This is a genomic window from Bacillus sp. HNG (assembly GCF_003400205.1).
Classification (GTDB): Bacteria; Bacillota; Bacilli; order Bacillales; family Bacillaceae_L; genus Ferdinandcohnia.
Map to the genome: position 1 here is coordinate 1 of NZ_QUQV01000019.1, position 56,584 is coordinate 56,584.

Consider the following 56,584-nt stretch of genomic DNA (forward strand, 5'->3'; position numbering starts at 1 on the left):
CACGCCGCCAGCGTTCATCCTGAGCCAGGATCAAACTCTCCAATAAGAGTATTGATTGCTCAATAAGTTTGTTACTTAGAATTAACGTTGACGCTTGTATTGTGTTCAGTTTTCAAAGAACTTTTTTCAACCCGCTGTTCATCAGCGACTTTTATAATATAACATCTTTAAAAGTCTATGTCAACACCTTTAAAATGGTGAATCATTTTTCAAGGCGCTGTAGCAGCGACTTAATTAATATACCAAGTTTATAATTCACCGTCAACCTAAATTATTCTGGGATTTTCGACCAATTCCTCCCTACTATCCCACAACCCGACGAATATCGTTAGACATTCCATACAAAGTTCGATCAAAATAAAAAAAGACACCAGATTTTTAATCTAGTGTCTACGTTTTTTAGACTAAGAAAATGAAATACAAAATAAAGATGAAGAATAAAGCGTACATGATTGGGTGAATTTCTCTTGCTTTTCCTTTTACCATCATTGTAATTGGATAAAAGATAAAGCCAATTGCAATACCCGTTGCAATACTAGATGTTAATGGCATTGTCACGATTGTTAAGAACGCCGGAACCGCAATCTCGAATTTCTTCCATTCAATATCACCTAAGCTTGCAACCATTAGAACACCAACGATGATTAATGCTGGTGAAGTAACGGCTGGTGTTACAACTCCTAAAAGTGGAGAAAAGAATAAAGCTAATAAGAATAATACTGCTGTTACAACTGAAGCAAATCCTGATCTCGCACCTGCAGCAACACCCGCTGTTGATTCAACGTAAGATGTAGTTGAAGATGTTCCTAAGATAGCTCCGATTACTGTACCAGTTGAATCTGAAACTAATGCTCTTCCCGCACGTGGAAGTTTATTGTCTTTCATAATTCCCGCTTGGTTTGCTACCCCAACTAACGTTCCTGCTGTATCAAAGAAGTCTACAAACATAAATGTAAGGATAACAACCAACATATCCATATTGAAGATTTCACCGAAGTGTGTAAATGCTGCTCCGAATGTTGGTGCTAAACTTGGAACTGAGCTTACAACCTTGTCTGGGGCATCAATTAAATTGAAAAGCATCCCAACGATTGCGGTAATAACCATACCGATAAATACTGCACCATTAATTTTTCGAACCATTAAAATGACTGTAATTACAACACCAAAAACAGCTAATAATGTGTCTCCTTTTGATAAATCACCTAATGCTACTAAAGTAGCCGGATCAGCAATTACAATGTTTGCATTTTTAAGACCAATAAATGTAATAAACAATCCAATCCCTGCGCCAACTGCTAACTTTAAGTTTTGTGGGATGGCATCGATAATTTTTTCACGAATACGAGTTAATGTTAGAAGAACTAATACGATACCTGACACTAAAACGCCTGATAACGCGGTTTGCCACGCAATACCCATTCCTAGCACAACTGAATAAGCGAAGAATGCATTAAGTCCCATTCCTGGAGCTAAGGCTACAGGGTATTTCGCAACGACACCCATGATTAATGTACCAAGAGCTGCCGCAAGAGCTGTAGCAACGAACACTGCATTTGCATCCATTCTTAATGCTTCAGGAAAATCCGCAACATCGCTTAATGATAAAATTGATGGGTTAACAAATAAAATATAAGCCATCGATAAGAATGTTGTGATTCCACCAATAATTTCTCGTCTATAAGTAGTTCCAAGCTCATCGAATTGAAAATACTTTTTCATATGATTCCCTCTCCCTTTGATCCGTATCGTCGTAAAAGAACTAAGTAATTTATAGAATAAGTGCACAAAAGCGCTCCAGAGAATGCTCTGAAGCGCTTGACGTTAAGGATAACGATAGAAAAGAAGAATCATAGTTAATAGACTCTCTTCATTATCTGTTATACCTCGTAGTCAAGCTAATTTACGGTAGCCTGGTAGAAACTTTTGGGCCATATCCCCAAGATTATACGACGTATTTCAACAAAATCTTTATTTCGATTTTATTATATGACAATGTACCTAGAGAGTCAACAGAATAAACGAACATTATTTCATTTTTGTTTTTTATCGTTCGTAAATTATTCCCACTCAATTGTTGCTGGCGGTTTACTTGTAATATCATACACAACTCTATTTACGTGACTAACTTCATTCACTATTCTTGTTGAAATGACTTCTAGAACGTCCCAAGGGATGCGAGCCCAGTCTGATGTCATTCCATCAATTGAGGTAACAGCACGGATACCAATTGTGTAATCATATGTTCTTGCATCTCCCATTACTCCGACACTACGGATATCTGGAAGGACGGTAAAGTATTGCCAAATTTCGCGTTCAAGACCGGCTTTTCTAATTTCTTCTCGTAGGATGTAATCTGATTCACGAACAATCTCAAGTTTATCCTCTGTTATTTCACCTAACACGCGAATTCCTAGCCCAGGTCCTGGGAATGGTTGACGCCATACGATTTCATCAGGAATGCCTAACTCCGTGCCTAATGCGCGAACCTCGTCCTTAAATAAAGCATTAAGTGGTTCGATTAATTGAAACTGCATATCTTCTGGCAGTCCACCAACATTGTGATGTGATTTGATGGTCTGGGCAGTTGCTGTTCCACTTTCAATAATATCTGTATAAAGAGTTCCTTGTGCAAGATAATCGATTCCCTCTAGCTTAGCAGCTTCATCATCAAACACATAGATAAACTCATTACCAATGATTTTACGTTTTTGCTCTGGATCACTTACTCCCTTTAGCTTAGATAAGAAGCGGTCCTTCGCATCGATTTTAATGACATTCATATGGAAACCTTCACTAAAGGTCTTCATCACACTTTCAGCTTCTCCCTTACGAAGAAGACCGTGGTCAACGAACATACATGTTAATTGATCGCCGATTGCTTTATGAATCAATACAGCAACAACAGAAGAATCTACGCCCCCACTAAGTGCGCAAAGAACTTTTTTATCACCAACGGTTTGACGGATTTTTTCCATTTCGATTTCTATGAAGTTTTCCATCGACCAGCTCTCTGTACAACCACAAACTCCGAATACAAAGTTTTTCAGAAGATCATTTCCATAGACAGAATGACGTACCTCTGGATGGAACTGAACCCCGTATAAATTACGCTCTGCATCACTCATAGCTGAAATTGGACAAGATGGGCTGACTGCATCGATAGTAAAACCTTCTGGTGTTTCGACAACTAAATCACCATGACTCATCCATACCACTTGTTCACTAGGGATATTGGAAAAAAGAGCAGATTCGTTTTGAACATTAATGGTTGCTTTTCCGTATTCACGATTATGAGCTTTTTCTACTCTGCCACCAAAGTGTTGTGTCATCAGTTGCATTCCGTAGCAAATACCTAATACAGGCACACCTAAATCGAAAATTTTCTCATCACATCTAAATGAGTTTTCATCATAGACACTATTCGGACCACCAGATAAAATGATTCCTTTAGGCTGCATTGCCTTAATTTCTTCTACTGTTAAAGTATGTGGGTGAAGCTCACTATAGACACCAAACTCACGGATTCTTCTTGTTATTAATTGATTGTATTGGCTTCCGAAATCTAAAACAACGACCATTTCTTGAACGTTATTCACAAAATCACCTCGTTATATTTTGTAATATACCCATCTGATATTATGCAAATCAAATTCGCCTTGACGAATTTGCGCCCAGATTTTTTAGGCCCACACGAGGTGGGTCACAAAGACGTTGCCACAGGACGTGGCGCCCTTAGTCTTTGATCCTAAGCTCTAAAACTTACCTTTGAAAATCTGTGGCATCCGCCGGAGGCTTTTTTTTACCTTTATTTAGTATGGTAATAAATAAAGGTAAAAAAATAGAATCCTACCTTAATAAAAGGCAGAATTCTAGTTCACGTACACAAATAGAATAGCTGCCTTCATAGTCAAACCATTTACGGTGGTCTGGTAGAAACTTTCGAACCATATTATCGAGGATATACGAAGGTACTTCTATTGAATTTGTGATAATTTTATCAACCAGGTATCTATTGGTCAAGATGATATCTTTTTAATTAAATTTTCCCATAATTCGACGGACATTGACCATTCCTTATAGGCATTGTCTTTACGATATAAAGCTCGTTCGTAACTTCGTGTTAATTGTTCCATTTCATGCCCTTTGTAAAAACGATCGACTTGGATCGAATATTCCCTCAAAGTTTGCCCGTCTTTTCTCGGGAAGCCGACACGCTCTAATTGCTTTAGCAATGCATGATAGGCTTTAAAATACACCTCTTCATCTTTAGCGTTTTTGTACATCCAAATATATAGGTAAGGCATCCACTTTTTTCGTGTTTTAAATAAGACATATATGATCAAGAAAAGGCTCAATAAGAAAATCAGCACATATTTCCACGAGAAGGCATCACTGAGTTTTTCAAAGATGCTGTTGTCCGTGTCTTCAGAAACAGGTTTTGCCACCGTTTCTTCCGCCTCTTTTTCCTTAGGGAATTCCACTGGTGTTGTTTGTGGTGTCTGACTATTCTCATTTCCAGTAGCCGTTAAATCATAGGAAAATAGATTAGCGTTACTAAATCCATTTGTTGGTTCAAATGGCACCCAACCGAACTCCGGAAAATAAACTTCAACCCAAGAGTGCGCGTTATTGTTGGTAATTTCATATGTGTTTACTTCGACACGCTCACCCTCTGTATAGCCTTTTACCCACCGGGCAGGAATATCAACCGCTCGCAATAAAACGACCATTGAAGTTGAAAAATTATCACAATATCCCATTTTTGTATCAAACAAGAATTGGTCGACATAATCTTCTTCAGGGCCCGGGACCGCGACGTCTTGAGTATCATATGCAAATCCATTTAATTGAAAGTAATTTTCGACCGCCTTTACTTTATCATACCGGTTTGTATGTGAACTTGTGATTTCTACTGCCAGTTCTTTCACACGTTCCGGGAGGTTATCAGGTAATTGCATGTACCTTTCTCTAAAAAGGTCAATCTGTTCAATTCTACCTGGTTCCGTAACCTCTTTTAGGTGGTTAATATAGTATTTCGGATACTCATAACGAAGCGAATAGCGATCCAATTTAACTACATCATTGCCCCTGTAAGTCGAGATTTTTTCAGATAATGTGTTGGCACTAAAATGGATGTCAGGATCAGCCTCTACTGATATCACTCCTAATGGATATACAATATGCGAATATTTTAGATCCATTTGAATTTCAGTTTCGAATTCCTCTACTTCTGTTTTTGCCTCATACCATTTTAATGCTGTATTCTCATCATAGAAAATGTCTTTTTCCGGTTGCCCTGATAATTTCCAGCCCTTTCCGGTGTAGGTATCCTTGGTTTCAACTCGCCAATAATGTCGCTTTTCGGCTTTTGCTGTAAAAACAACCGTATCATCGGCGATAAAGGGTCCACCTAGATTTTGGTCATTCGTACCATAGCCTATTTTCTTTACCCCGTTAATCGAACCATTCGCATTCTCCTGCCCATACCCTTTTAAAAATGGAACCGGGTCTGGCCATTGAGGTGATGCCTTTGGTGAGACATAGCCAATAAATGTAGAAAACAGAATAAAAACAGCTAAAGGAACTGCCCATTTTTTACCGATGCTTACATGCTTCGAAAGCTCCTTATCCTTTAAACGCTCAAATTGCAAGATCCCGAGCATGAAGAATCCGATTAACACGGTCCGAACGATTGCCATTTGGGCATTATATGGGCTGAAAGTATCGATCACCGTGATATAAATGATGGTCAACACGAAAAACAAAAGGATTCTTTTTTGATGAGTAAACCAATAATGAAGTAAATAACTCATTAACCAAAGCAAAATACTAAAGAGAAGCGTCCGAAAAATCGGCGTCATGCCCCACCAATTCGCTTGGAACATGAGCCCAATATTTTTTATAAGATCGGCAACAAGTTCACCTACCCATTCAATATCTAAAAAGTCCTGCTTAAAATAGAGCGAATGAATCATATACACGATTAGAAAAACCTTAATTAGGGCACCAAGTAAAAACGGCACTCTTAAAAATAACAGTAGAAAGCACGCCCCGATAAAAATGACAAACCCTGATGTCTCCTGTGTATCTGTCACGGTTTTAAGTGGTCGCAGCCATTCCCACAATAAAAGAAAGCCAAATACATTTAATAATAGGTTACGAATATCACGTTGTGCTGGAATTTTAGGCTTCATGATTTTCTCACCTCATGGAAAGTATCTGCAAAATGCCCTTCATATACGACTTTCGCAAATATATTATGTTTTCGAATGGCTCCAAGGACGCGAACTTCATCGTGTGTTAGTTGTGTTCCTTTTTCTCTTATTACGAAGATTTGCAGATCTGCATTTCGCATCGAAAATCTGCCAACTAAATGAATCGTATCCTCGCTTAGTTCACTTGTGACAAGCATGAAGGTTACAGGCTGATAGATTTTTTTTATCTCCGACTCCACAATTTGCGAGAAAGGAATAGGACTATCGTCTTTTACCTTTGCTAAGTGGTAATAGATCACTTGTTGCTGGGATTCGCCATCTTTTAAAGGAAAAACTGCTTGGTCCTCCCCAATCGAGATAAATGAAACTTGGGCACCTTTTCTCAAAATGGCCTTTGTAAGGGAGGCTGTAAAGGTCACAATCTGTTCAAAATGATTGGAATTTGTTCGATCCATGAATAAAACAACGTCATGACTTTGCTGCTGCTCGAATTCCTTCGTCATAATATTATTTCGTCTTGCGGATGCCTTCCAATCAATCCATGAAAACCGGTCCCCCGGAGCATACTCTCTTACGCCAACCGCAATTGCTGTATCCCGCTGTAATCTTACATGCGAAGAGGTCATCCCTTGTTCAAACCGGCTCTCAAGCTGTCGGTATACCAAATCTACATACTGTGGATATACTAGAAACTGGTCACGAACCGGTGCAATGGTTTCTTTTTCTATCAGTCCAAACAAATCTCCCGTCTTAATACGGATTCCCTCTAGTACATGTTCTCCCCTTAGGATTGAATCGAATTCGTATTTAAAGGTCAATTCCCTCTTAAACCAAGGAAAAAGAATAACCTTTGACTGTTTGGATTGCTCAAACTTTTTTAATTGTGGCGGCAGAAGCTCCTCAATAATAAGGTACATTAATGGAAAAGGGATCTTTCGATTAATCACAATGGTTGCTTCAAATTTTTCCCCCGCTACATATTCTGTTTGGTTGATTTGACGAACCAGTTTAAAATCCTTAAGAGAATAGATTGATAGAGCAAAAGAATATAACCCGAACGGGATGAAGCTATAAAATAGAAACCAGCTGACAAACCCACCTTGAAACATCGCATATACAAAAGTTGTTACAATGAGAAGGAAGATATTAACAAGCTTACCCGTTTCTTTTAGCTTTCGGAATAGTTTCCTCATCAACGATTCAACGACCTTTGTACAGGAATCGGTGTTCTTTCAATTATCTTCGTTACTACCTTCTCGGTTGTCATTCCTTCAAATCTTGCTTCTGATTTTAAAATGAGTCGATGTGGTAGAACATATGGTGCAAGATATTGAATATCGTCTGGGATCACAAAATCCCTGCCGTGAATCAAGGCATACGCCTGTGCTGCCTTCATTAATGCGATCGAGCCACGTGGACTAGCCCCTAGATAAATCGAACTATGCTCTCTCGTTCGGCTTACTAAATCTACGATATATTCTTTAATGGTTTGGTCAACATAGACCGCTCTTACTTCCTTTTGTAGGTCTATTAACTCTTCAAGCGTAACTACCGCTTCAAGCTGCTCAATGGGCTTAGACTTTTCCGCTCTATTTAAAACCTCGATTTCTTCTTTAACGGACGGATATCCCATTTTCATTTTTAAAAGAAAACGATCAAGCTGCGCTTCTGGAAGTGGATAAGTTCCTTCATATTCAATCGGGTTTTGTGTGGCCATAACAAAGAATGGCTTTGGTAAAGGTCTTGTAACTCCATCAACCGTGATGCTACTTTCTTCCATACCTTCTAGTAAAGCTGATTGCGTCTTCGGAGATGTTCGGTTGATTTCGTCTGCTAATACAATATGACCTATAATTGGTCCAGGTCTGAATTCAAACTGGAGTTCTTTTGGATTATAAATAGACGTTCCAGTTACATCCGATGGTAATAGGTCGGGCGTAAACTGAATTCGTTTAAATTCCGCACTCACGGATTTCGCAAGGGAACGCACCATCATCGTCTTCCCTACACCTGGCACGTCTTCTAGCAAAACATGTCCTTCCGCTAATAATGCAACCAAGCTTAGCGTGGCCACATCTCTTTTTCCGATCATAACTTTTTCGATATTTTCGATAACTCTTCCTAAAACTGAATGTAACGTGTCAAGCTGCGCCATTTTCCGTCCCCCTAAAAACTCGTATCTCTTACAATATATGTAACTATTATACTATTCACACACTAATTATAAAAGTGAATATAGACGATTCCTAAATTCAATAAGCATCGTTCGATAAGTTCTGATTACTGCTTCGGCTAATCAGAAAAAGGCCCAGATTATCAAAATAATCTGAGCCAGAGTTTGCTATTCTATTAAACAAGACTTGAAAGTACATGGACCCGGAGGATGATTCCTACTAGGCGTTGGTCTTCATCGACAACAGCTAACGGAAACTTTGTTTCCAACGCCTTTGGAATTATGTCTTGGATATATTCATCCTTCGAAACTGTGAAAATATCATCTCGAATCACATCGGGCAGTGTCTTCTTTTCCTTGATCCCATCAATGCAATCGTCAATGGTCACAATTCCCTCTAAGCGTCTATGCTTGTTCACGACGAATACACTTGAGATTCCGTTCTTCTGCATTTCTTTTACCGCTACTTGTAAACTGTCCTTTAGCGAAACCAACGCATTCGATTGAATCATAACATGCTCTGCCTGCAAAACCTTAGAGCGGTCGATATCTTTTATAAACTCGGATATATAATCATTCGCAGGAGTCTCGATAATTTCCTCCGGTGTACCGATTTGCTCGACTACCCCGTCCTTCATCACCGCAACACGGTCTCCTAGTTTAAAAGCTTCGTTAATATCGTGTGTAATAAAAATAATCGTTTTTTGAAGTTTGTCCTGCAGTTCTAACAACTCAAGCTGCATTTCTCGACGAATGAGTGGGTCTAGTGCACTAAAAGGTTCATCCATTAGGAGGATATCAGGGTCATTTGCAAGCGCTCGTGCAAGTCCTACGCGCTGCTGCATCCCACCTGATAGCTCTCCTGGATATTTATCCTCGTATCCTTTTAGCCCGACACTTTCTATATTTTTTAACGCTATTTCTCTGCGTTCTTCCTTTGAAACATTTTTGATCTCTAAGCCATATTCCACATTCGCCAAAACCGTTCGGTGACTGAATAACCCGAAGTGCTGAAACACCATGGCAATTTTATCCTGTCTGAACTTCTTCAGCTGGGAAGAGTTATAACGAACAACATCCTCCCCATCTACATAGATAGACCCGAACGTTGGTTTATTTAAAAGGTTAAAACAGCGAATCAATGTCGACTTACCACTTCCGGATAGTCCCATGATGACAAAGATTTCACCTTTCTTGATTTCCATTGATGCATTGTACACACCAACGGTATGATTGGTTTTTTCTAAGATTTCTTTTTTACTCATTCCTTTTTCAACCATTGGAATGACTGACTTTGGTTTTGGACCAAATATTTTGGATACTTTCTCTATTTTAATTTTCGTTTCCATTACTCCGACCCCCTGTGTTTCTGGAATGAACTTGCTACTCCTGATGTCACACGGTCAATAATGATTGCTAGAAACACGATACTGATACCCGCTTCAAATCCAAGTGCCATATCAATACGGTTAATTGCGATCAGAACCTGTTCACCAAGTCCCTTCGCACCAACCATTGATGCAATAACGACCATCGCAAGTGCCATCATGGTTGTTTGGTTGACCCCCGCCATAATCGTTGGAAGTGCTTGTGGCAATTGAACCTTCGTGAGCATCTGCCATCTTGATGAACCGAATGATTGGGCAGATTCAATCACATCTTTATCCACATTGCGAAGTGCTAACTCCGTCAATCGGATAACAGGTGGCAACGCATAAATTAATGTTGCAAATACTGCTGAAACATTTCCTAGACTGAAGAAGAAAATCGCAGGAATTAAATAAACGAAACTTGGCATGGTCTGCATCGCATCCAAAATCGGTCTCATGACAATGGAAAATCCTTTACTAAATGCCATCCACACACCCAGTGGAATCCCGATAATGAGGGATATGAGAACCGATGTTAAGACAATCGCAATCGTGATCATCAATACATCCCATAATCCAAATGTTCCAATTAAAAATATAAAAAAGGCATATAACACGCCAGAAAGAACAGATTTAAAACGCCATCCTAAAAGGAAAATAATAATTAAGAAGAGCCACCATGGAATGAAATTAAGAAATCCACTTATTCCATTGATAGTTTGAGAGGAAATTAGATGTATGAAATCAAAAAACCCTTCGAACGTTGTATCAATCCATTTAATAAATTTTTCTACATACTCACCAATAAATTCCCAACGTATTTCCGGAAAACTACCCATAAGCAGGTTACATAATGTAACCATTCACCTCACTTTTTTTACAAAATCTCTTTTATTAATAAATTTGTAGTAGCTGGCGAACACCAACTACTACAACAACGAGATTACTCTAATGATTTTTTTACTTTTTCAGCGACATCTTCTGAAACCCAAGAAGTCCAAACATCTTCATGCTGCTTCATCCACCACAGAGCAGCCTCTTCGGCAGATGCATCATTTTCATTCATGTATTTAAGAGCTTCTTCGGTTAAGTCGTTGCTCGTTTTATAATTTTTTAGAAACTCTACAACCTCTGGTGCTTGTTCAGGCATGTCCTTGTGAACAGCTACAACAACATCATTTGGCGGGAATTCAGTTCCGTAGTCTTTGTTCCATTGTTCTTCGTTATATTCTGGTTCTTCTAAAAGAGTAAGGTCATATTTTGCCGTTACCCATGTTGGTGACCAGTAATACCCAACCCAGCCTTTTCCCTTTTCATATGCATCAACTAAAGTTGCAACTGCACTTGAATCTGAACCAGGACTAATATAGTTAAACGTATCTCCTAAGCCATATGTGTCAACCTTAACTGACATTGTTTCCCCAACAGCCCATCCAGTTGGAGCTCCTACGATAAGACCTTTACTTGAATCCTCTGGGTCAGGGAATACTTCAGGGTATTTCTTCAAGTCCTCCACTGTTTTTAAATCTGGTGCTAACGGCTCGATTCCTCTTTCTTTGTCCCCTTCAATCACATAAGTTGGAACATATAACCCCTGGCTATTATCATCAAAGTTTGTAGATACTGTTTCAATATCCCCAGCATCTGTCATTTCTTGATAAAGCTCTTTGACATTGTCCGTCCAAACTTCCATATACACATTGATGTCACCTTGACGTAAACCTTCAAGTGTTGCAGCAGTCGAACCCGCTGTTACTTCTGTTTTATAGCCATATCCATCCTCTAGGATTCTTTGTGCAATACTGTTATGGAAGCGAATACTATCCCAACCCGCATCAGCAAGCACAATTTTATCTAATTTTTCTGGTTCTCCATCTCCTGAAGACCCCTCACTACTACATCCAACTAACGCTAGTAGCAAAACGGCTAATAGTATTAATAATTTTCGTTTCATTCATCATTTCTCCCCTTTTTAGTTTAATTTACCAGTAAACAGATATATTTACTGAGTTCAATAGATAAATCAACCTACTAAAAATGAATATTCATTCATTTTTTGATACTACGAATTTCTCCAAACTTTAACAACGATTGCATGATTTGATTAGATTAATAGAAAGGTGACAATTAATTAATCAGTCAGATGAAAAATGCAGGAGACATTTTCAAGGCTACATTTTTCGCAAACTTTGAGGATACTTCTTTTGAACTATTGATCTTGGAGGGAATAAACATTTGTTGGTTTCACAGTGGTGAACCTAAGGGTTATAGTAAAAGTATAGAGGAATAATATAATGAGGACAAACCTGATAATATAGCATATCTCGTGATAAACTAGCATATTTCATGATTTCAAAACCTCAGGTTGCCGAAATTATTTATCCTTCAAAGATCCTCCCATATCCTCTCATATCCTCCAAATATGGTGAAATTTTCAGTTTTTTTATTAAAATATGCGATATGTAGTATTTCGGTAGTACCTTAGTCCCTTATTTAGTTTAAGTATGACTAGACAGATGCCAGTATATATGGAATTCCCCTCAAAAAATAGCAAAAAACCAGATTTGATCATCTGGTTTCCATTTTCCTCTATTTAAAAATTACCTTTTTTTCTTCTGTAAGTATTTTTCGTTGATCACAAGCACTTTTCCATCCTCAGCCGGTCTGTATTTACGAAATTTAAATTTATTTTTTTCAAACAGGATATTTCCAATGATATATATGGGTAGGATGATAACCAAGTTAATTAACATTTGAAGCAATAGGTTTAAATCCCTCTCAAATATATAAATCGTAAATACTGCGTAAAACGCATATGACACCATTAATACAATAAGTACATTACATATATGAAAAGCAATCACACTCGTTTTTTCACGAAACATTCGCTCTAGTTCAAGCTTAAAAAAAAGTGTAATAAACACTGAAATCCCTATTGCAATAAGAGTAACAAAATATGTAAATATAGTTTGCATGTTTGCTAATCCCTCGCCCTCATATCCTTATCATTTTTAAGCCCAAGAGAGATTCGATTACCTACCCTCATTGTAACACATCAACTAATAAAGAGGTTTTAACAACGGAAAAACCTCCGCTTTCTTCATCGAAGAAGGTAGCGGAGGCTTGTTTAAGATGAGAGGGTGTAATCTTTTAGTGTTATGTACCGGCTGTAAGTTGATAGCTGGACTTAATCTATAAAGTCCTATCTGCTATACTTTGCGGCTTAGGCTCGATCGTTGACTGTTTCTAGGGTCCCGTCTTCCATCCTTTTTTCAAAAAAATCCAACACATCTTCAAGCTTCATCCCCATGTTTTTAGCTTTGATGATTAATTCTACCCATTCCTCGTCAAGTTCCACTAGATCGCCCTTATTTGCCGTTTTAATCTTACTCATCCCCTAATACATTTAGTTAGTTTCGTGATTTTGTAATCCATACAGATAGATATCCACTATTTCATTTGCAAGTTGTTGTGGATTTTTTACATCTGTGAATAATTTCGTGATCGTAAGTCTTTCAATAGTCCCCATTAAGCACTCTGCAACGGTTTGCATATCTAAATCTTGGCGAAAGTAGTTATCCTGTTGTTCTGCTAGAAGATTCTCAGTAATATGATTTACAATTACTCGCTTAATTTCCTCCGATTCGCTTGCGATAAAAAATCCTATTTTTGTCAAATTTCGATGGCCGTCAAAGAATTCAAAGATTCCATTTAGACCTCTAGCTATTTTGGAAGAAAGGATGTTTTTATCCAAATTAGATTCAAGTCTGCTACTCTGGGTTAACATAATTAATTTGTTGCGAAATGTATGGACGAGCTCTTGAAAGATAGCTTCTTTACTTGAGAAATATAGATAAAAACTGGGCTGTGTGAGTCCAGCCTTTTTGACAATCGTACTGATCTTCGTTTCATGAAATCCGTGTTCTGCGAATTCTTCTGCTGCAACCATAAGGATTGCCTCTTTGCTTTTGATCCCAACTGACCCCTTCTGTCTCCCACGTTGTCCCATTATAATGCCGCCTTTTGTCTTAATTAAAATTATATTACTCATGAGTATTATCTCTTACAAAATATCACCCGGTCAAGTAGTCTATTACCATTTTTAACCTACAAAAACTGACAAATTACACAAAAAAACTGCCTCCTTGTATTTAGGAAGCAGCCCTTTATGATTGACTTCTTTATCCGCTTTGGTAGATATCCATACTGCGCTATCTAATTTTGCTGTAAAACACTTCACAAAAAAGTCTATAGAAGAAAAGGAAAGGCTTCTCCTATAGACTCATTAAAAAAGTAAATTTTTTTCTACAAAAGTATTGATATCATTATTAGCTTTGTTTACACTTATAAACGGCAAAACACTTGGTCCAACAAGCGTTTTGAGTTGTAGTTTTGGGTCTGTCTTATCGTCCTATTTTCAACTTACCAGGTTAGATTGCTAGGATTAGACACCCGAAGCTTCAACTTCATCCATTTCATCCTCTTCATTTGTTTGTGCTTTTATATAATCAATTGTTACGATCGATTCATCATCTTCATGTTTGATGGTGCAGTTACTATATTCCTTTTTAATATCTGCTACTCGAACGGAATGGCCAATTTCAAATTCAGTGATGTCAATTTCAATATAATCAGGGAGATCATTCGCTTTTGCTGTGATATCCAATTCGTAAAGAAATTGTTTCGCAACTCCTCCAGATTTCTCTCCATTTGAAGTTCCTTTTAAAATGACATTCACTTTTGTATCGATTTCAGTATCCTTATCAACATGAAGAAAATCAACATGAAGAACGTCCTTCGTTACAGGGTTATGTTGGTAATCTCTTAAAATAACATTCTTCGATTTTCCATCAACATTTAGTGAGAAAATGCCATTTCTTCCTGCACCCTTTATTACCCTTCTTAAATCCACGTTGTTAACCGCAATGGATTCCGTTTGAATATCACTTCCATAAACAACAGCAGGGATTTTCCCATCACTTCTCAATTTTTTCAAAGTAGACTTTTTAGTACTATTTCTTTTTTCTGCAACTAGCGTATTCATTTTATTTCCACCTTTCTGATTTTTTCTAAGACATTAGTTTTTATAGAAACTATATTCTAAAAAACATTAGAATTAGTTATATCTCTAGTATATCGAATCTATCATTTTATTTCACATAATTGGCTTACTAAGTAAAGAAATGAGTTCATTGACAATTTATCTATACATTTTCATTCAACTAAAAAAAGGCCTCTCACAAGTTGACTAACTTATGAGAAGCCAATATGACTTTATAAAATTGTCTACCTTTTTCCTTTGTCATAAATTTCACCTAATGCTCTTGGAGCACGATTTGATTTAGAGAAAAAGATTAGCAACAATAACGTTAATACATACGGTAAAATCATGAATAAATCCGTGAAACTACTTGGTAAGGCCATTGACTGCGCAATAAACGATCCCCCAGATTTTGCAAAACCAAATAAAAGACAAGCAGCTAAAGTAGGCAGAATCCGCCAGTTCCCAAAAATTAATGCAGCAATGGCTAAGAATCCATATCCCATATAAATATTTGAGGAAAAATTAGCTGAAATGGAATAGGCAAAACACATGCCGCCTAGGCCAGACAATAGCCCAGATATGAGAACCGCAGAAAACCGAACTTTCGCTACATCTACACCTGCTGCATCGACCGAATGAGGATTTTCTCCGCTCGCTCTTAGACGCATACCAAATTTTGTTTTATATAAAAGATACCAAGCAAAAATGGCAATCACGATGATAATCACTTCGAACGGATACACATTCGTAAAGACCGCACCAAGCACTGGTATATTAGCCAATCCTTCGATCGTAAAGCGTTCTGATACACCTAATCGAAACTTGTCCGAAGCAGATCCAAATACGAGTGCATTTATTTGGGTTGTTAAGAAAGTCGTTAAAGCTAACGCTAGAATATTAATCACAACACCACTAATGACTTGATCAGCCTTAAACTTAATACTTAGGACAGCGTGAATAATAGAAAAAGCCATTCCGCCAATCATTGAAAATAATAACGCCACGTAAAAAAGATTTTGAATATCTGTACCAGAAGCATTTGCGATTAAAACAGCTGATAACGCCCCGATGAATGCCCCGAACCCTTGAAAACCTTCAAGTGCTAGATTAGTAATACCACTCTTTTCACTATATATACCGCCTATTGCAATGATAAAAAGAGGCAGAGCAAAGGATAATCCATCAATAATTATTGTATCCATTATGATTCAATCTCCTTTCGTTCCACTTCTTTTTCCTTCAAACGGCTGACTTTATATTTCATGTATGCACCACATGCACTAAACAATAGGATTAGCCCGATGATAACAGAAGAAATTTCTTGTCTGATACCCGCCTGTGAGCTCATATACGTGCTTCCCTGATCAATGATAGATACTAAAAATGAAGAAAAGATAATACCAATTGGATGAGAGTTTCCTAATAGTGATACAGCAATGGAATCAAAACCGATACTTGATAATACTTTTGGCTGGATGGATGCAAAATAACCTAAATAATAAGTGACACCTGCTAGACCAGCCAAACCTCCCGAAATCATCATAGCTAAGACTGTATTTTTTCCAACATTAATGCCTGCATATTTTGCTGCATTTCGGTTAGACCCTACTGCTTTAATTTCAAAACCGACCACTGTCTTATCTAAGAAAAACTTTATTAAAATAGCGATAATAATGGCTAACAGAAAGCCTAATGGAATATCCATTTTCAAGTTAGCTATATCAACATTAACTAATGTCAGTCTTGCTTCATCTGAAATATATTTGGATTGTCTTGAAATAGGATCGACATAATACATTTGAATAAAAAAGCTTATGACGTACTGAGCAATATAATTTAACATAATCGTAGTTACAACTTCATTTATATTAAACCTATATTTTAGCCACCCTACTAATCCTCCCATTAATCCTCCAGCAACAATTCCGATTACTAACACAAGCGGCTTTGCAATGATCGCATCTAAACCGCTGTAACCAACGATAATTGTCGCTAGAAAACCAGAGACAAGCATTTGACCGGAAACCCCAATATTAAATAGCCCCGCTCTAAAAGCAACTGCAACCGCTAAGCTGGCAAACACAAGTGGCGTCATCGCGTTTAGCAAACTTAAAAAGTCAGTTAACATGCTCTTATAGCCTGCATAGGAAGGCTTTGGCATGATCCCTGCCCCTTGAAGTAAGTTGTAAAATGCTTGTAATGGATTTTTGCCAATTAAAAGGATAACAATCGCCGCAGCAATAAAGCTTATTAGTATGGAGACTAACGGAATTGAGATAGGTTGCCATTTCTCATTACTTATAGGTCGTAAAAGACGATAACTTATGTTGTTTTTCTTTTTATCTTTACTCATGCTTTGCCCCCATCATATATTCGCCGACTTCATTCGTCGTTAATGATTCACTACTAGCAATCTTTTGAAGTTGGCCATTATATATAACTCCTATGGTATCCGCTACATTCATAATTTCATCTAATTCTAATGAAACAAGTAAGATCGCTTTTCCTTGATCGCGTTGTTGAATGATCATTTTATGGATGTTCTCAATCGCTCCAATATCTACTCCTCGTGTTGGCTGAACGAAAATCATGAGTGGCGATTGTAATTCGATTTCGCGAGCAATAATTGCTTTTTGCTGATTACCGCCACTCATCGAACGAACTTGGGTCTTATTGCCTTGGCCACTCCGAATATCAAATTTATCAATCAACTGACTACCAAATTGCTCAAATTCCTCCGTTTTCAAGATTCCTTTACTAGCAAATGGCTCCCTATAGTACTGCTTTAATGCTAGATTGGTTGATAATTCAAAATCCAACACCAGTCCAAAGCTTTGTCTATCTTCAGGTATATAGGAGATTCCAGCTTCTGTCCTATTTCTTATCGTTTCGTTTGTAATGTCCTTACCTTCAAGGAATATTTTCCCGCTGCTAACCTTTGTTAATCCAGCAATGGCGTCCGCGATTTCAACCTGTCCATTATCTGCGACTCCCGCAATAGCAAAGATTTCGCCACCGTGTATGGTAAAGGAAACATCTTTCACGACTTCAAATCCATCTTCATTTTTAATGGTTAGATGTTCGACCTTTAATACTTCTTCTCTAAACTGAGCAGGTGCTTTTTCAGATTCAAAGCTTACCTCTCTACCGACCATTAATTGAGCCATAAGATTAACCGATGTTGTCTTTACATCCAACACATCAATTAATTTACCTTTGTTCAATACCGCACATCGATCGGCCACTTTTTTAATTTCATCTAATTTATGAGTGATTAAGATAATCGTTTTTCCAGCATTTCGAAGACCTTCGATAATACCGAGTAGGAATTCAATTTCTTGTGGCGTTAGGACTGCAGTTGGTTCATCAAAAATAAGGATTTCCGCTTCACGATAAAGCACCTTTAGAATTTCCACCCGTTGCTGCATGGAGACAGTAAGATCGGCAATCTTTTTCGTAGGATCCACTTCTAAGCCAAAGTTTTTAGACAGTTCTTCAATTTTACGATTGGCATTTCGAATATCTACGTATGGAAAGAGCCCTGCAAATTTTTTAATTGGCTCAACCCCAAGGATAATATTTTCGGTAATCGTATAATCAGAGACCAACTTAAAATGCTGATGCACCATACCGATGTTAAGCTTTGCCGCATGGTTAGGTGAGCTAATTTGCACTTTTTCTCCACGAATAAAGATTTCTCCTTCATCAGGCTCGTACATACCACCTAAAATACTCATCAATGTTGATTTACCTGCACCATTTTCTCCAAGTAAAGCAAAAATTTCTCCTTTTTTAATACCAATGGATACATCATCATTCGCCACTATTCCAGGAAATCGTTTGGTTATATGTTTCATTTCTACAATATAATCAGACATCGTTCTTCTCCTTTATCACAATAATAGGAAATAAAAGAAGTTCATCATTGCCTATGATGAGGAAATGATAAACTTCTCATGATTCACTTCGTTATTGTGCTCTTTTTAATCTTATAGCCCTGGAAACTCTTCTGGAGTATGATCATTGAAATTAGATGCCGGTACGATTGTACCTTCTTTTACTAATTCGTAAGCTTCATTCATTTTGCTTAGTGTATCCTCTGATAATTGGTGACGGCCTTCTTCTTTAATAAAACCAGTTGATTCTGTATCTGCATAAAGAACGACATTTCCACCTTTAAAAGTTCCATCTTCAACAGTATTTAATGTCTTTTCAATATTCATAGCCATGAATTTTACAGCAGATGTTAATACGATGTTTTCAGAACCATTTACACCATCATCAAATTGGTCAACGTCCACACCAATTACTTTTACATCGCCTTCAGCTTCCTTAACTGCTGTGAATACACCATTACCTGTACCACCTGCAGCAACAAAGATGATATCTACACCTTGTTTAATTAACGCATTTCCAATCACTTTACCAGTTGCTTCATCTGCAAAAGATCCTGCGTAGTTACCACCAACATCAGCACCTGTTACATCTGTTCCTGCATAACCTGATAATTCAACCATTTCAACACTTTTTCCATAAACCTTATTTACATAATTTACACCTGATTCAAAGCCAAATTGATAATTTACATTTGACGGATAAGCAATACCATTTACTACCGCAATTTTATTTGTTTTTGTTTCAAGTGCTGCAGCCATTCCTGCAAAAAATCCACTTTCTTGTTCAGCGAAATTCATCGCATAGATATTATCGAAATCTGTTTGGTCACCTACAGGTGCAGGCTCAGAGTCATTTAAAATAAAAATTTTATCAGGGTTTTCTACAGCAATACTTGAAACACCAGCAAATTGAAACCCAGGTGTTACAATCACATCATAATCTGCCACAATATCAGCAACAGCTTGTACAGCTGCAGCAGGGTCACCTGTTTCTTCCTTAACAGCTTTTACCGTTGCTGTTGGATGTTTATCAATAAAACTTAAAATTCCATTATAGTTATCTTCATTAAAACTACCATCATCCACGCCTGAAGGGCTTGTTACAATCGCAATTTTTAATCCTTCTTCACCGTTTTCCGACTTAGCTCCATTTTCATTAGCTGAGTCACTTCCGCATGCTGCCATAACCGCAGTCATTAAAGCAATAAATAATATCATTACGATTTTCTTTGTATTTTTCATCGAATTGATCCTCCTGTAAGTCATGTTGTATTACTTCTGTAAAAATTAAAAAGCACCGAGTTATACCGGTGCTTGACTTGTAGGAAGGTAAATAACAGAAATAAAGCAATCGCTTATTTCCATTAATATATACGCAACCTCGTAGTCAAGCTATTTATGGTAGCTTGGTAGAAACTTTCGGGCCATATCCCCAATATTATACGAGAATAATATTTAATTTTTACTCACTCATAGTAACATCGATAATTATACCTGTCAACAAAAAGCGGATATTTTTCCTCAATTAATAATTAACGTTCGGAATTGGGAGGGTTTTCACAGAATAACAACGATAATAACTTGGAAAATAAAGGCGAAATTCCTGTGTAACACTAGTGTTCGTCAAATGCGCGAATGCCGTGTTCCTATCAGAATGAAATGTTTCAATCCTGTAATAAATATTAAAAAAGACCGCGTACTGTTTATTTTTCATGAGATTAACTTTATAATGCACACTAGGTAATTTTTTTGGAAAAAATTATACTTCTAGCTTAAGGAAGGAGATCGATTATGAAAAAAATGATGTTTACATTAGTAACCGGTCTAATGGCCGTTGTTTTAGCAGCGTGCGGAGGAAATGATGAAAGTAAAGAAACAAATGCAAAAACAGCGGAAACCGTTCAGCAGGAGGAACAACAAAAGCAAATAGAAGAAGTGCAAAAGAAATTAGAAGCACAGCAAATAGATGAAAAGAAAACTGTTGCCATCGTGAATGATCAAAAGATCTTAGGAAGTGACTATAATAGCGCATTAGCATCTGTTCAAGGATTCATGCAGCAAATGGGACAAGATCCAACTTCTAAAGAAGCTGCAGAACAAGCTAAAAACCAAACAATTGACAGCTTAATCGGACAAACTCTTCTTCTTCAAGAAGCTGATAAAAAAAACTATAAAGCTACAGAGGAAGAAATTACTAAGCAGCTAGACGAAATAAAAAAACAGTTTAAAACAGAAGAAGAATTCGAAGCCGCTCTTAAAAAGTCCGGCATGGATATGAAAACATTTGAAACTCAAATAGCTGACGATATTAAACTTAAACAGTACGTGGAAAAAGAAGTGCCAGCTGGTGAAATAACCGATGAAGAAATTCAAAAAATGTATGATCAATTTGCAGAACAAGGAAAGAGTACAGGACAAGAAGTTCCAAAACTCGAAGACGTAAAACCACAAATCGAACAATCTCTTCACCAACAAAAACAGCAAGAAAAACTCGCTCAACAGGTTGAAGAGTTAAAGAAAAACGCAAAGATTGATATTAAAATTTAAGATAGTACACACAAAAACAAACAGCTCAAGGGGCTACTGACATATGCCCCTTCAAACAAAAAAGAAGATGACTCTCTACAAAATGTAGGATTCATCTTCTTTTTTGTTGCATTAAAAACGCATTCTGAATATTTTATTGGTAAGTGGATATAGAAATTTAACTCCTTTTTTTGTTAGCATATCTCCTACAATATGCGAAAAATAAGCTATTGTGGAAATAAGAGCCAAACTTTCCACCCCAGTGCTAACTTGTAACAGATAGGACATATACCACCAATAGGCCAGTGCCCAAATCGTATGCGTTAGTCCTCGGTGTGGAAACCAACCTGCGCCCCCTAAGTATAAGGCAAACATAACCAACCACCACAACTCACTTGTAAATGCATAGTATAGAAGGAATAAACTTAAGAGGCTCATTAGAATGTTTTTTAATGTTTCCTGACTCTTCAGCGAAAGACCTATAATGACTGCTCCCCAACCAAAAAGTAGAAGTTTATTTTGCTCTGTAAACCATTTTTCGTCTAGAAAAGACAAGTCCTTTACTTCTAAAAAGTATGTAACCAAAGCCAGGACCATTAATGCCACTCCGACAAATGCCCCTACTTTTTTAATTAGTTTAGCCGTCTTCGTTACACGTTTGTTCAATAGATTATTTCCGTCTAAATCAGGAGCAAGCGAAGCTAATCCTGATGCAACTATAAGGACAGGCATCGCTTCAAGTGATTGGCTAACAGACGCAACCGCTCCTATACCTAACCCTATTGTTAAATGAGTACGACCTTTCATGCTGCCACCTCTTTGTTGTTTTGTCTATTTTTCTATCAGAAGTTATCCAAAAATCAAATTATAGCACAAAAAAACATGCCCTACTTTTGAGATTTGATTGTTGTTAAGTTTGTTGGCATCTCATTCGGAGTTAAATCCGGATTTGCCAATTGATGTCAATTACTCCAGAGCTTTACCTGACATGGATTCTTAATACGAAATCTCTGATACTAGGGCCGTCACAAAGTATTTATCCTTACATAAGATGGCTTATAAGTAGAACAGAATGGGAGGAAAAAAATGTGCCTTCAGTCATCAATTTAGGAATATTCAATGTCAATTCTCCCCAGCCAAGCTCAGTCGTGCAAGTTGGTGAATTAGTTGTTAATGGTATGGATGCCAACAGAAAACAAAATCTAAACCTTGCTGGTATGTATGGTATCGGCAATGCCAACATTGGAAATCTTAATACTATTACAGATAGCTTTGAAGGAATGGACGGAGTAATCTTTGATCAGGATATTAAACCTAATTTTGGAGGAAATGTCTAAGCTGTTTAACATATAGATTTATTCATCGAATCTAAAAAACAACAAACCCTTTTATTAACCAAGGGTTTGTTGTTTTTTTGTATGGTTCTGAGGGGTTTGGTTTCCCTCTTGTGCTTGTTGTTTTTTTGATGTCGGACTTTGCTCGTATTTTGATAGCGATGCTTTCATATGAGCCAGGTTATTTTTATCACCATGAATATTTCCAAGTCCCTGGTTATGCTGTTTACTATTTTGAAAGTCTTCAATAAAATTGTTACCAATGCTAAAGCACGAAGCACTTTCAATTACGCCAATTTTAATCGTTCCAATCTTGAAGGTTGGAGATAAAATAGCTGATTCCATTACTTTATTCCTCCTCCCATTCTAGATTATCCTTAACCCATTCATTGTTTATCACTGTATTTTCCTTTCCGGATAAGTCTCCAACGATTTCAGTAATCACTTTATTTGAACGAAATTTTTTATGTGTATTCTCTTCACCTATAAAAAAACCTGAAGAATCACCGAGACTCGTTATTGTAATGTCCCCCAACTTTAAATTGAGCATTTTATCCGTTTCTCCTTTAATTTAATTGTTATTTGGCATTTATTGCACGACAGCCATTTGATTCGTATAGCGGCTATTGCCCACTTTTCTTATGTAAGATATTCATATTTCTAATGGAATGTCACTCTCTTTTTTTCGGATCATATCAACAATCTAATTCCTTAAACATACAGTACAATAAACGAATTAGAAAATTGTTCAAACGTGGTGAACCTTAGATGATAAACTCCAAACATATTAACTTTACTGGAGATATACATGTACAAACGATGCAAAGGCAGTCAGGTATATTTATTGGAGAGCGGAACTCAGCGATCGGCTGGAGTGCCCATGGAAAAGAGAATCGAGTGATTGGAAGTATTAGTGGTCAGTCTAATCTGCTCCTTCACAATACGTTGATTTTAAATGATCCTGATATTGTGGATACCCCCATTGATGACCGTGACATCAATTTGCACGTTGAACAGCCAAATGACAATCATACAACAAATCTTACCCTTGAAAGTGTAAACGTTAATGCAATGACGAATAATAACTCCTTAAGTATTGGGAAGGGATATGTAAATGGAATAGATGCTAATAACAAATTTAATTATTCGATAGGTAATCTATATGGGCATGAAAATCAGATTAGACATAATGTAAATTACGTAGATGACCAAGATGTAGTGGATGGAGTTATTGATGACCGAGACATTAAAATTACAAATATTGAAAATGATGAATCTATGTGCTGATCATTGAAGGTTGCAAATCATTCATCTAAGGATGGTTTCGGAAGCGATAACCCTTAGAGGTTTTCACCATCTCTTCCTTGGGGGCGGATGTTTCTGATAAAGATTCTTTTTTCAACAAATTACTATTCACTTTTAGATCAAGTGATTCAGACAAATCACCCTTACTCATAATGTTGTTTCCTATCATCAACTTTCCGCTTAACTCGTCAATATCAAGATTATCTAACTGAAAGGTAAGGTTTTCCAAATGATCAATTTGAACATGATCAATCTGTATTGTTTTTGCTTCACTCGCCTTGTCTTTCTGTTCTAATAACTCAATAATTCGATCTAATTTTGTTAATAACAGAGGGTTTATTTGTTTTTCTTTTTGTTTTTTTATAAAAGAAAAGTATTTAAACATAATTTCCCCCCTATATGTAAATGGATTTGACGATAATGACATCTATACTTGCCTTTAGCAATGTTATTATATTTATACAAACTTTATGCGTAGACATTTGCAGTTAGTATATAAATCCAAGGAGATTCGTAAAGTTCTAATTATCATTCAGAATTGGAAAAAGGCCTCTCTCCAATTCAGTGAATTGATGAAAGGCCTTCTTAATTAATAGTGATTTTACTGAAGCCTTATGACCAATTAAATAACTACGGTTTGATGAAAGTCGCTCTAACTCTTGATACTTCAGGAGTTTAGAGTTTCTATTACATCATACTGCCTGTAAGGTGAGAGTGTGTAATATCTTTAACGATGTGTGTTAAAAGTTCAAATATCTAGATTTCCATAAATTATGGTGTAACATCATTAACGGGAATTTACCGTTTTTCATTTGATTACGTTAGCAAAATGTTAGCATTGTATCGATGACTATTTCCTTAACATTAATAAACTGTATTACCTCCCATACAAGATTTTGAAGCAACAGCATAAATGCAATTTCCAATTTGTATAGAAAGAAGCTTTATTTGTAGTTTAGATTTCTCTTTAAATTACCTTTTACAAATCAGGCTCATCATCAACTGTTTCAGATTATGAGTTTCCGAATCAACCAATTACAAAAGACCGGCTGAAAAATGAATTAAAATTGGTAAGTAAAATGGGTTAACAATTTTAAAGCACGAATAAATTCTATTTAAAAAAGGGTCAACCATTAGGTTAAACTTTTAATACGAACGCACCCGTTTGTTTAACAATATTTCACAAACTTATTTCAAACCTGTTATCCTAATTACAAGGACAAACCAGAGTGGCAACAATATCTATAATAGATATTAGGTGAATTTTTTATGGCAATTTATACATTAATCATTCCACATTACACTACCATCATTTGAATAGTGTCAGAATCACCGCTCAATAATAATTATTCTTCTTCTCGTAACAGAAGGGCTTCCTTCGCCATAACCGCTAGTTCAATTGTTTCAAGGGTTTTGCAATAATTATTTAAAATCTCTCCATTCAAACTGACTTCTTTATGAATATAATCCAGAACATGCCAATCCTCAAACCAATCTCCGCTCTTCTCATCTTCATGAGGGGTATTTGGCCAGGCGTATTTTAATTGCGGGCTGTACAGCCGCTCGGCACCCTTTCTCAATACGCAATTCTTGACCCGCGGCTTATAAAGGGATCGAGGAAAAGATTCATTTACATCATTAAACAAATTAGGCCAATAATCTTTCCGTGAGCCCGTGTGAGGGTGTTCATGCGCCCATTTCAAGACCCCCGCCAGAATCTTTTCACGCTGAAAAAGAAGGGAATACAATTTTTTTCCGAATAAAATTCTTTCGTGGAGCGAAGTGAAATACCGTGAGGTGGAGCCGACAAGTGACGTTTTCTCCCTTTTTTCCCCTGGACTGTATGGAAAAAGAATATTATTGAGTCGCAAAAAATCATACATTTTAAAGCTGACCGTACCTGTTACGGTTTTTTTGAAATGATTATTTTGAATCAATCTTTTTTCCAAATAGCTTTGTTCATTTATCACCATCGCAATCGCCAATGTATAGCTATCTCCACTTTGCCAAAAATATCGCCACATCGTTTCCATGAAGGTGGAAATGTGAAAAAAAGGTAAAAGATGGAACATTTCTTTGTTACCCTTCACACTAAGGTCATAAACTAAAAATTGAGGAAACGCATCTTGAAAAATCAACCAACTGCCGCGTTCCAAAAAGGAAAAAAAAGCTTTCTGATCTCTTTCAGGTAAAAGTTTTGTCAGCAATTGCCCTTTTAAATCAGTCATGTTCCATCCGACGTTTCGCGATACCATATGTCCAAGAAGGGCCCAATGTATTTCAGGGTGCTGCAGGTAAAACTGAAAATAAGCTTGCGTCCGTGTTACATTATTTTGGTTAAATTGTCTCGTTTGTTCTCTTATAAGGTGAATATATTGTTTATCATTTTCTGATAAACAGGGCAGTAGGCCAAAAGATTTCTTTTTCGTCTTTTTTTTTAATTCTTTTTTTACATCTGAGAAAGAGTTCAGCAACAACGGCATCATCCTTTTTGAGTGTATCAGTCATCCCGTCAAAGGAATGCATATTCATTTTGTTCACGGAATATGAATACAAAAATGAATATTTGGGAGAGGATGGGTAATATGAGGCATCGGGTATATAAGGAAATTAACAGAATCGCTAATCAGGTGGTCCAGGATCAATCAGAGGACGGAGCCTGGCGTTATCCTTTCGAGATCGGGATTGCAACAGACTGCAGTATGATTATCTTATTACGGACATTGGAGATAAATGATGAGGAGTTCATAAAAGAATTGGTGAAACGTATCGCCGGAAAACAGCAGAAAGATGGATCTTGGAAGCTATTTCATGATGAAGAAAAAGGGAATCTGACATCCACCGTGGAAGCTTATTATGCTCTTCTTTATTCTGGTTACCGGGATCAAAAAGACCAGGAAATCCAGGCAGCAAGAAGGTTTATAGAGGCCAACGGAGGGGCCACGGAAGTCCATATGTTTTTGAAAATCATCTTGGCCATAACAGGACAATGTGCGTGGCCGCACTTCCCCATTAATATCGAAGTGATGCTTTTACCAGACTCCTTTCCCATCAATCTTTTTGACCTCTCCGTGTACGGAAGAGCGAACATTATCCCTTTTTTAATTCTCGCCAATACGAATTTTCGTAAGAGAACGCCTCGATCGCCCAATCTCTCCGATTTGTTTCAAAAAAAAGATGTTCGTTTTTTTACAGAGGATCAAGCTGATGAGGCCCGCTCGGTTATTAAGTTGATTAAACACGGTATTAAAGGTCTGAAATCCCATGTAAATCTTCGCGAATTGGCGTTATATCGTGCTGAAAAATATATGCTGGACCGAATCGAACCGGACGGCACCTATTTAAATTATTTCAGCACGACATCTCTCATGATTTATGCCTTACTTGCGAGGGTGTATCCAACTACACATCCGGTGATTACTCGTGCCGTGAAAGGTTTAAAAGCGATGACCTGCCGGATTGACGAAGATCTTCACTGCCAGTACACGACGGCTTCGGTATGGAATACGGCTTTAATCAATTATGCTCTGCAAGAATCCGGAGTTCCCTATTCGTCCACCTCGATTCAAATGGCAAATCATTACATTCTCTCTCGTCAGCATCTCAAATACGGGGATTGGGTCATTCATGAACCAAACCTGTTACCAGGAGGTTGGGGGTTTGCGGACATGAACACGATCCACCCAGATATTGACGATACAACAGCAGCACTGAGGGCGATACGTACTTTGGCCAAAGAGCAAGTAGATTGCCGGCAGGCATGGGATCGTGGAGTAAACTGGCTCATTTCCATGCAAAACAAGGACGGAGGTTGGGCGGCATTCGAAAAGAATGTGGACAAGAAAGTGCTGAATTTGTTACCGATAGAGGGTGGAAAAGATTTGTTGATTGATCCGTCGACGGTTGATTTAACGGGAAGGACTTTAGAGTTCTTCGGAAACTATACCCATTTGGACCTTCACCATCCCATGGTGAAACGTGGGATTCGTTGGCTGTTGCGGCATCAAAATTCCGATGGTTCCTGGGTGGGACGTTGGGGCGTGTATATTTATGGCACATGGGCGGCCGTAACGGGAATGGTTGCAGTTGGGGTTTCCCCGAATCATCCAGCTATTCAAAAGGCTCTAAATTGGTTGCGGAAAATTCAGAATCCCGACGGTGGTTGGGGAGAATCCTGTAAAAGTGATATTAAAAATTGTTATGTGCCGTTGGGCGAAAGTACCCGCACTCATACTGCTTGGGCCCTTGACACACTCATCTCGGCCGCAACTGGAGTTACGCCTGATATTGAAAATGGTGTAGCATTTCTAGTGGATAAGAAAGAAAAAGATTGGACGGCGACCTACCCAAAAGGAAGAGGAATGGCAGGGTCCTTTTATCTCAATTATCATTGTTATGAATATGTTTTTCCTTTGATCTCCCTAGCCCATTATCAAAAATTAGTTGGTGGGCAACTCCTAACGGGGTTGTCACACGAAAACTTCATTTAAGGATTTGTCTATTCATAAAATCAATTGAGTGACCTTTGGCATACTTTTATAACCTATCCCATAAAATGAACAAACCACAACAGACGGTAGTCTTTGAGAAATACAAAATCTTACCAATTAAAAGGAGGCAGACAAAAGATGCTAGGGGCTCTTCATCAATTTTTGGATCTTAAAACATTAATTTGGTTGTTTCCCATCATTTTTATTTTCCATGACTTAGAAGAGATCATAACCATTGAATCTTCTATGGCTTCAAACAAAGACAACTATCCGAAAACTAACTTCGTCGAACTAACATTCAAAATGAGGAAGAAACTGGGTTCGACCGCTGCCCAGCTTGCTGTTTCGGCTACATGGATTTTACTGATTATCTCATTCACTGCAGTCATGACCGCTCATTTTTCGTCTACCAGAGGGGATTTTCTTTTATTTACAGCCATTCTTAATTTATTTGTTTTGCAGGCCTTCATGCATATTGTTCAAACCATCATTTTCAGGGCCTACACGCCTGGCATCATAACTTCACTGTTCCTCCTTACACCTTACTGCTTCGTTACATATTATTTTTTAGTCGAATATGGACTGATGGACTGGCATTTGTTATTCACAAGTCTCCCGGTTAGTCTGATCTTGATCCTGGTTTTTCTAGTTGGCAATCTTTTAGGCCGTTATTTTATTCGATAACTAGCCCCAGACTCTTTTATAAAGTCTCTTGACCTTTTCATACTGCTTGTGGAAGGATGATTTTTCGAAAAGTATTGACTCAAGGACTGATGGGTGAACTGCCCCTTGTCAAGTAGACATTGGAAATAACAAAAAGGTACTTAAAAGGCTTTAGCTCTATATTCCGTAGGGCTAAGGCCGTTTAGTCGTTTTTGATATCTTTCATGATTCTCTAGAAATGTATATACTCATTTATAGCTATAGACAATTCTTCAAATGTCTTATATTTACATAAATAGTCATTCTCGCATTTGAGTGTTCCCCAAAAGGAGTCATTGGTCCATTATCTATACATCTTCAGTCGTATTTTTAAACCGTCTGTCATCCAAAAAATCTTGAAAAGCAAATTTTAACAACACAAAAAACCACTCCCTTATTTTTTATAGGAAGTGGTTTTGCTATTGAAAATAATTATTTACATGACTGCTTCACAAAACGGCCGAAAATAGCTTTTTCTATTTCTCAGATGTTTGGGCTTAAAAGCCTTACATCATGCCGCCCCTAAGGTGAGAGTGTGTAATATCTTTAACGATTAGTGAAGAAAGTGCGGTATATTAAGGTTTTTGACAAACCCCACTGTAACATCTTTAACGAGAATTTACCGTTTTTTATGAGATTGCGTTAGCAAAATGTTAGCATTTTTAGACAGATTGTCTGTATCAGTAATGTTTCTAAGGAAGCCCCAGGTATCAATAATTGCAATTGCTAACACCTAAATAATTCCCTTTACCCTATAAAAAATAGTTAAAGTTCCTACCACTTTATTTTAAATCAGTAGAGAGTATCCACTCCTGACGCTCTAGACCAGGAATCACATCATTAAGTATTAAAACTCCTTCTTCTGAAATTTCGAGAGCTTTGCCGTTATGAACAGTAGTGATTGTCACAGTTCCATTATTATTTTTGGTAATAACCCAGCGCTGATTATTATAGCCTAGATAGTTGTACAGTTGTATTTTGTTTTGCCCTGTATCCAAATCAAGCGCTTTGCTACCTTCTGTACGAATTGAATAAGAACCATGCTCATCACCAGTTGGAACCAATGTCCAATTTGTAGCATTAACTGAATCTGTAATAGTTACTGGCTCACCGTTCTGAGACTTAGCTGTATAAATTGCTTGACCTGTTGCTTTATTCGTAAAGCTTGTAGTGGTTAAGTTTGCTTCTAACACATTGCTAACATTCACATTCTGATAAGAAGCTTTACCTCCAAAAACATTTACGCCGAAATGACCTTCCGCAAAGGAGCCATCCTGTACATCCACGATTTTTTGGCCATCCACATAAATCTGGATGCGAGGTCCTTTTGCTTCAATTTTCACCTTGTAAGTCTTTCCAGGTTGAATAAATGCAGGAACCTTTGCAATGACCATACGCTCCTCAAAGGAACCGTCAATCTTGTAAAACAGACGAAAAGCTTTCATATTCGGATCAAGATTAAAGTAATAGCCACTTCTTCCATCTTCGCTAGCTCGGAATAAAATAGATCCTGCTCCTCCAGATTCACCAAGCATCATCTCTGCTTCATACGTAAAATCTCCGCCAGTTTCCTGTGCCATATAATTTGCATCACTTGTATGACTACCACTGATTCCATTCTCGGTAATTGTCCAATTGACAGAAGTAAGATCTGATTTCCAACCAGTCAGATTAGTATAGAATTTACCTGCATGCACTCTTACAATTACACTTTCTGAAGACTTTTCATTTGGTGTAGAGGCAGAAATAATCGCCTCTCCTTTACCTAGTGCTTCCAGTAATACTTTCGAATTATCTGAGGACACAACCTTCACTACATTTGAATTATTTGACTTCCATATAATGGGCTGAGTTCCCTTTCCGTTTCCATTTTTCACGGAAGCAAATAATGTTAACGTATCACCAATATTCAACTCTCTTTGATTTGTATCCATTACAATTCGAGTTTCCTTTTCACCGTTTTGGTTCCAAGTGTTTACAAGAGAGTGTACTTTTAATGAAACAACCTTCACTTCCCCACCTTTTGTGTAGAAGTTCATACTACGACTTGAAGGATCCGGGAAGATCACATCAGAAAAGACAACCTTTCCATCATTTGCAAAGACTTCAATAGACGAATCATCTACAAAGATATTTAATTTGATTCGCTTATTTTCTGGTATTAAAGGAGCTTCATGTAAAGTGGAAAATAGCCTTGAAAAATCAGTTTCTCCTGACTCAGCACGATCTACAAATATTTGATGTTCTTCAGTCCTATATCCAACCACCGTTTTTTGGTTAGAACCTTCACGAACTTTAAAACCAAATTCGGTTATGGTACTTGTAGGGGGAATTTCAACTTCTGCTTCTATTTCATACGCACCTTCAGAGATTCCCTTCAACAAGTTTGCAGAATTATTCGGGTTTATTACCTTGTTCTGTGTCTGGAAAATGGTACTTCTGATTGATTGTAATTCCTTAATAGGAGCTTGTGCCAGTCTTATCCCATCATCTGTCTTTACCAATCTTACTTCTCTAGGAATCGTCAGCTCACCCTTCCAGCCCGTAGTTGGAAAAGCGAAAGGATAATCCCAGTTGGTCATCCATGCCAGCATAACACGGCGGTTATCAGGCATATTTGAGAAGGACATTGATGCATAAAACTCCTTACCATAATCTGTTTTTAATACTTTACCTACTGGATTTTCATTTACAAATTTACCATCGGCAGTTAAATGCCCTACAAAATACTCCGCATCAGAACCTTGTGTCTTCGGATTCGCGCCTGTACTAATCATCAAAACCCATTTTTTCTCTTCTGTACCTTCTACCTGGAGTTCAAAAAGGTCAGGGACTTCCCATACACCGCCACGAACATAATCACCATATCCAAAATTATCTGTATGCTTCCAATCAATTAGATTAGATGAAGTATAAAAGCGAATATGGTCTCCACCAGAAACAACCATGACCCATCGGTTGTTTTCCTCATCTCGAACTACCTTAGGATCGCGGAAATCCCATCCACCCGGATCTTCTCCATTCTTACCCGGATTCTCTATCACAATTGGATGTTCGGTTGAATATTTCCAAGTACGCCCATGATCAGTACTGAAGGCAAGGCCTATACGCTGGTTACCATTATGTCTATCTGGATTAAAGGAAGTATAGTAGGCAATAAGCCCTTTACCTCCTGAATTGGTAAACAATCCTGAATCATTATTAAGATCTGCTACAGCAGAACCAGACCAAACATGCCCGTGCTCATTCCACGGTAAAGCAATAGGGAGGCGTTTCCAATTTACTAAGTCTTTACTTACAGCATGAGCCCAAGTTCCCCCATCTTGATGGAACAAATGATACTCACCTTCGTAATAGACTAGACCATTTGGATCACTTACAGAGCCACGAGCTGGAGTATAATGATAGTCAGGTCTATACTTTTCATTGTAATAGTTGGATAGAGGTACAAGATAAACGTCTTTGAAACTAGCAGATCCTGATGTTACAGTGAATCCTACAAAGCCAGACTTGTAATCATCATCTGTCATTTTAATAGCTGCATCAGAAAAGCCATCAACATATAGTTCTATTTGTTCCCCATTTGCTATAATTTCAAGATGGTGTTTTGTACCTGCTTGGGTTTTATAGGTTCGTTCAGATGTTTTGAGCACTGTACCGTCAACCTTTTTCAATTGGGCTCTAACTTTATTACCTTCTTTAATGAGTGTAGCCAAATAACCAGTTGTTCCTTGTTCATTTGTACGAAATGCTAGACTTGCTTCCGATTGATTTTGATCAAAAGATATATTCCCTTCCAGAACAAAATCACTTGCGCCTTTACTGAAAATTTGCTTAGCTTTTATTTCATTATCGGCAATTCCCCTTAGGCCACTGATAGATGGCTCCCAATTTCCTTCTTTATATTGAGATGTTCCAAGATTTGTTGCAAGTTCGCTAACTTTTATATTTTGGAACAAGGCCGATCCGTCCCATACGTTAAGACCAAGAAACCCCTTCCCATACAAATCAATATCTACATCAATAACAGGAGTGTATCTATTCTCCCAATAAACCTTGATATTATCATCTACCACCTTAATCTTCAGATGATAGATTTCACCTTCGCGTAGTGTTACTTGGTATTCCTCTTTTAATCTATAATCGTCACTGGCATCACGAAGACGAATGATACCTGCATTTGGAACAATTTGCAGCATATAAGAATCCCAGCCATCTTCGCTTGAACGGAACACTAAAGTAGCGTCCGCATTCTTATCTATTACTTTGATATCTGATTCATAAATAAAATCCTCTGACGTAACATTCGATATAGCCATTACATTCTCTCTAGGCTCTGAAGTAAGCAAAAGTCCCTGTTCTGTATCTTCAAATATACCTTTTCCTTTTACCTGCCATTCTTTAATATTTGTAGAGGCTTTAGTTACACTATTAATAATCCGACCCTCCCTTGATTCATTTAATTCAGTTGCCGATCCTGACATTGGATAGATAAACATGGATGACAAAGATGTAATAATGAGTAAAGTTGACAAAATTACACTAATAAATCTTACTAAATTAGGCTTCATATCCTACCCTCTCTTCAATAGTTTTTCAATATCTTATTTTTCTAGTACTCTTACTCTTATTTCCTTTGTTATCCCACTTACTAGGCCTTTTACCTCTATTTTACTAACGCCTGGTTTAATTGCTTCTACAATGATACTAGAGTCATTAATCTGGGTAATTTTGAGACTTTCTTGATCTTTAGACTCCCAGATAAATTTAGCATCGTTCTTTATCCAATCAGGTTTTAATTGCGCTTTAATCGTTTTGTTTTCTCCTACTTTTAATGTTACATACTCCTCACTCAACACAATGCGCTCAACCTCATTTTCTTTAGGACGTTCTCGCCATGTTGAATACAAATGATAGAAATCTAGTGAGACAACATTTATTTTTCCGCCTTTAGAATATATTTCAATATCATTGCTTGTAGGCTTAGAATAAATCAGATTTGTGAAAGTATATTCTCCATCATTTACAAACACTTCGATGGATGATTCATCAACAAAACCTCTTATTTTTAATTGCTTACTTTCAGAAGAATAATCTGTTTTATAACTTGTGCCAAATTGGAAAGACCCACCATTGCGGTCAAGTAGTGTTTCTAATCCTGCCTGTGACCTATCTAGAAAAAGTTGTCCTTCTAGAGTATTATAGCCGAATACAGTCTCTTCCTCTTCGGATTGACGAAGACGAATTCCAAATTCCTCTACATCCTCCCATTCAATTGTTGCTTCGAATTCATAGGACGTACCGGAAAATTCATTCATTAGATGCTTTCCCTCAACTACAATTGATTCCACAGTGGTGTGATCAACTCTTAAACTTTCAATTTCATTAATTGGTTCTTGGATGAGTTTGATACTGCCATCTTCAACAGTCTTTAGGGATAGTTGACGCGGAATAGACATAGAGCCCATCCAAGGATCTGTAGGTGACTGGTATGGATACCTCCAGTTTGCCATCCATCCTAGCCATATTCTACGGTCATCTTTTTTTGGAACATCGGAAAATGATTGCGCCGCATAAAAGTCTTGGCCAAAATCTGTTGTTAAAACTTTTTCAGGAGGATTATCATTTATAAATTGGGTCCCATCAAATTCCCCAGTAAAATATTGAGCTGTAGAACCGTTTGTTTCATCATTATCACCAATACTTACATGAAGCACCCATTTCTTATTGTTTTTATCACCATCAACTGGTAATTGGAATAAATCAGGACATTCCCAAACCGCTACGTGTGATCCTTCATTATCACCAAATTGACTTTGGAATTTCCAATCAATAAGATTATCAGAATTAAAGAATGATACACTTTGATTTGTAGATACTACCATTACCCATTTTTTTGTTTCCTCATGCCAAAGCACTTTTGGATCCCGAAAATCCTTTATGCCGGGATTTGATATGACCGGATTCCCTTCATATCGTTCCCACGTTCTTCCGTTATCCTTACTATAAGCAATACTTTGGGCTTCTCCACCCTCTGTATTTGTATAAATAGCTACTAAACCCGCTTTACCATCAAAGAAACCAGTTGAGTCATTCCAATCAACAACAGCACTTCCGGATAATGCTTGCCCTAATGTATCATGCTCTAATGCGACAGGTAAGTGTTCCCAATGAAGCAAATCCTTACTTACCGCATGTGCCCAGTTACCATTCTTTTGATGGAATAAATGGTACTCCCCTTCAAAATAGATTAATCCATTAGGATCGGCTAAATTCCCGGTAGGAGTTGAAAAGTGGTACTGTGGACGATATAGTTCAGTATAATAATCAGAAGTAGCGGCTTGCATATTATCGGGCCGTAATGCATCCAAATTTTTTCCAACCTCTCGATTTTGATATATTAAATAAAATACTATTAATAACATAATAGTTCCAAAAACTGCGAGTAGTTTTTTCATTGTTGCTTGTTACTACCTTCCTTCTGAAGTTTGAAAAATCTGTTCATATTCCCATAATTAAAATTGGAAAAATATTAAAATCAATTAGATTTTGCTAGCTATAAATTCCGCTATTTCATCCCTTGTTGGCATGGACGGAATAGCCCCTTTTCTTTGTGCAACATAGGCCCCCATTGCATTTCCAAATCGTAAAATTTGCTCCATCTTCTCTGGATTTACCTCATCTTGTAATAAATCATTACTCAATAGTTGAAATAAAACTCCCGCAAAAAATGCGTCACCACATCCAGTTGTATCAACTGCCTTTACAGAAAAACCTGGAACAAACACTAACCCATTTTGATTATATGCATAACTTCCTCGGTCCCCCAATGTAACAAAAAGAAGAGAAAGGTGATACTGTTCATAAATTTGTTTTGCTCCAATGGCAATGTCTTTTTCACCTGTTAGAAATTCTAATTCTTCTTCTGAAACCTTTGCTATATCTGCATAATTCATAATTATTTCTATTTCCTGTTTGGCTAACTCTAGATTATCCCATAAGGGAGGTCGTAAATTAACATCAAAAGTAATGGTCACATTATGTTGTTTTGCATAATTTAATGCTGTTAATGTAGCCTCCCTTGATGGGTCATTCGTCATAGATATTGAGCCCACATGAAAAATACGAGATTCAGAAATAAGACTGAGATCTATTTCCTCCTTTGCGAGCATCATGTCTGCTCCTGGTCGTCTATAAAAGGAAAAGGATCGATCACCCCTCTCATCAATATGGACAAATGCTAGTGTTGTATTGATATTTGAGAAAACAATTCCATTTGTATGTACAGCCTTTGATTGTAAGGTATCAACTAAAAAGTGGCCGAAACTGTCATCGCCAACGCTCCCAATAAATTCTGTTTCCATTCCTAAACAAGCTAATGAAACCAGAACATTCCCCGGAGCACCGCCCGGATTAGCAACAAATACTGGATTACCCTGTTCGTTTAAACCATTTGGAGTAAAATCAATTAGTATTTCTCCTAGTGCTGTTACATCTTTCATCTCTATACCCCTCTTACTTTTAATAAGCCATTTTTAAGTTTTTTCTATTTTTTTATAAAAAAGTAGCCAGAGGGGTAGCTTACTTACTTCCTCTGGCTGTATAGATATACCACTAATTTATTGAAGGAATTGTGATTTTTCCTTTAATTACATTTGCTTTACCACCCATTGTAAAAACAGATACTCTTTCACATGCTTTATCTGGGTAGACTAGACTTGTTAATGCTTGTTCTCCTTCATTAATAAATAATTCTATTGAAGAAGAATCAACAACAATCCTAAGCTGGGCTCCATCTGTTCTTTTTAGTCCAAGCATTTGAGGCTTAGAAAAGTTTTCGGAGAAATCAACTTCCCCCGAATGCTCACGGTCTAATAGTAATACATTATCTTTTGTATCAATTGAAACCGTTGTATATTGTGTTCTAGTATGATGTATTGTCAATCCAAGCTTATCAGCATCAATGTTTTCAAATGTTAGATTAATGTCCACGTAGTCCGCATCAACCTCAAAACTCTTTGTGCTTTCCGCATCCAAAGTAACGTTGTTTATTTCTTCTTTTTTGGTTAAGTACTTATCTAATTCCCTTACCACTTTTTGAACTACTTCAAATTTCCCATTTGTTTCTAATAGCGTTAGTTCTCTTGGCAGTGTCATTTGACTTCTCCATCCATCGGTCGGAACTTGATTTGCATACCGCCAGTTACTCATCCACCCAAGATAAATTCTTCTCCCATCTTCTTTAGGAACATCGGAAAAACTAACACCTGCATAGTTGTCTTTTCCAAAGTCTAGCCATTTTAAATCATCATGTTCTGCTACGAATTGATTCCCATCAAAAGAGCCCACAAAGTATTGAGTACGTGAACCGGAATCAAACCTTGGATTATCTCCAATGCTAACGATGAGTATCCACTTCTTAAGATTTGAATTTTCTACGGTTAATTCAAATAGGTCTGGGCATTCCCATACCCCATCGTGAGAACCGATACCTTCACCAAATTCACTTTCAAACTGCCAATCTATAAGATTAGGAGATGAATATATTGATATCGTTTGTTCCGTTGCTAGCACCATGATCCATTTACTACTTTCCTCATGCCAAAATACTTTTGGATCTCTGAAATCCACTTTCGTTGGGTGAGTTAGTACAGGATTCCCATCATACTTGATCCAAGTTCTCCCTTTGTCGTAGCTGTATGCTAAACTTTGCGACTGTTTGGGCGGATGATCTGTCTCCTCTAAATGGTGAGTAAAAATAGCTACCAACCCTGGTTCGTTTGGGAAGAAACCAGAAGTATTGTTCCAATCAACGATAGCACTTCCGGAAAAAATAGTTCCATGCTCGTCTGGATATAGGGCTATCTCTAGTTCCTCCCATTTAATTAAATCTTTACTAACTGCATGGCCCCAGTGCATGGGGCCCCATATGCTATCATTTGGATTATGTTGAAAAAATAAATGGTATTCACCTTTGAAAAATACTAAACCATTCGGGTCATTCATCCAATTTCTCTTAGGAGAAAAGTGCAATGCTGGTCTATATTTTTCGAGTTTAGTAGTCTTCAATTTCTAACCTCCTATTGATTAACAGTCCTGTCATATCCATCCTGTTTGATTTGCAACCATGTACTTAAACCTAGCCTTTCAAGTTCCGCTAAATATTCTTCCCACTCCGCATCGATGTTTCCATTTGTCATCCATTCAGCACGTTTTCTGTTTACATAAGCAAATAAATCTGTCTCAATTTTTGATTTTTCGTCTGCTTCTTCCAATGAGAAGAATACAGGCGGATAGAAGTTCTCCGCTTTTATATGTGGAACTATTACGTCCTTCAATATATCTAGTCTCCAGGCAGCATCATCTGGTTTTGTTGTATATTTACCGTAATATTCATCAAGAATAGCTAGTGGACCAGCTACATTAGTTTTTTCTCTTATTTCAACTGGCGCAGCTCCATCTAATGCAAGGTGTTTCAGCATACCTGCTGCTTCATCGAATTCAAAAATATTTTGTTGTTCTGTATCACCGTAAGTACCCCAGTTATTTTGAACAGATTGAAGAGGTTCATATAACTGGTCAATCCATTTAGCTGTTAACTCTAAGTTTTTATTCGCACTCGTAATAACCATTCTTCCACGATCAAGTCCAAAACCATTTGTCTGTGCTACGTTAACTTCTCCAGAAGGGCCAGCTAACGGAGGCATTACATCATATGAATCATTCATCCCCGTAATATTTCCTTTATCCCAAGTGAAATAAAGTCCATATTTGTGATCCTTTCCCTTCGCAACATATTTGTTCCAATCGTGTTCAAATGCTTCAACATCAATCAATCCTAATTCGTGTAATTCATTAAAGAATTTCATACCCTCTTTGTATCCTTCTTGTGCTGCAGTGAACACAACTTCTCCTTCATCTGTTACAACTGTATGATCCCAGTTATCACCTAAACCAAATGAGGCAAAAAGGAATGCTGGGTCCTCTCCACCATGATTGATGATAAAGGAGAGTGGAATTTCATCTGCTTCACCATTACCGTTTGGATCCTGTGTCTTAAAAGCAAGTAAAACTTCTTTCAATTCTTCAGTCGTTGTAGGCATTTCTAGCCCTAAATTATTTAACCACTCTACGTTAATCCAAGGAAGATCATCTACAACTTGGATACGCTCTTTACCGCTACCTAATTCCTCGATCCACGGAAAACTATAAATATGACCATCTGGAGCTGTGATCATTGCTTTATATTCTGGTGCTTGTTCAAGAACCTTTTGTAAGTTAGGCATATATTGTTCAATTAGATCCTCAACTGGTACAATTGTTCCATCTTTTGCATATTTTAATAGATCGTAATCACTAAATGCTGCATCTAAAATTGCATCTGGTAGTTCACCACTTGCCAGTGCTAAGTTTCTCTTTTCAATAAATTGATCTTTTGTATAGTTTTTCCAATCAATATGAACTCCAGTTTCTTCTTCCAATCTTTGATAGATTAACTTCTCATTTGGATCAGTAGGTGCCAAAGCTGAACTTTGGGTCATAAAGTGAAGTGTAGCTTTTTCCTCGAGTGGGAATTTAATGTCTTTTAATCCCAAATCTTCAGATGAAGAACTTTTACTACTTTTCCCACCGACACAACCTGAAAGTACTACACTAAAAGCCAGGAAAACAACCAATAGCTTGTAAAACTTTTTCATAAATAACCCCTCCAATTTTTCTTATTTATTTTAATGAACCTACCATTACACCTTTTTCAAAATACTTCTGGAAGAATGGGTACATTATTAACAACGGTAAGCTTGAAACGACGATTGATGCATATTTAATCTTTTCTGCAAGTTTACTTAATTCGGCCATTGCAAGTTGGTCGCTTATCATCCCTGGTTGAACTTGATTTTGAATAAGGATCGAGCGTAATACTAGTTGTAATGGATGTAGTTCTTGGTCCTCTAAATAGATCATTGCATCAAAATAGGAATTCCACTGCCCAACAAAGGCATATAAAGCTAAGACAAATATGATAGGTTTGGACAATGGTAACACTATTTTTAAAAAGATTTTCAATTCTGAAGCACCATCAATTTTAGCTGCTTCAAAAAGCTCTTTGGGTAAGCTCTTAAAAAATGTTCTAGCCAAAATAATATTCCAAACACTAATGGCACCTGGTAGGATAATGGCCCATATTGTATTTAACATCCCTAAATCCTTCACTACTAAATAGGTTGGTATTAACCCACCGCTAAAGAACATTGTGATTAGGAAAAATACCATGATTACATTTTTTCCTCTAAAACCATCAAGCGATAGCGGGTATGCTGCAAATATCGTAACTAGAATTGTTACAAGCGTAAATCCTACTGAATAAATGATAGAATTAATAAATCCTTTTATCATTAAGTCATCTTGAAAAATTCTTTTATACCCTTCCATACTCCAATGATTTGGATTTAATGAGAATCCCCTACTAAGTAATACATTTGGATCCAGGAAAGAGGCTAATAGTATATAAAGTAATGGCAACAACACCACTAAAACTAGTAATATTAATACCATTTTGTTACTTAAAAGAAGGAATCGATCGCCTTTTGAATGATTTTTCATCCGCTGTTCACCCCCTGTTAATATAAACCTTCACCTTCATTTAATTTTTTCACTACAAAATTCACAAAAACTAGTAAAATTACATTAATTACAGAGTTGAACAATCCTACCGCTGTTGAATAGGCATAATCACCTGCTTGCAATCCAACTTTATAGACATAGGTTGGCAAAATCTCTGAAGTTGGTATATTCATAGCTGTTTGCATGAGGTAAGCCTTTTCAAATCCAATCGCCATTATTCCACCTGCTCCCAGAATAAATAGGACAGCCATTAGAGGTTTTAATGTCGGAAGATCAATATGTCTTATTCTTTGCATAAGTGATGCCCCATCAATAGTTGCAGCATCATGCAACTGGGGATCAACATTGGCAAGAGCCGCCACGTATATAATTGATGACCATCCAGCTGCTTGCCATATTCCCGATAAAATGTATACAGATCTGAAATATTCTGGATCAGTCATAAAAGAAACTGGTTTATCTAACAATGTCGATAATAATGAATTAATTGGTCCTGTAGGTGAAAGAAAAATAAACAACATTCCCGTAATAACTACGACTGATATGAAATTTGGAGCATACAATATTAATTGAATATTTTTCTTTATTGCAGCTCTTCTCACCTGATTAAGACTTAGAGCTAAAATTATGGGAACTGGAAAACCCAAAATTAATCCATAAACGCTTAACTTAAGCGTATTCATAAAAATTTCCGCAAAATTTGGGGATGTCAAAAAATCCTTAAAATGTTCTAATCCTACCCAATCACTACCCAGAATTCCCTTCATTGGACTAAAATCTTTAAATGCAATAATAGCTCCATACATTGGTACATATTTAAAAACAATAGTTAGTAAAATGGCAGGAACTAAAAACAAATAAAGGGTGTAGTTACGTTTGAAATAATGTAAAAAACTCTCCTTTTTTTTATTCTGCACTTTTACTAACGTTAGAGAATCCGAGACTTTCTCCCGATTATTCTCTTTCTCTTTTGTAATTGGCAATGCCATAAACGAATATCCCCCCTAAATTGAATACTTAAGGTGCACTATTGTGTTAACCGCTTTCACATATTTCCAACCCGTTTTATATATTTGTGTCAACCGGTTGATATATTTATTTTAATTTGTTTTATTTTATATGTCAACCGCTTGACCTATATTTTTGAAAAAAAATCTACTCTAATAAAATTGAGTAGATTTATGCCGTAACATTATTAAGTAATTGAACTGGTAAAACAATCTCCATACCATCTTCCATAGGGACCTCATTAATCTGATCAATTAAATTTAATACAGCCGTCTTAGCAATATCTTTAATTGGCTGTCTGATTGTTGTCAGCTGTGGTAACAAACTCATAACGGTTTGAGACCCATCGTACCCAACAACTTTTAATTGATCTGGTACACTAATATTCAACTCATTTGCTACTTTTAAACAAGTCGCAGCCATTAAATCATCACTTGCAAAAACACCATCAGTATCTGGGTGCTCTTTAAAAATCCTTCTAATTGTTACTGCAGTAGCTTCTTCATTAAATAAATCTGTAATTTCATAAGTTATTGAATTTTTAACCAAGTCTTCATAAGCTTTTCTTCTTTGCTGGGCCGGGGTTTCTAATTCAGCTGGTCCGTTAATATGTATAATTGATTTACAGCCTTGATTAATTAAATGTTGTACTGCCAACTTTCCTCCTTCATAGTTATCGGATCCAACTACTGGGATTCCTGAAGATAAATAGTGATCTATGGCAACGATAGGTAATTTAGGATTTTTATACGCCTCAATCCCCCTATTATAGGAACAAACTATCATTCCATCAACTTGATGCCTAATTAACATCGATGCATAAGATTTTTCCTTTTCCAATTGCCCAAGACTATTACATAGAATAATTTTAAATCCATGCTCTGCACTTACATTCTCAATATATAAAGCTAATTCACTGAAAAATGGGTTATTGATTGTTGGTAATATTAATCCAATAAAATTAGTTCTTTTTTTAAACAGAGAACGTGCAATATCATTTGGATAATAATTTAATTCATTAATTGCACTCTCGACTTTTTGTCTGGTTTTTTCACTTATGTATCCTCTATTATTAAGAACCCGTGAAACAGTTGTTGGTGAAACTCCCGCTAGTTTTGCTACATCTTCTAATTTTGCTTTCATTTTAATCACCATTATATTATTTTATTATTTGATTCTTTATAGCAAACCTTTATGTCAACCGCTTTCATATATCCTAACATAATCATTCATTTTTTGCATCAATAAACTATTTAAGTTCATCTCTTAATTACAAAGTTACTTCTTAATATGATGGTAGCCAAGTGATTATTTCATTCAACGTTTCTAGCTCTAATAGTTGAGTTTTTAAGTCAGACATGTATTTTTATCGGTATACGATTGCTTACATTTTCATCTACTTCTATAATTAGAACATTCTCTTTTAAACCTCCAAAGGGCTTTGCACAACAATAGCTAAAAATATATAGTGAAATCCGTTGAGGCTAAAACGAGGTTAGGGATAAATTTCTTAACAAGACTTACTTGCAGAAGATAAGTTGTTAGAAGATATTATGGAAGGGAGCGGGCACTTTGATGATAAAAGAACTAGAAAAGTCTACGTTACGTAACCCAAAGAACGAAAAAAGAAGCTCCCCACAAGTTCAACGAACTAATGAGAAGCCTCGATTAAAACCTCAATGTTAGCAAAATGTTAGCATTCCACTCTCATCTTACTTAAAAACCCTTATATATCAAGGGCTGGAGGCCATGATTACATCATGCCGCCCATTCCACCCATGCCGCCCATATCAGGCATTGCAGGAGCATCTTTTTCTGGTAGGTCAGCAATTACTGCTTCAGTTGTTAAGAACATTGCTGAAACAGATGCTGCGTTTTGAAGTGCAGAACGAGTTACCTTAGTTGGGTCAACGATACCAGCGTCGATCATGTTTACCCACTCGCCAGTTGCAGCGTTGAAACCAATTCCGATTTCTTCGTTTTTCAAGCGTTCAACAACTACAGATCCTTCAAGACCAGCGTTGTGAGCGATTTGACGTACTGGCTCTTCTAATGCACGAAGAACGATGTTCACACCAGTTGCTTCGTCTCCAGCTAATTCGATAGCAGCTACTTTGTTATATACGTTCACAAGTGCTGTACCACCACCTGAAACGATACCTTCTTCAACTGCTGCACGAGTTGCGTTAAGAGCATCTTCAATACGAAGCTTGCGTTCTTTTAGCTCAGTTTCAGTAGCAGCACCTACTTTGATTACTGCAACACCACCAGCTAATTTAGCTAAGCGCTCTTGTAATTTTTCTTTGTCAAATTCAGAAGTAGTTTCTTCCATTTGAACACGGATATTGTTTACGCGAGATGCAATCTTATCAGACTCACCAGCACCTTCAACGATTGTTGTATTTTCTTTTGTTACAACAATCTTAGAAGCGCGACCTAATTGAGTGATGTCAGCAGATTTAAGGTCTAAGCCTAAATCTTCAGTGATAACTTGACCACCAGTTAGGATTGCAATATCTTCTAGCATTGCTTTACGACGGTCACCAAATCCAGGAGCTTTTACAGCAACTGCATTGAAAGTACCACGAAGTTTGTTCACAACTAGAGTTGCAAGAGCTTCACCTTCAACATCTTCAGCGATTAGTAATAATGGCTTTCCTTGTTGAACAACTTGCTCTAATACTGGTAGGATTTCTTGAATGCTAGAAATCTTTTTATCAGTAATTAACACATATGGATTTTCAAGAACTGCTTCCATTTTGTCAGAATCAGTTACCATGTATGGAGAAGCATATCCACGGTCAAATTGCATACCTTCTACTACTTCTAGTTCAGTAGAGAAACCTTTAGATTCTTCAATTGTAATAACACCGTCATTACCAACGCGCTCCATAGCTTCAGCGATCAATTGGCCAACTTCTTTGTCATCAGAAGAAATAGCCGCAACTTGTGCAATAGACTCTTTACCTTCAATTGGTTTAGAGATAGCTTTTAATTCTTCAACAGCTGTAGTTACAGCTTTTTCAATACCTCTACGAACTACCATTGGGTTCGCACCAGCTGTAACGTTCTTTAAGCCTTCGCGAATCATTGCTTGAGCTAGAACAGTTGCAGTAGTCGTACCGTCACCAGCAACATCATTTGTTTTGCTAGCAACTTCAGCTACAAGCTTAGCACCCATGTTTTCGAATGCATCTTCTAGTTCGATTTCTTTTGCAATTGTTACACCATCATTTGTGATAAGTGGTGAACCAAATTTTTTCTCAAGAACCACGTTACGACCTTTTGGTCCTAATGTTACTTTTACAGCATTTGCTAATGCATCAACACCACGTAGCATTGCGCGACGAGCATCTTCACTGAATTTAATTTCTTTTGCCATAATTAAGCCCTCCTCAAAAAATTAAATGTTCCTTATGATATAAAATGCTGCTTTTTATTAACCAATAACAGCTAAAATGTCGCTTTCACGTAAAATTAAGTATTCAGTACCTTCATATTTCACTTCAGTACCAGCATATTTTGAGAAGATAATGCGATCACCAACCGCAACCTCTAAAGCTACTTTTTCACCACTGTCTAGAACTCGACCTGTACCAACAGCAACTACTTTACCTTCTTGAGGCTTTTCCTTTGCAGAATCTGGTAATACAATTCCGCTTGCAGTTTTTTCCTCTGATTCAACTAGTTCAATAACAACGCGATCACCTAATGGCTTTAACAAGTGAAACGACCTCCTCAAATAATTTAAATATTAGTTTCGTATTCTTATTAGCACTCAAACCACCTGAGTGCTAACACAATTATTATATTAAATAATTTCTAGCCATTTTGCAAGTCATTTGATATAGAAATTTGGAAAAAAGATTCATTTTCACATACAAGATTTGTCCACCCTACCTATCCTATGTTACAAATAGGAAAAATAAACCAACAATTTATTTTCTTTCAATGAAATTTCGAATTTGCATTATACTAAAGGTAAGAAATGAATATATGTTACAATACAAAAGGTGGACAATTTTCAATCATTCCGTCTATAAAAAGGAGATTTTCATGAAAGCTAGATATTGGTATGTCATCTTAACGTACATCGTCATGCAGTTCTCTGGGATTTTAGGGATTCCGCTTTTACTATCTTTAGGTGTTGGAAAAAACTTAGATCCAGCAACTGCTACAAATACAATTATTGCACTTTGGACTGTTATTAGTTTTGTCGCTGCACTTCCGATTGTTTTATTTTTATTAAGGCAAGATATGAGAGAGAGGCATCAGAACTTAAGACGTTCCTCTAAAGGGGAGGCAATTGGATGGGCGATTGCAGGTATTTTTATGGCCATGACAGCCCAGGTGGTTGCGGCAAATATTGAAATTCACTTATTTGGCATTGAGCCTGGCTCTGAGAACACCCAAGAAATTTTGACACTGGTAAAATCTTTGCCATTGCTAGTCATTGTTGTTTCGGTGATTGGTCCAATTCTTGAAGAAATTATTTTTCGCCAAATTATCTTTGGATCTTTATATAAAAAATTTAACTTTTTCATCTCTGGCTTAATTAGTTCATTAATTTTTGCGGTTGTACATATGGATTTCACACATATCCTCATCTATACTGCAATGGGCTTTACCTTTGCATTCCTCTATGTACAAACAAAACGAATTATTGTACCGATTTTTGCACATGTAGCGATGAATACATTTGTTGTAGTGGTTCAGACGGTTTTTGCAGATGATATAGAAAGGATCATGAAGCAAGCCGAGAAGCTGCAACAGACATTTATTGGGGGCTTTTAATTTATGCGAAGAACTTCACCTTTTGCGATGGGCATCATTTACGCATTAATGGGAATTTTATTTACTTATATTGCAATTAATAGTGCAACGGAGACAGTCTGGAACTTTTCCACAATCCTACTTGCAGTTGTCGCAACATTTGACTTTGGTGTGGCAATCAGAATGTTTACCCTTCACTTCAAAATAAAAAAAGTGACTAAGGAAAAAAAATAACCTCCAACCGGAGGTTATTTCTATTTTCTAGGCTTTTGTTTATTCCATACTATTCGCTGCCATCATTTCCGCTTTTAGCACTTTTCTGTAGGCACTTCTTGATACAAGAATACTGATTTCATATAATCCGAATAACGGCACCGTAACCATTAAATGAGAGATTATTTCAGGAGGCGTAATCAGCCCTCCAATTACTAATAGAACGAAATACGCATATTTTCGTATTTTCGATAAAAACATCGGTGTGACAATTCCAAGTCTGGTTAGGAACATGACAACTACCGGCAACTGAAACAAAAAGCCAAACGGTAAGGTCAGCTGCAACAGAAACTGAAAATACTCATTAATTCCGATGACCTGATTAATATCAAGGCGGTCCGCTAACCTCGTCATAAAATTCACAACAAATGGGAATAGAATGAAATAGGAAAATGACACCCCTACTAAAAACAAGACGACTGAAATCGGAATATAACTCAAGGTTACCTTTCTTTCCTTTTCATACAAGCCTGGACTGATGAACGCCCATAGCTGATAGAGTAAAAAAGGAGAGGAGATAACGAGCGCAATGATAAAAGCAAATTGCATATAGATTTTTATCGGATCTGTCATACGGAAAGCATTCATTGTTAGTTCCTTTGCTTCCTCTGCATTTTGCAAGTAAAGGATTACTGGCTCTGCGAGAAAAAAGCTTCCTAATGCAACAATGAAGAAGAAAACGACTACATAAATCAGTCGTTTTCGTAGCTCACCAATATGATCGTAGACGGACATTTCTTTTTCGTTCATGTGACTCATCCTATCATTACTTCACATCAGTAGTTTCATTCTTTTTAACATCATCATCGTCATCATCTGCTAAACCTTTTGTTGCGTTTTTAAATTCACGCAATGTATTACCTGCTGCTCTTCCTAATTGAGGTAACTTCTTCGGTCCAAAAATTAGTAACGCTGCAAATACAATCAATAGGATACTACCAAATCCAAGACTTCCCACAGTGAGTCACCTCCCAACAAGTGTAAAATATATTTCTATTCTTCATTCGAATAATGCTTTAAAAAGTAAACAAGTGCTTGTAACTCAACAGCTAAATCAATATGGTGGACTCGAATATGTTCGGGTACATTGATCCTTGCTGGTGTAAAATTAAGGATACCTTTTATCCCTTTATTTACGAGGCGATCCGTAATGGCCTGTGCTGCACCAACCGGTACTGTTAAAATAGCAACTGTGACATCATCAGGCAATTCTTTTTCAAGATCATCTAGATGATGCACTTTGACTCCACCAATACTACTGCCTACCTTATTATAATCCACATCAAACGCAAGCTCAATTTTTGTATTATTATTTTTTGAGAAATTATAATGTAAAAATGCGGTACCTAAATTACCAACACCTATTAACGTAACCTTCGTTAATTCATCCTGATCAAGGGTCTTACTAAAAAAGGATAATAAATAATTCACATTATAGCCATACCCTTTTTTTCCCAATGCACCGAAATAGGAAAAATCACGCCTAATCGTGGCTGAATCAACCTTAACTGCATCACTTAGTTCTGCAGATGATACCCTCTGCTTCCCCGAGGCGTGCAGGTTTTTTAAAAATCGATAATAAAGTGGCAGCCTTTTGGCAGTTGCTTGTGGTATTTTTGACTGTTCCAGATTCATGTTTATTCCCCCGCTACTGGCCTTTTAAAATCTCCGTTCTTTCCACCTGTTTTTTCAGCTAAATAGGTTGGTCCAATCACCATGCCTTTATCAACTGCTTTACACATATCATATACAGTTAACGCACAAACCGATGCAGCCGTAAGGGCTTCCATCTCTACGCCGGTACTACCCTTTGTTTTAACTGATACGGTAATATGTAAAGTATATTCATCTTGGGTCGTCCAACTAAAACTGATATCGACGCCCTTCAATGCCAACGGATGGCACATCGGAATTAGCTCGGATGTTTTTTTAGCTGCCATTATACCGGCAACCTGAGAAACCGCAAGTACGTCCCCCTTGCGAACCTCATTATTTATGATTTGCTCATAAATCAATTTATTTACAGTAATACTTGATTTTGCAATCGCTGTACGAACAGTATCAGATTTCTCTGTAATGTCGACCATTCTCGCTCGACCCTGCTCATTAAAATGGGTAAATGATGTCATATATCGAACCCTCCCATAAACTATACACTATTTTACCACATCTGTCTTTGAAACGTGTGTGAACATTATCATTGCAGTTGCTCTATTAAGATAATATAAGATACACTGTTGTTAGAAACAAGAGGTGAAATAGTATGATTTTACTACAAGTAAATCAGCTCAAAAAATATTTTGCTGCTGATCTTATTTTATCGAATATAAAATTAGAAGTACAAACTCGCGACCGCATTGCCATTGTTGGTCGAAATGGTGCTGGAAAATCTACTCTATTAAAGATCATTGCAGGACAGATGTCCCATGATGGCGGTGAAATTATTAAGCCAAAAAGTGTTACAATCGATTATCTCGCACAGGACACTGGACTTGAATCAACGCTTACCATTTGGCAAGAAATGCTTACCGTCTTTGCACCCTTACAGAAACTAGAAAAAGACTTGCGAAACCTTGAAGTAAAAATGGGAGACCCCTCCGTTTTTGAAAATCCAGCTGATTATCAAAAACTCCTTGAAGAATACGATCAACTCCAGGTCGATTTTAAAGAACGGGGTGGCTACCAATATGAAGCCGACATTCGCTCCATTCTACACGGCTTTCATTTTACAGAAGAAGACTACGGAACAAAAATTTCTAGCTTGAGCGGTGGTCAAAAGACACGCCTTGCCCTTTGTAAACTATTACTATCGAAGCCTGATTTATTAATTCTGGACGAGCCGACAAACCACCTCGATATTAGCACGCTCACCTGGCTTGAGCAATATCTCCAAGGCTATCCTGGTGCGCTCTTAATCGTTTCCCATGACCGTTACTTCTTGGATAAAGTCGTTAACCAGGTCTATGAAATTTCAAGACACACAAGCACTAAATATGTTGGAAACTACAGCAACTATTTAAAACTAAAGGCTGAAAACTACGAACTTGATTTGAAAAAATATGAAAAACAACAGGAAGAAGTCGAAAAACTTAAAGACTTTATCGCGAAAAACCTAGTCAGAGCTTCAACAACGAAACGCGCTCAAAGTAGACGCAAGCAGCTTGAACGAATGGAACTGATGGACAGACCATTAGGTGATGAAAAATCGGCTTCCTTCCATTTTGAAATTGAAAGACAAAGTGGAAATGATGTGTTAAGTGCAAAAAACATCTCGGTTTCCTATGAAGAAGACAAACCCATTATCAAAAATATCAATTTCAATATTTATCGTGAAGACAGTATTGCGTTAGTGGGCCCTAACGGGATTGGTAAATCGACTCTATTAAAAGCAGTTATCGATAAGCTTGAGCATGTCGATGGAACGTTTCGATTCGGTTCACATGTAACGATTGGCTACTATGACCAACAACAAGCAGACCTTACCTCAAATAAACGGGTATTAAATGAATTATGGGATGAATATCCGCTTAAACCAGAAAAAGAAATCCGTACGGTTCTTGGAAATTTCCTATTTTCAGGGGATGATGTGTTAAAAACCGTTTCTACCCTAAGTGGTGGCGAAAAAGCGAGACTTGCTCTTGCAAAGCTGATGATGGAAAAGTCAAACTTCCTCATTCTTGACGAGCCAACAAACCATCTTGACCTTGATAGTAAGGAAGTACTCGAAAATGCGCTAATTGATTATCCTGGGACTATCCTTTTTGTCTCTCATGACCGATACTTTATTAACCGGATTGCAACGAAGGTATTTGAATTATCCCCAGAAGGACTGACAGAATACCTCGGTGATTATGACTATTACCTTGAAAAGAAATACGAAATGGAAGAATTAGCAAAGCTTGAAACGCAAGAGAAAAAGGCTGATAAAAAAGTAGTAGTACAAGAAAAAACATCCTATGAACAAGAAAAGGAATTAAAGAAGCTAGAGCGTCAACGTAAACGGAGAATTGAAGAGATTGAGCTTGAGATATCCTCTCTTGAAGAAAAAACGGAGGAAAATGAACAGCTTCTTTGTGATCCTGAAGTTTATCAAAACCATGAGGAAGTTCAACGCATTAATGAAGAGAACGAGAAAATTACAGCTAAGCTTGAAGCCCTAATGGAGGAATGGGAATCCCTTCACGAAATAAGTGGATAGACCTTTTCACCTATCATCTATAAATAAGTTATCCCCATCTAAACTAAGATTTTAGATGGGGATTTTTTAATTCTTTTTCCACAATTATCGAGTTATACACCGACTTATCCACATTGTCCACATTCATCAACAGGGTTATCCACATAAAATGTCCACAAATACACATTAGTTATTTCAGTATTTAATACTAGTTTTCCACAACACCTGTGAATCTGTGGATTATTTATCAACAAAAAAGCCTCTTATCTAAAGAGGACTTTATTCCTATCAAATACGCCTTGCCGTATTGGCCGCCCAGATTTATATCGAACTTGTTCGATAAATTTCCTCTAAAAAAACTTGAGGCATCCGCCGGAGGCTTAACTTTATTCAGTAGAATAAAGTTAAATTTCGATGTCTAACCCAGGATTTGCATTTAATGCATATGATGAACGTTTCCCTTTTCCATATAACACACTTCCAACAGCCGCAATCATTGCCGCATTGTCTGTACAAAGCGAAAGTGGCGGAATAATGAGCTTTACTTCCGGCATTTCCGAAAATGCATCCTCTAAAGCTGCTCGCAATCCTTTGTTTGCCGCAACTCCCCCAGCCAATAAGACTTGTTTAACTTGATACTCTTTCGCTGCCTTTACTGTTTTTGTCACTAATACATCAATGACACTTTCCTGAAAGCTAGCTGCTAGATTCTTTGGATCAATGGTTTCCCCACGCTGCTCCGCATTGTGGAGAGTATTTATGACAGCTGATTTTAACCCGCTAAAACTAAAATCGTATGAATCCTCTTCTAACCATGCTCTTGGTAAATCAATCGTCGCGGTTCCCTCATGAGCAAGTCGATCAATATGGGGCCCACCCGGATATGGAAGACTGAGTGTTCTTGCCACCTTGTCATACGCCTCTCCAGCAGCATCATCCCTTGTTTCCCCGATGACCTTAAAGGATGCATGCTCTTCCATGTATACAAGCTCCGTATGACCACCTGACACAACTAACGCTAATAACGGAAACTCGAGCTCCTCCACTAAGCGATTTGCATATATATGACCTGCGATATGATGAACTCCTAAAAGAGGAATATCGTGGGCAAATGCTACTGCTTTTGCCGCATTCACCCCAATTAGTAAAGCCCCTACTAAGCCTGGTCCTTCTGTTACGGCAATTCCATCAATATCCTCAAAGTGAACATCAGCCTGCTTTAATGCCTCTTCAATTACGAGTGTTATCGCCTCAACATGATGTCTTGACGCAATTTCAGGCACGACCCCACCGAAGCGTTTATGGCTTTCAATTTGAGATGCTACAACATTTGATAAAATTTCCCGCCCATTTCGCACAATCGAAACAGCCGTTTCATCACAGCTTGTTTCAATTCCCATAATTAATTGATTATCACTCATTTAAATTCACCCACATTACTAGTGCATCTTCATTATTGTCTGTATAGTAATTTTTTCGAATACCGCCAGGCTTAAAGCCTAACTTTTTGTAGAGGTTTTGAGCAATATGATTGGACACTCTCACCTCAAGCGTCATCGTAACAGCCTGATGCTGCATCGCTAAAAGCTTAGCCTGCATTAACAACGCTTCCCCTAGCTTTTTTCCTCGATACTCTGGCAGTACTGCGATATTGGTAATATGACATTCATCTAAAATAAGCCACATCCCACAATACCCAATAACTTTGCCATTATCAGTCATCACAATATACTTTGCAAACTGATTATGAACCAATTCATTATAAAATGCTTCTCTCTTCCAAGGGACGGTAAATGCTGATGTCTCCACTTTCATGACATCATCAATATCATTTAACGTCATGAAACGAAACAAAATCTGTTGATTAATCGTATCTTCCATGCTTACCCCTGCCTCTTCCCTAACCAATTCGCCTCAGCTTCTGCCAAGCGAATATAATTTGGCACAAATGTATGAACATCCACTGGCTCTTTCTTCAACCCTAACTCTGCTAACTCACTTGGTCTTGGGTTCCAATCCGTGTATGGTGCAACATATGCAAGTTGAGCTAAATCTGTTTCTATCTGTGCCTTGTGGATAACTAAATCATTGCCAATAAAAAGAACCGGTGTTTCTTTCTTTTTAAGCTCCTCAAGCCAATCCGATAATAAAATAATTTTATCTTCTTCCACACAAGTTAACGTCTTGCCTTCATATTGATAAAGACCAGTATATACTTGACCCCTTCTAGCATCAAATAAAGGAGAGATAAATCCATTAAAATATCTGCCGTTGGCCGCTACCACTTCTAAACTTGATACTCCTACCAACGGAATTTGTAAAGACCATGCCAATGTTTTTGCAATTGTGACTCCAATTCTCACCCCTGTGTATGAACCAGGTCCCATCGCCACTACAATTTTATCGAGCTCCTTAGGCTTTATGCCACATTCCTTCATTAATTGTTCAATAGTAGGCATCACCCGGACAGAGTGGTTTTTGGGTAGATTTGTAATGACCTCTCCAATCACTTTCTCTTCGTCAACAATCGCGACCCCTAATACATAATTGGACGTATCTATTGCTAAAACCTTCATTCGCCAAATAACTCCTCACATAAAAGTTGATACCTTTCCCCGATTGGTATCACCGTAATCTTACGCTTCGTATCACCTTGATGTTCAATTCTGATGGTGAGCCGATCTTTTGGGAGCCGATCTTCGATAAGATGCGCCCACTCCACTACAGTCACACCATCCCCCTCAAAATATTCATCAAACCCGAGGTCCTCATCACTATGTTCCAAACGATACACATCCATATGATACAAAGGAATTCGCCCTTGGTATTCCTTTATAATTGTAAACGTCGGACTATTCACCGTTCTTGTAATTCCAAGTCCTTTTGCTAATCCTTTTGTAAAAGTTGTCTTCCCTGCACCTAAATCACCTTCAAGCGTTATGACATCACCTGGTCCAAGCTTCTCAGCCAGGCTATCTGAAAAATTCTCCGTCGCTTCGGCTGTGTTCGATATAAACTCAAATTTCTCCATATACTCCACCTTATTTAGTAAAATGATTATACCCCTTCATCTCAAGCTTTTCTAATTCCCCGTCTCGATTTAAAAATACTGCTGGACCACCTTCCGAAACAATTCCTATTTTCGAAAGATTATAACCATTTTCACTTGCCTTTTTCTGTAGTAGGTCCCAATCAGAAGGAGCAATCGTTCCAACTAGTTCAAAGTCCTCTCCACCGTATAATGCATATTCTAAAGCACGATCTTTATACTGCGTTAATATGGCTTCACTGAGTGGGATCTTATCTTCATCTATTTGTAAAATAACACCGCTGGCCATTGCAATTTCATTTGCTTCACTAGCCAAACCATCACTTATATCATTTAAAGAGACTCGTTCAAAGGTTGATAAGAGTCTTCCAATCTCGACTCGCGGTGACGGATATTGATGTTTACGGATTAAAGTTTCCTCAAGGATAGAAAAAGAATGGTCGTTTCCTTTATGTAATAATACATCCAAACCTGCAGCTGAGTCACCAACCGTTCCAGTCACAAAAACGAGATCTCCTGGCTTTGCTTGGCTTCGTAAAAAGTGCTTTCCTTTCTCTACCTCACCAAGAACCGTAACAGTTACCACTAAGTTTTCAGCAATCGAAACAGTGTCACCACCAATTAAATCCATCTCATACTTATCTGCTAGCATTGCCATCCCTTCGTAAATCGATAACAAATCCGCTTCATTCCAATCCTTTGGAATCGCAATAGACACTAAATAATAGGTAGGCATTCCACCCATTGCTGCAATATCACTAATATTAACAGCCAATGCTTTATATCCAATTTGGGTAGGATTCATTGTTTTGGAATTGAAATGAACCCCCTCAACCATTGTATCCATGCATATGATTTGTTCCATATTTGAAGTTGGTCGAAAAAGTGCAGCATCATCACCAATCCCTGCTATTAAGCCAGATTGAGATGTACGTTTCGGTTTGATTTGATCAATAAAGTGAAATTCATCCTGCAAAGCCATCTAAGGTCACTCCCAATATGTATGTCAAAAAAGATGTTCATGCGGTAGTGAAAAAAAGCCTTAGGACTTCGCCTAAGGACCTTTATACAATATTATAAGTTTACCGTATTTCAATCAAATCAGCAAAAAAAGATGCAAAATAAATGAGTGTTGGGTATGGTGGATTCTTATAGGGTGGATGAAGGAACTTTGGAAGTGGTGGTTGTTGCGTTCTGGACTTCATTGGTTGATGAAGACCTTTTCGGTGGTGGGCTTGCTGCGTTCGGGTTTTCATTAGCTTGATGAAGACCTTTTTGATTTCGGGATCCATGCGTTCGGGTCTTCATTAGCTTGATGAAGACCTTTTTGATTTCGGCATCGATGCGTTCGGGTCTTCATTTGCTTGATGAAGACCTTTTTGATTTCGGGATCCATGCGTTCGGGTCTTCATTAGCTTGATGAAGACCTTTTTGATTTCGGGATCCATGCGTTCGGGTCTTCATTAGCTTGATGAAGACCTTTTTGATTTCGGCATCGATGCGTTCGGGTCTTCATTAGCTTGATGAAGACCTTTTTGATTTCGGGATCCATGCGTTCGGGTCTTCATTAGCTTGATGAAGACCTTTTTGATTTCGGCATCGATGCGTTCGGGTCTTCATTAGCTTGATGAAGACCTTTTTGATTTCGGGATCGATGCGTTCGGGTCTTCATTAGCTTGATGAAGACCTTTTTGATTTCGGGATCCATGCATTCGGGTCTTCATTAGCTTGATGAAGACCTTTTCGATGATGTGATCGGTGCGTTCAGGACATCATATTCCCGATGAAGTGAATTGGGATGGAACTCTTTGCTTCTTTTCCTCTTCATGACTCCAATGAAGTGGATTGGGATGGAACTCTTTGCTTCTTTTCCCTTTCATAGCCCCAATGAAGTGGATTTGGAGGAAACTCTTCACTTCTTTTCCCTTTCATAGCCCCTATGAAGGGGATTTTGATGAAACTCTTCACTTCTTTTCCCTTTCATAGCCCCTATGAAGTAGATTTTGATGAAACTCTTTGCTTCTTTTCCCTTTCATAACCACAATGAAGAGGATTGAGAGGAAACTCTTTGCTTCTTTTCCTCTTCATGACTCCAATGAAGTGGATTTGGTGAAACACTTCCCCATTTTCCCTTCATTAAATATTCAAAAGCACTTTTTAATCTCCCTCTATATTACGGTGTTCTTCTTGTTGACTTTTACTAATAAGCTATTATTCCTATAAATCGAAAAAACCACAACATTTAATGTTGTGGTAGATACTATATTTTAAACTATTTCAAGAAAATAAAAAACGAAACCTAAAGTTTCGTGTGTTAGTAAAATATGGCGGTCCCGACCGGGATCGAACCGGCGATCTCCTGCGTGACAGGCAGGCATGTTAACCGCTACACCACGGGACCATTTGGTTGCGGGGGCAGGATTTGAACCTACGACCTTCGGGTTATGAGCCCGACGAGCTACCAGACTGCTCCACCCCGCGATAATATTAATTTATAGCCTAGCGACGTCCTACTCTCACAGGGACAAAGTCCCAACTACCATCGGCGCTGAAGAGCTTAACTTCCGTGTTCGGTATGGGAACGGGTGTGACCTCTTCGCTATCGCCACTAGACTATGTTGAAG

General features: G+C 37.5%; 49 protein-coding genes, 2 tRNA genes, 1 rRNA gene, 1 pseudogene and 3 riboswitches. Of the genes and pseudogenes, 9 read left to right on the forward strand and 44 right to left on the reverse strand.

Going from position 1 to position 56,584, the window contains the following annotated elements; translation table 11 throughout:
• Positions 1 to 399: 399 nt before the first annotated feature.
• The 16 genes from DZB84_RS21420 to DZB84_RS21495 form a co-directional block, all read right to left on the reverse strand.
• Positions 400 to 1,722 (reverse strand): NCS2 family permease, encoded by a 1,323-nt coding sequence (locus DZB84_RS21420; RefSeq protein WP_116354340.1) that lies wholly within the window; start codon positions 1,720 to 1,722, stop codon positions 400 to 402.
• A 148-nt stretch (positions 1,723 to 1,870) separates the two neighbouring features.
• Positions 1,871 to 1,973, reverse strand: a riboswitch (purine riboswitch).
• 87 nt (positions 1,974 to 2,060) lie between these two features.
• Positions 2,061 to 3,581 carry a glutamine-hydrolyzing GMP synthase gene (gene guaA, locus DZB84_RS21425; RefSeq protein WP_116354384.1) on the reverse strand — a complete coding sequence of 507 codons (1,521 nt, stop codon included), beginning with the start codon at positions 3,579 to 3,581 and terminating at the stop codon, positions 2,061 to 2,063.
• Between the two features lie 306 nt (positions 3,582 to 3,887).
• Positions 3,888 to 3,989, reverse strand: a riboswitch (purine riboswitch).
• Positions 3,990 to 4,019: 30 nt separating this feature from the next.
• On the reverse strand, positions 4,020 to 6,197 hold the full coding sequence (locus DZB84_RS21430; protein ID WP_116354341.1) for a transglutaminaseTgpA domain-containing protein: 2,178 nt from the start codon (positions 6,195 to 6,197) through the stop codon (positions 4,020 to 4,022).
• Positions 6,194 to 7,411: a DUF58 domain-containing protein gene (locus DZB84_RS21435; protein ID WP_116354342.1), complete on the reverse strand. Its 1,218-nt coding sequence runs from the start codon at positions 7,409 to 7,411 to the stop codon at positions 6,194 to 6,196. The genes DZB84_RS21430 and DZB84_RS21435 overlap by 4 nt, the downstream gene beginning before the upstream one ends.
• Positions 7,411 to 8,373, reverse strand: a complete 963-nt coding sequence (locus DZB84_RS21440; protein ID WP_116354343.1) for an AAA family ATPase — start codon at positions 8,371 to 8,373, stop codon at positions 7,411 to 7,413. The genes DZB84_RS21435 and DZB84_RS21440 overlap by 1 nt, the downstream gene beginning before the upstream one ends.
• A gap of 194 nt (positions 8,374 to 8,567) precedes the next feature.
• Positions 8,568 to 9,740: a quaternary amine ABC transporter ATP-binding protein gene (locus tag DZB84_RS21445; RefSeq protein ID WP_116354344.1), complete on the reverse strand. Its 1,173-nt coding sequence runs from the start codon at positions 9,738 to 9,740 to the stop codon at positions 8,568 to 8,570.
• Entirely contained in the window at positions 9,740 to 10,600 is an 861-nt protein-coding gene (locus DZB84_RS21450) for an ABC transporter permease (RefSeq protein ID WP_116354345.1), read from the reverse strand. Before DZB84_RS21450 ends, DZB84_RS21445 begins: the two co-directional genes overlap by 1 nt.
• Before the next feature lie 104 nt (positions 10,601 to 10,704).
• Positions 10,705 to 11,715, reverse strand: a complete 1,011-nt coding sequence (locus tag DZB84_RS21455; protein WP_116354346.1) for an ABC transporter substrate-binding protein — start codon at positions 11,713 to 11,715, stop codon at positions 10,705 to 10,707.
• Positions 11,716 to 12,361: 646 nt separating this feature from the next.
• Complete coding sequence (locus DZB84_RS21460; RefSeq protein ID WP_116354347.1) at positions 12,362 to 12,736, reverse strand: hypothetical protein; 375 nt, start codon at positions 12,734 to 12,736, stop codon at positions 12,362 to 12,364.
• Between the two features lie 248 nt (positions 12,737 to 12,984).
• Positions 12,985 to 13,155, reverse strand: a complete 171-nt coding sequence (locus DZB84_RS21465) for an anti-repressor SinI family protein (protein ID WP_116354348.1) — start codon at positions 13,153 to 13,155, stop codon at positions 12,985 to 12,987.
• Positions 13,156 to 13,167: 12 nt separating this feature from the next.
• Positions 13,168 to 13,812, reverse strand: a complete 645-nt coding sequence (locus DZB84_RS21470) for a TetR/AcrR family transcriptional regulator (RefSeq protein ID WP_223254531.1) — start codon at positions 13,810 to 13,812, stop codon at positions 13,168 to 13,170.
• A 393-nt stretch (positions 13,813 to 14,205) separates the two neighbouring features.
• Positions 14,206 to 14,805, reverse strand: a complete 600-nt coding sequence (locus DZB84_RS21475) for a 50S ribosomal protein L25 (protein WP_116354350.1) — start codon at positions 14,803 to 14,805, stop codon at positions 14,206 to 14,208.
• A 242-nt stretch (positions 14,806 to 15,047) separates the two neighbouring features.
• Positions 15,048 to 16,007: an ABC transporter permease gene (locus DZB84_RS21480; protein WP_116354351.1), complete on the reverse strand. Its 960-nt coding sequence runs from the start codon at positions 16,005 to 16,007 to the stop codon at positions 15,048 to 15,050.
• Positions 16,007 to 17,158, reverse strand: a complete 1,152-nt coding sequence (locus DZB84_RS21485; RefSeq protein WP_116354352.1) for an ABC transporter permease — start codon at positions 17,156 to 17,158, stop codon at positions 16,007 to 16,009. Before DZB84_RS21485 ends, DZB84_RS21480 begins: the two co-directional genes overlap by 1 nt.
• The gene (locus DZB84_RS21490; RefSeq protein WP_116354353.1) at positions 17,151 to 18,683 is read right to left on the reverse strand and encodes an ABC transporter ATP-binding protein; all 1,533 of its coding nucleotides are present in this window, start codon (positions 18,681 to 18,683) and stop codon (positions 17,151 to 17,153) included. The genes DZB84_RS21485 and DZB84_RS21490 overlap by 8 nt, the downstream gene beginning before the upstream one ends.
• Positions 18,684 to 18,794: 111 nt before the next feature.
• Complete coding sequence (locus tag DZB84_RS21495) at positions 18,795 to 19,943, reverse strand: BMP family lipoprotein (protein WP_116354354.1); 1,149 nt, start codon at positions 19,941 to 19,943, stop codon at positions 18,795 to 18,797.
• Positions 19,944 to 20,065: 122 nt separating this feature from the next.
• A riboswitch (purine riboswitch) is annotated at positions 20,066 to 20,167 on the reverse strand.
• Positions 20,168 to 20,492: 325 nt separating this feature from the next.
• On the opposite strand from DZB84_RS21495, the gene DZB84_RS21500 reads away from it, so the two are divergent.
• Complete coding sequence (locus tag DZB84_RS21500; protein ID WP_116354355.1) at positions 20,493 to 21,248, forward strand: SurA N-terminal domain-containing protein; 756 nt, start codon at positions 20,493 to 20,495, stop codon at positions 21,246 to 21,248.
• A 111-nt stretch (positions 21,249 to 21,359) separates the two neighbouring features.
• Here the strand turns inward: DZB84_RS21500 and DZB84_RS21505 are convergent, their stop codons facing one another.
• Positions 21,360 to 22,034 (reverse strand): metal-dependent hydrolase, encoded by a 675-nt coding sequence (locus DZB84_RS21505; protein WP_116354356.1) that lies wholly within the window; start codon positions 22,032 to 22,034, stop codon positions 21,360 to 21,362.
• A 281-nt stretch (positions 22,035 to 22,315) separates the two neighbouring features.
• Here DZB84_RS21505 and DZB84_RS21510 point away from each other — a divergent pair, with 281 nt between their 5' ends.
• The gene (locus tag DZB84_RS21510; protein WP_116354357.1) at positions 22,316 to 22,564 is read left to right on the forward strand and encodes a hypothetical protein; all 249 of its coding nucleotides are present in this window, start codon (positions 22,316 to 22,318) and stop codon (positions 22,562 to 22,564) included.
• A 54-nt stretch (positions 22,565 to 22,618) separates the two neighbouring features.
• Here the strand turns inward: DZB84_RS21510 and DZB84_RS21515 are convergent, their stop codons facing one another.
• Positions 22,619 to 22,906 carry a hypothetical protein gene (locus DZB84_RS21515; protein ID WP_116354358.1) on the reverse strand — a complete coding sequence of 96 codons (288 nt, stop codon included), beginning with the start codon at positions 22,904 to 22,906 and terminating at the stop codon, positions 22,619 to 22,621.
• 4 nt (positions 22,907 to 22,910) lie between these two features.
• Entirely contained in the window at positions 22,911 to 23,111 is a 201-nt protein-coding gene (locus DZB84_RS21520) for a hypothetical protein (protein ID WP_116354359.1), read from the reverse strand.
• A 218-nt stretch (positions 23,112 to 23,329) separates the two neighbouring features.
• Between DZB84_RS21520 and DZB84_RS21525 the strand changes: the two genes are divergently transcribed.
• A complete protein-coding gene (locus DZB84_RS21525) occupies positions 23,330 to 23,848 on the forward strand; it encodes a hypothetical protein (RefSeq protein ID WP_116354360.1) in 519 nt (172 codons plus the stop codon).
• Positions 23,849 to 23,873: 25 nt separating this feature from the next.
• Here the strand turns inward: DZB84_RS21525 and DZB84_RS21530 are convergent, their stop codons facing one another.
• Both DZB84_RS21530 and DZB84_RS21535 read right to left on the reverse strand, forming a co-directional pair.
• On the reverse strand, positions 23,874 to 24,251 hold the full coding sequence (locus tag DZB84_RS21530) for a hypothetical protein (RefSeq protein ID WP_116354361.1): 378 nt from the start codon (positions 24,249 to 24,251) through the stop codon (positions 23,874 to 23,876).
• Between the two features lie 961 nt (positions 24,252 to 25,212).
• Positions 25,213 to 26,349 (reverse strand): DUF2515 family protein, encoded by a 1,137-nt coding sequence (locus DZB84_RS21535; RefSeq protein ID WP_116354362.1) that lies wholly within the window; start codon positions 26,347 to 26,349, stop codon positions 25,213 to 25,215.
• A 102-nt stretch (positions 26,350 to 26,451) separates the two neighbouring features.
• Here DZB84_RS21535 and shc point away from each other — a divergent pair, with 102 nt between their 5' ends.
• Entirely contained in the window at positions 26,452 to 28,356 is a 1,905-nt protein-coding gene (gene shc, locus DZB84_RS21540) for a squalene--hopene cyclase (protein ID WP_116354363.1), read from the forward strand.
• Between the two features lie 138 nt (positions 28,357 to 28,494).
• Complete coding sequence (locus tag DZB84_RS21545; protein ID WP_116354364.1) at positions 28,495 to 29,040, forward strand: HXXEE domain-containing protein; 546 nt, start codon at positions 28,495 to 28,497, stop codon at positions 29,038 to 29,040.
• A 140-nt stretch (positions 29,041 to 29,180) separates the two neighbouring features.
• On the opposite strand, the pseudogene DZB84_RS25350 reads toward DZB84_RS21545, so the two are convergent.
• The 11 genes and pseudogenes from DZB84_RS25350 to groES all read right to left on the reverse strand — a co-directional run.
• A pseudogene (locus DZB84_RS25350) lies at positions 29,181 to 29,376 on the reverse strand (IS3 family transposase); the annotation flags it as partial.
• Positions 29,377 to 29,840: 464 nt separating this feature from the next.
• The gene (locus DZB84_RS21555; RefSeq protein ID WP_116354365.1) at positions 29,841 to 33,629 is read right to left on the reverse strand and encodes a GH32 C-terminal domain-containing protein; all 3,789 of its coding nucleotides are present in this window, start codon (positions 33,627 to 33,629) and stop codon (positions 29,841 to 29,843) included.
• Positions 33,630 to 33,662: 33 nt separating this feature from the next.
• The gene (locus DZB84_RS21560) at positions 33,663 to 35,516 is read right to left on the reverse strand and encodes a glycoside hydrolase family 32 protein (RefSeq protein ID WP_116354366.1); all 1,854 of its coding nucleotides are present in this window, start codon (positions 35,514 to 35,516) and stop codon (positions 33,663 to 33,665) included.
• A gap of 84 nt (positions 35,517 to 35,600) precedes the next feature.
• A complete protein-coding gene (locus DZB84_RS21565) occupies positions 35,601 to 36,560 on the reverse strand; it encodes a carbohydrate kinase family protein (protein WP_116354367.1) in 960 nt (319 codons plus the stop codon).
• A gap of 112 nt (positions 36,561 to 36,672) precedes the next feature.
• The gene (locus DZB84_RS21570) at positions 36,673 to 38,127 is read right to left on the reverse strand and encodes a glycoside hydrolase family 32 protein (protein ID WP_116354368.1); all 1,455 of its coding nucleotides are present in this window, start codon (positions 38,125 to 38,127) and stop codon (positions 36,673 to 36,675) included.
• An 11-nt stretch (positions 38,128 to 38,138) separates the two neighbouring features.
• Entirely contained in the window at positions 38,139 to 39,755 is a 1,617-nt protein-coding gene (locus DZB84_RS21575) for an ABC transporter substrate-binding protein (protein ID WP_116354369.1), read from the reverse strand.
• 25 nt (positions 39,756 to 39,780) lie between these two features.
• Positions 39,781 to 40,659 (reverse strand): carbohydrate ABC transporter permease, encoded by an 879-nt coding sequence (locus DZB84_RS21580; protein WP_116354370.1) that lies wholly within the window; start codon positions 40,657 to 40,659, stop codon positions 39,781 to 39,783.
• A gap of 17 nt (positions 40,660 to 40,676) precedes the next feature.
• Positions 40,677 to 41,669, reverse strand: coding sequence for an ABC transporter permease (locus tag DZB84_RS21585; RefSeq protein ID WP_189655338.1), 993 nt, complete (start codon positions 41,667 to 41,669; stop codon positions 40,677 to 40,679).
• A gap of 190 nt (positions 41,670 to 41,859) precedes the next feature.
• The gene (locus tag DZB84_RS21590) at positions 41,860 to 42,831 is read right to left on the reverse strand and encodes a LacI family DNA-binding transcriptional regulator (protein WP_116354371.1); all 972 of its coding nucleotides are present in this window, start codon (positions 42,829 to 42,831) and stop codon (positions 41,860 to 41,862) included.
• Positions 42,832 to 43,441: 610 nt separating this feature from the next.
• Positions 43,442 to 45,070, reverse strand: a complete 1,629-nt coding sequence (gene groL / locus DZB84_RS21595; protein ID WP_116354372.1) for a chaperonin GroEL — start codon at positions 45,068 to 45,070, stop codon at positions 43,442 to 43,444.
• Positions 45,071 to 45,127: 57 nt separating this feature from the next.
• Complete coding sequence (gene groES / locus DZB84_RS21600; protein WP_010285540.1) at positions 45,128 to 45,412, reverse strand: co-chaperone GroES; 285 nt, start codon at positions 45,410 to 45,412, stop codon at positions 45,128 to 45,130.
• 332 nt (positions 45,413 to 45,744) lie between these two features.
• Here groES and DZB84_RS21605 point away from each other — a divergent pair, with 332 nt between their 5' ends.
• Positions 45,745 to 46,482: a CPBP family intramembrane glutamic endopeptidase gene (locus DZB84_RS21605; RefSeq protein ID WP_116354373.1), complete on the forward strand. Its 738-nt coding sequence runs from the start codon at positions 45,745 to 45,747 to the stop codon at positions 46,480 to 46,482.
• A 3-nt stretch (positions 46,483 to 46,485) separates the two neighbouring features.
• On the forward strand, positions 46,486 to 46,695 hold the full coding sequence (locus tag DZB84_RS21610; protein ID WP_116354374.1) for a YdiK family protein: 210 nt from the start codon (positions 46,486 to 46,488) through the stop codon (positions 46,693 to 46,695).
• Between the two features lie 39 nt (positions 46,696 to 46,734).
• On the opposite strand, the gene tatC is transcribed toward DZB84_RS21610, so the two are convergent.
• Genes tatC through moaC form a run of 4 tightly spaced genes read right to left on the reverse strand, consistent with a single transcriptional unit; the run spans position 46,735 to position 48,863 of the window.
• Entirely contained in the window at positions 46,735 to 47,484 is a 750-nt protein-coding gene (tatC, locus tag DZB84_RS21615; RefSeq protein WP_116354375.1) for a twin-arginine translocase subunit TatC, read from the reverse strand.
• A 16-nt stretch (positions 47,485 to 47,500) separates the two neighbouring features.
• A complete protein-coding gene (locus DZB84_RS21620) occupies positions 47,501 to 47,692 on the reverse strand; it encodes a twin-arginine translocase TatA/TatE family subunit (protein WP_116354376.1) in 192 nt (63 codons plus the stop codon).
• A 35-nt stretch (positions 47,693 to 47,727) separates the two neighbouring features.
• Positions 47,728 to 48,369, reverse strand: coding sequence for a redox-sensing transcriptional repressor Rex (locus DZB84_RS21625; RefSeq protein WP_116354377.1), 642 nt, complete (start codon positions 48,367 to 48,369; stop codon positions 47,728 to 47,730).
• A 2-nt stretch (positions 48,370 to 48,371) separates the two neighbouring features.
• Positions 48,372 to 48,863 carry a cyclic pyranopterin monophosphate synthase MoaC gene (moaC, locus tag DZB84_RS21630; RefSeq protein ID WP_116354378.1) on the reverse strand — a complete coding sequence of 164 codons (492 nt, stop codon included), beginning with the start codon at positions 48,861 to 48,863 and terminating at the stop codon, positions 48,372 to 48,374.
• 134 nt (positions 48,864 to 48,997) lie between these two features.
• Between moaC and DZB84_RS21635 the strand changes: the two genes are divergently transcribed.
• Positions 48,998 to 50,932 carry an ABC transporter ATP-binding protein gene (locus DZB84_RS21635; RefSeq protein ID WP_116354379.1) on the forward strand — a complete coding sequence of 645 codons (1,935 nt, stop codon included), beginning with the start codon at positions 48,998 to 49,000 and terminating at the stop codon, positions 50,930 to 50,932.
• A gap of 383 nt (positions 50,933 to 51,315) precedes the next feature.
• Here DZB84_RS21635 and tsaD read toward each other — a convergent pair whose 3' ends face one another.
• Genes tsaD through thiL form a run of 5 tightly spaced genes read right to left on the reverse strand, consistent with a single transcriptional unit; the run spans position 51,316 to position 54,942 of the window.
• Positions 51,316 to 52,332, reverse strand: coding sequence for a tRNA (adenosine(37)-N6)-threonylcarbamoyltransferase complex transferase subunit TsaD (gene tsaD / locus DZB84_RS21640; RefSeq protein WP_116354380.1), 1,017 nt, complete (start codon positions 52,330 to 52,332; stop codon positions 51,316 to 51,318).
• Positions 52,325 to 52,792: a ribosomal protein S18-alanine N-acetyltransferase gene (gene rimI / locus DZB84_RS21645; protein ID WP_411266283.1), complete on the reverse strand. Its 468-nt coding sequence runs from the start codon at positions 52,790 to 52,792 to the stop codon at positions 52,325 to 52,327. The genes tsaD and rimI overlap by 8 nt, the downstream gene beginning before the upstream one ends.
• Before the next feature lie 2 nt (positions 52,793 to 52,794).
• On the reverse strand, positions 52,795 to 53,487 hold the full coding sequence (gene tsaB, locus DZB84_RS21650; protein ID WP_116354381.1) for a tRNA (adenosine(37)-N6)-threonylcarbamoyltransferase complex dimerization subunit type 1 TsaB: 693 nt from the start codon (positions 53,485 to 53,487) through the stop codon (positions 52,795 to 52,797).
• Positions 53,484 to 53,942, reverse strand: coding sequence for a tRNA (adenosine(37)-N6)-threonylcarbamoyltransferase complex ATPase subunit type 1 TsaE (tsaE, locus tag DZB84_RS21655; RefSeq protein ID WP_116354382.1), 459 nt, complete (start codon positions 53,940 to 53,942; stop codon positions 53,484 to 53,486). The genes tsaB and tsaE overlap by 4 nt, the downstream gene beginning before the upstream one ends.
• A gap of 10 nt (positions 53,943 to 53,952) precedes the next feature.
• Complete coding sequence (gene thiL, locus DZB84_RS21660; RefSeq protein WP_116354383.1) at positions 53,953 to 54,942, reverse strand: thiamine-phosphate kinase; 990 nt, start codon at positions 54,940 to 54,942, stop codon at positions 53,953 to 53,955.
• Between the two features lie 156 nt (positions 54,943 to 55,098).
• Between thiL and DZB84_RS25500 the strand changes: the two genes are divergently transcribed.
• On the forward strand, positions 55,099 to 55,224 hold the full coding sequence (locus tag DZB84_RS25500; protein WP_262983992.1) for a hypothetical protein: 126 nt from the start codon (positions 55,099 to 55,101) through the stop codon (positions 55,222 to 55,224).
• 1,061 nt (positions 55,225 to 56,285) lie between these two features.
• On the opposite strand, the gene DZB84_RS21665 is transcribed toward DZB84_RS25500, so the two are convergent.
• From DZB84_RS21665 to rrf, 3 genes are all read right to left on the reverse strand, one after another.
• Positions 56,286 to 56,361, reverse strand: a tRNA-Asp gene (locus DZB84_RS21665).
• Positions 56,362 to 56,364: 3 nt separating this feature from the next.
• Positions 56,365 to 56,441: transfer RNA gene (locus DZB84_RS21670), tRNA-Met, on the reverse strand.
• Between the two features lie 16 nt (positions 56,442 to 56,457).
• Positions 56,458 to 56,573: ribosomal RNA gene (gene rrf / locus DZB84_RS21675) — 5S ribosomal RNA — on the reverse strand.
• Positions 56,574 to 56,584 lie beyond the last annotated feature (11 nt).

Bases quoted from the DNA above. Each gene is read 5' to 3' on its own strand.
- DZB84_RS21420 (WP_116354340.1), bottom strand. From the start codon at position 1,722: ATGAAAAAGTATTTTCAATTCGATGAGCTTGGAACTACTTATAGACGA.
- guaA (WP_116354384.1), bottom strand. From the start codon at position 3,581: ATGGTCGTTGTTTTAGATTTCGGAAGCCAATACAATCAATTAATAACA.
- DZB84_RS21430 (WP_116354341.1), bottom strand. From the start codon at position 6,197: ATGAAGCCTAAAATTCCAGCACAACGTGATATTCGTAACCTATTATTA.
- DZB84_RS21435 (WP_116354342.1), bottom strand. From the start codon at position 7,411: ATGAGGAAACTATTCCGAAAGCTAAAAGAAACGGGTAAGCTTGTTAAT.
- DZB84_RS21440 (WP_116354343.1), bottom strand. From the start codon at position 8,373: ATGGCGCAGCTTGACACGTTACATTCAGTTTTAGGAAGAGTTATCGAA.
- DZB84_RS21445 (WP_116354344.1), bottom strand. From the start codon at position 9,740: ATGGAAACGAAAATTAAAATAGAGAAAGTATCCAAAATATTTGGTCCA.
- DZB84_RS21450 (WP_116354345.1), bottom strand. From the start codon at position 10,600: ATGGGTAGTTTTCCGGAAATACGTTGGGAATTTATTGGTGAGTATGTA.
- DZB84_RS21455 (WP_116354346.1), bottom strand. From the start codon at position 11,715: ATGAAACGAAAATTATTAATACTATTAGCCGTTTTGCTACTAGCGTTA.
- DZB84_RS21460 (WP_116354347.1), bottom strand. From the start codon at position 12,736: ATGCAAACTATATTTACATATTTTGTTACTCTTATTGCAATAGGGATT.
- DZB84_RS21465 (WP_116354348.1), bottom strand. From the start codon at position 13,155: ATGAGTAAGATTAAAACGGCAAATAAGGGCGATCTAGTGGAACTTGAC.
- DZB84_RS21470 (WP_223254531.1), bottom strand. From the start codon at position 13,812: ATGAGTAATATAATTTTAATTAAGACAAAAGGCGGCATTATAATGGGA.
- DZB84_RS21475 (WP_116354350.1), bottom strand. From the start codon at position 14,805: ATGAATACGCTAGTTGCAGAAAAAAGAAATAGTACTAAAAAGTCTACT.
- DZB84_RS21480 (WP_116354351.1), bottom strand. From the start codon at position 16,007: ATGGATACAATAATTATTGATGGATTATCCTTTGCTCTGCCTCTTTTT.
- DZB84_RS21485 (WP_116354352.1), bottom strand. From the start codon at position 17,158: ATGAGTAAAGATAAAAAGAAAAACAACATAAGTTATCGTCTTTTACGA.
- DZB84_RS21490 (WP_116354353.1), bottom strand. From the start codon at position 18,683: ATGTCTGATTATATTGTAGAAATGAAACATATAACCAAACGATTTCCT.
- DZB84_RS21495 (WP_116354354.1), bottom strand. From the start codon at position 19,943: ATGAAAAATACAAAGAAAATCGTAATGATATTATTTATTGCTTTAATG.
- DZB84_RS21500 (WP_116354355.1), top strand. From the start codon at position 20,493: ATGAAAAAAATGATGTTTACATTAGTAACCGGTCTAATGGCCGTTGTT.
- DZB84_RS21505 (WP_116354356.1), bottom strand. From the start codon at position 22,034: ATGAAAGGTCGTACTCATTTAACAATAGGGTTAGGTATAGGAGCGGTT.
- DZB84_RS21515 (WP_116354358.1), bottom strand. From the start codon at position 22,906: ATGGAATCAGCTATTTTATCTCCAACCTTCAAGATTGGAACGATTAAA.
- DZB84_RS21520 (WP_116354359.1), bottom strand. From the start codon at position 23,111: ATGCTCAATTTAAAGTTGGGGGACATTACAATAACGAGTCTCGGTGAT.
- DZB84_RS21525 (WP_116354360.1), top strand. From the start codon at position 23,330: ATGATAAACTCCAAACATATTAACTTTACTGGAGATATACATGTACAA.
- DZB84_RS21530 (WP_116354361.1), bottom strand. From the start codon at position 24,251: ATGTTTAAATACTTTTCTTTTATAAAAAAACAAAAAGAAAAACAAATA.
- DZB84_RS21535 (WP_116354362.1), bottom strand. From the start codon at position 26,349: ATGCCGTTGTTGCTGAACTCTTTCTCAGATGTAAAAAAAGAATTAAAA.
- shc (WP_116354363.1), top strand. From the start codon at position 26,452: ATGAGGCATCGGGTATATAAGGAAATTAACAGAATCGCTAATCAGGTG.
- DZB84_RS21545 (WP_116354364.1), top strand. From the start codon at position 28,495: ATGCTAGGGGCTCTTCATCAATTTTTGGATCTTAAAACATTAATTTGG.
- DZB84_RS21555 (WP_116354365.1), bottom strand. From the start codon at position 33,629: ATGAAGCCTAATTTAGTAAGATTTATTAGTGTAATTTTGTCAACTTTA.
- DZB84_RS21560 (WP_116354366.1), bottom strand. From the start codon at position 35,516: ATGAAAAAACTACTCGCAGTTTTTGGAACTATTATGTTATTAATAGTA.
- DZB84_RS21565 (WP_116354367.1), bottom strand. From the start codon at position 36,560: ATGAAAGATGTAACAGCACTAGGAGAAATACTAATTGATTTTACTCCA.
- DZB84_RS21575 (WP_116354369.1), bottom strand. From the start codon at position 39,755: ATGAAAAAGTTTTACAAGCTATTGGTTGTTTTCCTGGCTTTTAGTGTA.
- DZB84_RS21580 (WP_116354370.1), bottom strand. From the start codon at position 40,659: ATGAAAAATCATTCAAAAGGCGATCGATTCCTTCTTTTAAGTAACAAA.
- DZB84_RS21585 (WP_189655338.1), bottom strand. From the start codon at position 41,669: ATGGCATTGCCAATTACAAAAGAGAAAGAGAATAATCGGGAGAAAGTC.
- DZB84_RS21590 (WP_116354371.1), bottom strand. From the start codon at position 42,831: ATGAAAGCAAAATTAGAAGATGTAGCAAAACTAGCGGGAGTTTCACCA.
- groL (WP_116354372.1), bottom strand. From the start codon at position 45,070: ATGGCAAAAGAAATTAAATTCAGTGAAGATGCTCGTCGCGCAATGCTA.
- DZB84_RS21605 (WP_116354373.1), top strand. From the start codon at position 45,745: ATGAAAGCTAGATATTGGTATGTCATCTTAACGTACATCGTCATGCAG.
- DZB84_RS21610 (WP_116354374.1), top strand. From the start codon at position 46,486: ATGCGAAGAACTTCACCTTTTGCGATGGGCATCATTTACGCATTAATG.
- tatC (WP_116354375.1), bottom strand. From the start codon at position 47,484: ATGAACGAAAAAGAAATGTCCGTCTACGATCATATTGGTGAGCTACGA.
- DZB84_RS21625 (WP_116354377.1), bottom strand. From the start codon at position 48,369: ATGAATCTGGAACAGTCAAAAATACCACAAGCAACTGCCAAAAGGCTG.
- moaC (WP_116354378.1), bottom strand. From the start codon at position 48,863: ATGACATCATTTACCCATTTTAATGAGCAGGGTCGAGCGAGAATGGTC.
- DZB84_RS21635 (WP_116354379.1), top strand. From the start codon at position 48,998: ATGATTTTACTACAAGTAAATCAGCTCAAAAAATATTTTGCTGCTGAT.
- tsaD (WP_116354380.1), bottom strand. From the start codon at position 52,332: ATGAGTGATAATCAATTAATTATGGGAATTGAAACAAGCTGTGATGAA.
- rimI (WP_411266283.1), bottom strand. From the start codon at position 52,792: ATGGAAGATACGATTAATCAACAGATTTTGTTTCGTTTCATGACGTTA.
- tsaB (WP_116354381.1), bottom strand. From the start codon at position 53,487: ATGAAGGTTTTAGCAATAGATACGTCCAATTATGTATTAGGGGTCGCG.
- tsaE (WP_116354382.1), bottom strand. From the start codon at position 53,942: ATGGAGAAATTTGAGTTTATATCGAACACAGCCGAAGCGACGGAGAAT.
- thiL (WP_116354383.1), bottom strand. From the start codon at position 54,942: ATGGCTTTGCAGGATGAATTTCACTTTATTGATCAAATCAAACCGAAA.
- DZB84_RS25500 (WP_262983992.1), top strand. From the start codon at position 55,099: ATGGTGGATTCTTATAGGGTGGATGAAGGAACTTTGGAAGTGGTGGTT.